Source organism: Alteromonas sp. 5E99-2 (assembly GCF_017368475.1).
In the GTDB taxonomy this organism is placed as follows: domain Bacteria; phylum Pseudomonadota; class Gammaproteobacteria; order Enterobacterales; family Alteromonadaceae; genus Alteromonas_F.
Window position 1 is genome coordinate 1 of sequence record NZ_JAFNJE010000010.1, and the last position, 57671, is coordinate 57671.

Here is a 57671-nt window from a genome sequence, read left to right on the forward strand (position 1 = left end):
AGGGCGATAGCGTAACAAAGCTAATAAACGCCGAATGTAGAGCTGCTGTCAGATCTTCTTGTTATCCAAAAAGCAATTGCTTGACAAAGGGGAGTACATGTAGCCCCAATAAGGGGCTACAAATTGTTTGCCAAAATAGCGAGGCACGAGCACGGCCAGCTGTTTTTAGTCCTTTGTAATGACTTGTTATGTTTTTAATAACTACAAGACCACGTGTAATGTCCAGAAGGTAAATCTAAGCTAGCGTAATGGTTAGGCTTTAGCCAAACAGTTGCCTTCCACAGACCTGTGGCAGTTTGAGTTACGCCGCATTGAATCATATTATTTGTCGTGTTCAGGAAGCGAATCATAGTCCCATTTGCATAAACTCCTGCGGCACCGGGACCGTGATTAGAAAAATAAACAGGCACACCATTCGCAAATAATTGTGCATAAGTAAAAAAACTAAATGAAGTTAAAGAGATTACTATAAAAATCAAAGATATATTTTTTTTCATGCTAAATTCCCTTATTGTTGAATAATAATATTAATTGAATTTTTTAATGTACTATAAAAATTCAACACGCATTTAGGTATTTATTAGATTACCGATTGCCTAAAAATTAATCAACACCTTTGAGTTACTCTGATACAAAAACAAAGTTAATCAATCTAAGTTTGAAAAAGCAGCACTGCAAAAGAACTGGATACATTAATTACAACTAAGGAAAATTTTACAAGAGATTTAATTTACACAAACATAACGCCTTGCTCAGCGGAAAAATACGAGCGCGAGCGAGTAGTTTTTCCGATGCAGCAACTTGTTAGAGGGACTTCTATCATCTAAATTTTTATAAACCCTTCACTTACCATCTTGCAAGTTCCAGCAACCCATACGTCGATAATCCCATTTGTATGTTTTTTGTTCGAGCATCAAGCACACTGGGTCGATTCATCTCAACACCTTGGGCAATACGCCAGTTAGCTTCTCCTTGTGTATCTATTTTATAGTGACTTAGCATTGCAACGAGGGCACAGTTGGCACTACCAGTTGCGGGATCTTCGGGCACATTGTCTTGTGGAGCAAACATACGAGCACGGATGTCAAACTCATCATCTGAGCGAATATAAACCAGAATATCAGGTCTAATCCCTTTCGAATTAATTTCATCTATCGCAGGTATATAAGAACGAGCACTTTCCAAAACCGTTCGATTTTTGAGTTCCACAATAATAAAGGGTAAACCTACAGAGGCTACAACAGGCTGGTGTATTTTTGTAACTATATCTTCAGGTTCCAGCGAAAGTGCTGAGGCGATCAAATCTATTGACACAGACTTTCCTATAGATAATGATTCAGGTGCTTTAAGTTCACACCAGATACCTGAACTAGTTTTACGAATCGTGATTGGGACTTGGCCTGCTTTTTCCTCAAAAACAATACTTAGTTCTCCATCAATACTACCAAGTTCTCCTATTTTGGCTAATGTAAACGCAGTTCCAATATTAGGATGACCGGCAAAGGGAACTTCGTGCGTAGGTGTGAATATACGAACGTTTTTACTGCATCCATTTTTACTCGGAAAAACGAATGTGCTCTCAGAGTAATTAAATTCTCTAGCGATTTTCTGCATTTGTTTACTCGACAGACCTTCTGCGTTTGGTAAAACTGCAAGTGGATTACCACCAAAGCGCACATCTGTAAAAACATCACATGTATAAAATTTATATTTCATAGTTAGATTTTAAGCCCTCTAACAGCCTGTTAATGAAACAATAATTAGTAGGTTTACCTTATTGACAGGCAAGCTAGTTTTAATTGATTGCAAGTAACTGATAAACATAATATTAAAATAATCCCTTGCTCTAATATTTATTTAAAAAGGTAAATTACCTTTTTTATTTTATTATGAAGTCTTAAAGACCACGATTTCATGGATGAAGAAAAACAATGTAAAAAATCTAAGCTGTACAAGATATTTCATTCTGAATGAAGGTGCATGAGCGCCATCAATCAAACCATAACGTCTTACCTAAACTAGATTTAATATTTCATATTTTATTGTGATACACAACGTCTAGCGTCACTTAAAACGGCGCACATTTCTAAATTGATTATTTAAACAGGAGGCAAAAGATATGAACAAGCCATTCCCCACTTTAACCGTTTTAGGTTAAATAAACAGTTGAGACGCTTTTACATAATACTAAAAAGTTAAAGTTTGAAAGTTTGAAAGTTTGAAAGTTTGAAAGTTATAGAGCTAACACTCTAAATTTGAATCTGTATTATGATTTATTCGCTAAGTAGCTTTTTAGCTTAAGGCCCCACTCTGTACTGTATCCCATAGAACGGCCAATGATCTTTTGTTCTTCGTCAATAAGGTAATAAGACGGATAACCAGGAACCTTAAAGTGGTGTTTTAAATTATTGCTACCTAATAAAACCGGCCCTTCAGCTCGGGTTTCTTCAACGAAATCAATTACCGCTTGCGATGAGCTGTAATCTACCGCAACTCTAACAATGTTAATTTTGTCTTTGTCTAATTCGTTTAAATTTCCAATACTGGTTTTACACACCACGCACCATGGCGCGAAGAAATACAATAAGGTGGGCTTGTCAAATTCTGCGGGTTCAAATAATTTGTGCTGCTCGTCGTCCAAACCAGGCAACACAATAGTATCGACTTGTACCGTGCCATCGGCTTTTAACATATCTTTAGTTTGCCACGCACTAATACCAAAAAATATCACTAGCACAACTGCAATATCTCTCACCCAACTCGTTAGGGCGCATTTATACCAAGGCGTTGATGCAGGTTGGGTGTTGTTTGTCATGTTCAGAAAAAGTCGTTTTTATATTACCTTAGAAGACCGTGACATTTTGTTAGAAATTTCACTCTTCTAAGTGAATAATATTTAATCTGGCTGAAAATCTAAAGAGACTGAATTCACACAGTAACGCTGCCCTGTAGGTGCGGGGCCGTCAGGAAACACATGGCCTAAATGGGCATCGCAGTGTTTGCACACAATTTCTACTCGTTTCATTCCGTGGCTAACATCTTCACGGTACTCCACGTTATTATTGTCACTTTGTGCAAAAAACGAAGGCCACCCGCAACCGGCGTCAAACTTTGTACTCGATTCAAATAAGTTCGCGCCGCAGCAGATGCAAACGTATTGACCGTCTCTGGTTTCGTTTAACCACTTGCCAGTAAAAGGCCTTTCCGTTCCTTTTTGTCGAGTAACGCTGTAAGTTTGCGCATCGAGGCTATCTTTCCACTTATCATCGTTACTCATTGTTTTTCCTATCACCTACTGTCGATTTAGTTATTTCTTGATACAAACCATTGGTCGGTTTGGTTCACTCCACTGCACGTGGTATTTATTCCCCGCGCGCTCGTCATTACGTTCGAACGTATGCGCGCCAAAAAAGTCTCTTTGTCCTTGCAATAAATTAGCTGGCAGCACTTCAGTGCGATATGCGTCGTAATAAGAAATTGCAGATGTCATAGCTGGGCATGGAATACCAGCAAGTACCGATTTAGACACAGCTGTACGCCAATCACTTTGGTATTGAGTAATTTGTTCAGCGAAGAAAGGGTCAACCAATAGGTTAGTTAATTTATCGTTGTTCTCATAGGCTTGAGTAATCGATTGTAAAAACACAGCTCGGATAATACATCCCGCACGCCAAATTTTAGCGATTTCAGCAAACTCTAGGTTCCAACCATGTTCTTTACCTGCAATAGCCATTAGCTGGAAGCCTTGAGCGTAAGCACATATTTTAGAACAATAAAGAGCATGTTTAAGCTGCTCAATCCACTCAGCTTTCTCTTGTTCAGATAAGGCCATTTTTTCTGGCCCTTCTAAAATTGCACTGGCTGCAGAGCGTTCTTCTTTAAAACTGGAAATGCTGCGGGCAAAAACCGCTTGAGTGATAGTTTGAGCAGGACTCCCCACCTGCAACGCACTAACGGCTGTCCATAACCCAGTGCCTTTCTGCCCTGCTTTATCCATAATAACATCGACAATAGGTTGGTTACTTTGCTCATCAATCTCATCAAGTACTTCAGCACTGATTTCAATAAGGTAACTATTCAGTTCCCCTTCATTCCATTCTCTGAACACTTTTGCAATTTCAGGGGGTGTCATATCCAGCGCTTCGCGCATTACGTGATAGGTTTCGCAAATAAGTTGCATATCGGCATACTCAATGCCGTTGTGAACCATTTTCACATAGTGACCTGCACCAATAGGGCCGATATAGGTAGCGCAAGGCTCACCTTCAGTAACAGGTTTGCCCGGCGTAAATGACTCGATAGGCTTGCCTGTTTTTGCGTCAACTTTTGCTGAAGCTGCATGCCAAACGGGCTCGATACGAGTCCATGCATAAGGATTACCTGACGGCATAAGAGACGGTCCAAATCTCGCGCCGACTTCCCCACCAGAAACCGCGGTAGAAAAGAAAATAAACTTACCTTTATATTTGGCTTCTCGTTCAACAGAGTCAGTCCACAAACTATTTCCGGTATCAACCACGATATCGTCAGCATCAATTCCTGCATCAATAAGGTGTGAACAAACGTGATCAACAGGCTCACCTGCTGGAACAGAAAGAATAATAAGATGAGGTGCGGCAAGCTTTTTCAATAATTCAGTAAAAGACTGACAAGGAACCACCCTAGCTGGTTGGTCGCCTCGCTCTTTTTTGTCTTGTTCAACAATGTCATCAACACGGTCTTGATCTAAATCAAAACACGCTATTTTATACCCGTTATCCGCTAAATTTAGCGTTAGGTTTTTACCCATAACTCCTAAACCAATGAAGCCAATATCGCAAAGCGTGTCTGTGTTAGGTACTGCTGAAGACATAGTTAAACTCAATAAAAAATTTTACTAATAATAGCATCCTCAGTTGGGGTTTGTTAACGACTGTTCAAAGGAAAATAATGTCAGTGACCGCGCTTCTTGTAAAAATGCGTAGCGAATGCAGATATCTGGCGTACTTTCCAACCTGTCGTGTCGCGTGTCCAAACGTAAACGCCACCCCGATTTAAACGCTTCTTTAGGTAAGGTAAAACGCAAATCTGATTGGCCACCATTGATGCACAGTAACCAGCGCTCTCTTTTTTGTTGAGTTTCACCAGCCATGTTAGACCCAATAATTTCTATAGCAAAACCATTGGAATCATTTTGATGCCAATCTTTAGTCGCTTTCTCTGCACCATCAGCTTTGTACCACTTTATTGCTTCAATGTTGTTACTGTGGTGAAAGGTATCGTCGAGCAAATGAATGTCGCCTAACAACGCACTTTCTTGCCGCAGTGATATTATTTTTTGACAAAAGGCTAAGAAGTTTTCTTTTTTTGATGTCATCGACCAGTCTAACCAACTGATCTCATTATCTTGGCAATAGGCATTGTTATTCCCTTTTTGCGTTCGACTTAGTTCATCTCCCGCAACAAAGTGAGGCGTCCCCTGAGATAAAAGTAACGACGCAAACACATTGCGTTTTTGTTTTTCTCGTAACTTCACAATAGCAAGGTTCTCAGTTTCGCCTTCAACGCCATAGTTATTCGATAAATTGTGATTATGTCCATCTCTATTGTCTTCGCCATTGTCGACATTGTGTTTGTCGTTATAAGTCACTAAATCATGCAAGGTAAAGCCATCGTGATACGTAATACAATTTACTGACGAGTAGTTTGGTCTATGGGCTTTGGAAAAAATATCTCGCGACCCCATAAGTCGAGTGGCTAACTCACCAACTAAACCGTGATCACCGCGCCAAAACGCTCTCAGGGTATCTCTATATCGATCGTTGACTTCTAACCAAGGATAAGGAAAAGCCCCTAGTTGATAACCATTGGGCCCCATGTCCCAAGGCTCGGCAATTAACACGGTGTGCTTTAGCGAAGGGTCTTGTAAAATAGCCTTCATTAAGCCAGATAAACGGTTGAAATCATGATGCTCTCTACCCAATCCCGGCGCTAAATCGAACCTAAAACCGTCAACGCCAATATCGTCAACCCAATAACGTAACGCATCCAAAATATAACTAAACATGAAAGGATGCGCGGTATTAACCGTATTACCGCAGCCAGAGTAATTGGCGTAATATGACTGCCCGGCTTTATCTTGAGTATGTAAATAAACCTCTTTGCCAAACAAGCCTCTTAAGCATAAATCGATCCCATCGTCGCTGCCTTCTGCGGTGTGGTTAAACACCACGTCAATAATGACTTCTATGCCAGCCTCATGATAAGTATCAATCATGGTTTTTATTTCAGTTAGTGCATTGTCTTTTGCATAGCGAGGCTCTGGAGCCATATAGCTAACAGGGTTATAGCCCCAGTAATTTGTCATGCCCTTATTGGTGATATAAGGCTCTGGCATAAAGGCAAACACAGGCATAAATTGAACCGTGGTAACCCCAAGAGATTTGATATGAGCAACAATATCGGGATGTGATGCTCCCAAATAAGTTCCTCGATGATTCGAATCCACATTTGGATGACATTGACTCAGCCCTTTCACATGGGCTTCGTAAATAATACGTTCACTGTGGTTTATCTTTGGCTTAGCTGTGCGAGGCTCAGGTGCTGAGGCGGTGACAATGGCTTTGGGTACTGAAAACCTATTGCTCTCGTTGTGCTGCTTTGCATCAAAATGAATTGGAGCATCTAATAATTTGGCATAGGGGTCAATCAACAAGGGAGTATCGGATGTGGCGTTATCGGCCTGACCGGCCCGAACGCAATAATGCTGTCCGGTTTTCAGCTCTTCAATACAGCCATGCCAAATTGTTCCTGTTTTCGCTGGTAACATAACCGGCGTCATAGTGCCGTCGTCATCAAACAAACAAATTTCGATATAGGAAGCAACATCAGACGCTATAGCGAAATTAACGCCTTGGTCTGTTACAGAAGCGCCTAAAGGGTATGGCGTGCCAAAAGTGATATTCATAATATTACTCTCTCTCGATTAGCCAATACTGAGCTGACAAAGGGGGAATATCAATATTTATAGCATGGGGCTGACCATGCATAGGTTCGTTTAACGATAACGCCTCTTGTTTAAACGGAAAACCGCTCCCCCAATAGTCTTTGCCATCTGTGTTTAAAATACACCGATACGAACCTGCGTCTTTAACACCGAATTTAAAGTCAGTACGAGGTAACGGTGTGAAATTCACTATGACATAAAGGCTTTGTTTACCTAACCTATCATGTCGCGCAAAAGATAAAATGGATTGTTCTGCGTTATCGTGATCAACCCAATGAAAGCCGCCGGCTTCATGGTCCCATTGATACAAAGCGGGATAACGTACATAAAGTGTATTTAAGTCTCTATACAAAGACTGAATTCCTTTATGTTTTGGATACGCTAACAGCCCCCAATCAAGCTCGCCATCGTGATCCCATTCCTTTCCCTGCCCCAACTCATTGCCCATGAAGTTAAGCTTCTTACCTGGGTGACCAAACATAAACCCAGTGTAAGCCCTAAGGTTTGCCGCTTGCTGCCATTCATCGCCGGGCATTTTATTTAATAAACTGCCTTTACCATGAACGACTTCATCGTGGGATATAGGCAAAATGAAATTCTCATCATAGGCATAAACCATGCTAAATGTAATTTCACCGTGATGATATTTACGGTGTGCCGGTTCTTTTTGTATGTATCCCAAGGAATCATTCATCCATCCCATATTCCATTTAAAGCCAAATCCTAAACCACCAGAAAAAACAGGACTAGACACCTTAGGAAAAGAGGTAGATTCCTCGGCAATAGTGATGGCACCGGGATACTGCCGATACACTTCAGCATTCATCCATTGCAGTAAACTAATGGCTTCATAATTGTGATTCCCGCCATCCACATTCGGTACCCATTCCCCTTCTTCACGGGAATAATCGAGATACAGCATAGACGCAACGGCATCAACCCTTAACCCGTCAATGTGATAGTGCTCGCACCACATAAGCGCACTGGCTACCAGAAATTGACGTACAGTATCTTTACCGAAATCATAGATACAACTATTCCAATCTGGGTGCCAGCCCTTCCTGGCATCTTCATATTCGTATACACAACGTCCGTCAAACCTAGCTAAACCATGAGGATCTTCTGGGAAATGAGCAGGAACCCAATCGATAATCACCCCCACATTATTTTGATGGCAGTAATCAACGAAATATTTAAAGTCATCAGGACTGCCAAAGCGACTCGTGGGCGCAAACATTCCCACCGGCTGATAGCCCCAAGAACCATCAAACGGGTATTCACTTACCGGCATTAACTCGACATGAGTAAATTGCATATCTTTTACATAAGACACCAATTTATGGGCAATATCGCGATAGGATAAAAACTTGTCACTGCTGTTTTTGGGTTTCATCCACGAGCCTAGATGTACTTCGTATATGCTCATAGGCGATTGATAAGGATTTGTTTGCTTTCTTTGCGTCAACCAGTGTTCGTCGTCCCATTGATAACGACTGTGATCAAAAACAATAGAGGCATGAGATGGATATTGTTCGGCGCAAAAACCAAGAGGGTCGGCTTTGTGGGGTAGCACTTCTCCCTGCGGATTTTTCAATTCGTACTTATATCGCGCTCCGGGGGCTACCTGAGGAAGAACAATAATCCAAAAACCTAATTCGGTTTTTTGCATCGGATGGCAACGACCGTCCCATTGGTTAAAGTCACCAATAACAGACACGCTAGACGCATTCGGCGCATACACAACAAAACGCGTCGCCTGTATACCATAGGTTTCACAAAGTGTAATTTGCTGCGCACCACCTTGGCGGTATAAGTTTTCAGCGGCATGATCAATAAAGTGAACACCGTGATAGGCCTGTTCGGTAAATTGATAAGGGTCGAAAAAGTCATACTCTCTCCCCTCTTCTGTTACTTTCAATTTATACAAAGAGGCTTCACTTAGTGCGTCTACAGGCCCTTCGAAAAGTCCCGATTTAGTCACTCGCGCCAATTCAACGCCCTTACAAAGCTCATCGTTTTCACTCACGACCTTAACCGATATCGCGCTGGGTAAATACGCCCTTATCCAAACCACATCGTCTACAAGATAACGCCCTAGTATTGAAAAAGGGTTAGTACACCTTGCCTGTTCGAGCTGCTGGTTAATGAGCATATTTACTCCATTCCTATTATTGACGAACGTGAGTTATGTTTTTAGCCAGAGTTTGTACAAATGAAGAGGCAAATAACTCTTCGATATCTACAGACAACTTCCTGCGCCAGTTAGGGTATTCTTTAAATGTGCCGGGAACATTGACCGGTTTATCCATATGTAACCAATCCTCCAATTGAAAACTGAGCAAGCGACTTGATCCTGCGGCCAGGTGCTTATGTAGCCCAACATTTAACGCTTCGGACATTCCCGTCACATTAACATCGTTATTGACGTCTTGCCCCACAGAGCCATGACCATGGAGCGTATCTAAAATAGATTGCTTGTTGCTATGCCTTTGCGCGTATAAATTCTGCAATACATTCTCGTCTGGGTATAACCCCAGTGATTTACCCATTTCTAAATCTAAACAATGCCAAAACCCTATCAGGGTTGGCATATCATGGGTTGTCAGTGTTGCCATTGACTGTTCAGGATAATGAGAAGGAGAAAAGAAGCCGCCATCATCAGCTTGTTCAAAAAAGAAAACGCGATAAGAATAGATGCCACTCGCGCTGAGCTTTTCTCGTATTTCGTCAGGTACAGTGCCTAAATCTTCACCAATAATCAAACTTTCATTACGGTGGCTTTCCAATGCCAATATAGCTAATAAATCATCCACAGGATAATACACATAACCACCTTCAGTAGCATTGTCACCCTTGGGGACCCACCACAGTCGCAACAACGCCATAACATGGTCAATACGCAAGGCGCCACTGAATTGCATATTACTGGAAAACAAATCAATAATAGGTTGATAGCCCTGCTCATATAACCTTTGCGGGTGCATTGGCGGTAATCCCCAATCTTGCCCTAAAGGCCCAAGCACATCAGGTGGCGCGCCAATACTGCCATCGGTACAATATAAATCTCGATTGCCCCACACCTCAGCCGAACCTTCGCTAACCCCTACTGCCAAGTCTCGATATAAGCCGATACTCATCCCTGCATTCACGGCTGAGTCTTGAGCCATCTCTAACTGGGATTGAGCTTGCCACTGAAGAAATTGATAGAATTCAATTTCGCTTTTATGGTTGTTTATAAATTCACGTACGGCGGAACTATCACATTCGGCTAAATCGTTGGGAAACCCATGCCAACTCGTGCAGTTTTTATCTTTTTCATGGTAATAATCAACAAGAGCATCGTAGCTCACTTGGGTTTCTAAACTTTTCCCACCTTTTTCGACAAACCTGTCGAATTTAGCTTTTTCTGTAGGTTGGTTACAAAAAACATCGGATTTATAGTAATTAAATAACGTTTTTAATATCGGTAGTTTAAGTGCAGCCACACCAGCATAATCAATATATTCAGATTCTTTTAGCCGCGTTAGCTCATTTTGAAAACTCGGTTGACTAAAGATATCTTGCACCTCAGCACAATGAAACCCTGTTACTTGGGTAACGTCTAAATACAGGTAATTTATCCAGCGACGAGATGAAGGGCCATAAGGGCTACAACTTTCTGGCAAAGAAGGAAACAAGGTGTGAATAGGGTTCAAACCAATAAAATCCACACCTAACTTTGCGGCACTTTCTACTAGTAAAACTAAATCACCAAAATCACCCATGCCCCAATTGCTTTGACTTCTCAGACTGTACAATTGAACGCTGAAACCCCATGGTTTCTTTCCTTCGCTAATCATGTCCGGCGTAAAGCATCTTTCAGGAGCCATAATCACTTTCGATGAAGCTAACTCACCATTAAAATTCACATCAAGAGTATGGTAGCCCAGCCCCACTTGCTTTTGCACTTCGTCACTTAATGTAATCAAATACCTGTGAATTTCTATATCACCACTTTGATTAACATCAACCAGCAGGCCATCGATAGGAACAAAATCAAATGCTATGGTCTTACTTTCTTCTGTTGTTAATGTGCCGGTTAACTCGCTGGTAGCATCATTAATAGGTAGGGTTACAACAAACGAAAATGGTTCATTGTTCTTCAGTACTAACGTTGGTTGTAGGAGTGATGTCCATGTGTTTTCATAACTAAATGCAAGCATGTCATCGACAGCCTCGCCATCGGAAACATCCACGCCCATCATGTTCAATAGCTTTGCTTGACTGGACTCACTCACTTGAGATGGCTGTCCCCATGCATCAAGGTAAGAGGTTTCTATTCCGTATAAATCGACAAGTGCGTTTAAATCAATTTTGTCCATCCCATTTTCCTTCTAAGCGTTACCCAATAGAAAGTATTTCAGCGACTATAACTAGACTAGCACTCTTACACCCGGTGTCGAGCTCCTATGTTATTGATGTAAAGTTAATCAATTCTGTAACTTTTTAACAAAATAGCAGCATTGTTTTGATTAACGCCCGTTTTTCATTCATACTTTACGTAATTAAATTTCATTTTTCATGTTAAAGGTACCTCATGACAATTCGAGTTGGAATTAATGGCTTTGGCCGTATTGGACGTTTAGTTTTTCGCGCTGCAGAATTACGCGATGACATAGAAGTTGTAGCAGTTAACGACTTACTTGATGCTGACTACATTGCTTACATGTTGAAGTATGACTCAACACACGGTCAATTTGACGGTAGCATTAGTGTAGAAAGTGGTAACTTAGTGGTTAATGGCCGCACAGTTAGAATAACGTCAGAAAAAGATCCTTCACAATTGGCATGGGGTGATGTTGATGTAGATGTTGTTGTTGAATCAACCGGTCTTTTCTTAACGAAAGAAACTGCACAGCTTCACCTAGATGCAGGTGCGAAAAAAGTTGTAATGTCAGCGCCTTCTAAAGATGACACACCTATGTTCGTAATGGGTGTTAACAACGAAACTTATGCAGGACAAACCATTGTTTCTAATGCATCGTGCACAACTAACTGCCTAGCGCCATTAGCGAAAGTAATTAATGACGAGTTTGGTATTGTTGACGGTCTAATGACAACTGTTCACGCTTCAACTGCAACGCAAAAAGTTGTTGATGCACCTTCAATGAAAGACTGGCGTGGTGGACGTGGTGCTAGCCAAAACATCATCCCATCATCTACTGGTGCTGCAAAAGCTGTAGGTAAAGTTATTCCTGCGCTAAACGGTAAATTAACGGGCATGGCGTTCCGCGTTCCAACAACCAATGTATCTGTTGTTGATTTAACAGTTAACCTAAGCAAGCCAGCTTCTTATGCTGACATTTGTGCAGCAATCAAAACAGCCTCTGAAGGGTCTTTAAAAGGCATTCTTGGTTACACTGAAGATGCAGTTGTTTCTCAAGATTTCATTGGCGAAGCGAAAACAAGTATTTTTGATGCAACAGCAGGTATTGCATTAACAGATACCTTTGTGAAATTAGTAAGCTGGTACGACAACGAATGGGGCTATTCAAGTAAAGTACTTGACTTAGTTGCTCATATCTCAAAGTAAAAGTTTAACTTTTTATAATAAAAGGTGCGAAATATCTCGCACCTTTTTTGTATCTGCTGCACTATAAATCTACACTCTATTTTTTCGGTATTGGTTATTCTTGTATGGATATTTCACCTTCAATTTCTACATCAAAACGAGGCGCATTAGATGTTCTTGTTGTCAGTAATTCATTAGGTAAAGCGGAGATCGCCTTATTTGGCGCTCATATCCTTTCGTTTATTCCATCTAAAGATAACCGAGAACGACTGTGGTTGAGTTCTGATGCCAATTTTCAGGGAGAAAAGCCTATCCGTGGAGGCATTCCATTATGCTGGCCTTGGTTTGGTAACGACAACCAGTTTGATGATGACTCCCTTCCCTCTCATGGCTTTTTAAGAACCCAGACATGGACTCTTCAATCCCACAGTGGCGACGACAAGAAAACCACATTAACACTGGTGCCGGAAACAACGCAGTTTAAACAGTTCAATGCTGATGTAGAAGTAAAGCTTATAGTGGTAGTTAGTGATACCTTAAAGGTGTCGTTAAAAACCACAAACACAAGCACACAAGCTGTGATATTCAACGGTGCTTTGCACACTTATTTTTCATTTGAAGATATTACAAGTGCTGAAATAAGCGGTATTACTGGAAACTATAAAGATAAGTTAGATAACTGGGCGAGTAAAACAACACCTGTACCTTATAAAATAATCGAAGAAACTGACCGCATTCATCTGTGCACAAGCTCAGTGACACATATTAAAAACACAACTATCACGTCAGGTATTCAGCACAGTGGCCACGACAGTATTGTGGTTTGGAATCCGTGGAAAGAAACGTCACTTTCTATGGCTGATATGAATAACGAGGGTTTTAACAATATGGTGTGTGTTGAAACGGCTTTAACACAGTGGAAAGAACTGCAACCTGAAGAAAGTCACACATTGGAACAAGTGATAAGTTAAGCGCGCGTTATACACGCGCTTAAAAATTGATTAAGCGCCTTTAGCGCCTTCCACTGCTGCTTTTGCAAGCTCAGTGATAGTTGACCAATCATTATTCGCTACTGCGTCGTCAGGAGCCAACCAAGAGCCACCAACACAACGAACATTTTTAAGTGCCAAGTAATCAAGGTAATTAGCTGGGCTAATTCCACCTGTAGGACAAAATGTAATATTAGGGAATGGACCGCCAATCGATTTAATCGCCTTAATTCCACCCGCAGCTTCTGCTGGGAAGAATTTCAAGAATTGATATCCGTGATCAGCCGCAGTCATAAGATCGGAAATTGACGCAATTCCAGGGATAAGAGGAATACTTCCAGACATGCCCGCAGAAAGAAGGTTTGAAGTTAAACCTGGGCTGATTGCAAATTTAGCACCTGCATCGGTAACACTTTTTAAGTCTTGAGCATTAGTTACGGTACCAGCACCAATAAAGGCTTCAGGCACTTCTTTTGCAATGACTTCAATTACACTTAACGCTGCTTCCGTTCTAAGTGTAACTTCTAGAACTTTAATACCACCTTCAATAAGTGCATTTGCCAACGGCACTGCTTTATTTACGTCGTTTACCACTAAAACAGGTACAACAGGTCCCGCATTGAATACTTCTTCGGGTGAAAGTTGCCAGTTATCACTCATTATCTACACTCGCTAATTGTTGGTTTAAAAAGGCATAAGCGCCTATTAGCCCATGATCAGGCTCTAAAATAATATATGTTGGTATGTGTCGAATATACTCTGCAACACACCCTTTTGCTTCAAAACACGTCCTAAACTCACTCTTTTGTATAAAGTCAGTAAAACGAGAGGCAATACCACCGCCAATGAAAACACCACCATGAGTGGCTAAATTCGCTGCAATATTACCAGCAAATGCCCCCATTACGCGACAAAAAATAGAAAGTGTTTTTAAACAGGTATCACAAGACCCATCTAACGCTGCCGTAGTAATTTGCGCTGGCGAACGCTTCTGTAATCCTAAACTCGCTTTTTCATTCAGTGCATTGTATATGTTTGTCAGGCCTTGACCTGACAACACATCTTCTGTTGAAGTTCTGCCTTTACGTGCGCTCACATAACGCCAAACATCAATTTCGTCTTCATTGGTTGGCGCAAAATCAACATGCCCCCCTTCTCCGTCTAGGGTTTTCCAGCCAGATTCAACGGCCGTTAAATGTTCTACTCCAAGTCCAGTTCCAGGTCCAAGCACCGCTATATTTGCGCCTTCAATAGGTTGTCCTTCGCCTACTTGTAAAAGTTGTTCTCCTTTTAACAAAGGCAATGAATAAGCTACAGCAGTAAAGTCATTGATGACAGACAAGTGCTCTAGTGACAATGTTTCTTGCAACGCTTTTTTAGAAAAAGCCCAAGAGTGATTCGTCATAGTCACTTGGTCTTGGTTAACCGGACACGCTATTCCTATACAACCAGACGTAAAATTCTTTTCCGGGTGCAAGCTAAAATAGTATTTAATGGCGGCTTCAATAGTGGGGTGTTCATTACATAACATTTTTAAAATGTCAGTAATTTCACCATTCACTACAGTAGCCAAACGTATATTTGTACCGCCGACATCCGCTACAAATTGAGCTGTCACTCGCTTTTCTCCAAAGGCTCAAACAAGGCACAGGCCCCTTCTTCCGCACTGGTTAAGCTTGCTCGCATATTGCCAAACATTTCTCTTCCCATGCCCACTTCATGTTTTTCCAGTGAAGGAACAACGGCTTCTCGCTGAGCTAACTCATCTTCGGGCACATGTAATACTAATTCACCCGTAGCGGTATTTAGTTCAATTAAATCCCCTTGCTGCACCTTAGCTAATAAGCCGCCTTTGTAAGCTTCTGGTGCAACATGAATCGCTGCAGGCACCTTACCAGAGGCCCCAGACATTCTGCCATCGGTTACTAATGCAACTTTAAAGCCTTTGTCTTGTAACACTCCTAGTGGAGGCGTTAAGCGATGAAGTTCTGGCATACCGATAGCGGAAGGGCCTTGGAAGCGAACAACCACAATACAGTCTTTATCCAATTCACCAGAGTTAAACGCATCGTCTAATTCAAATTGGTCTTCAAATACAACGGCTGGCGCTTTTATGTGGCATTCTGGTGTGGGTAACGCAGATGTTTTAATCACAGCTCTACCTAAATTACCACTAAGCACACTTAAGCCACCATTCGGCTTAAAAGGTGCGGCATAGGTAGAAAGAACTTCTGAGTCTAAAGATTTGGATATACCTTGTACCCAATCCAGCTCACCATCAATCAGTTTTGGCTCTCCCATGTAACGCTCAAGCCCGTCACCACACACGGTTTTCACATCATTGTGCAGACAGCCGTTATCAAGTAGCTCTTTAAACAACAAGCTCATACCACCTGCTGCAACAAAGTGGTTAATATCTGCTGAACCATTAGGATAAATACGAGTAAGCAAAGGCACGGCATCAGAGAGGTCTGAAAAATCGTCCCAATTCACTATATAACCAGCAGCTCTCGCAACGGCGATAAGGTGCATAGTGTGGTTCGTCGAACCACCAGTAGCAAGTAGCCCGACTAAGCCGTTTACAATAGACTTGGCGTCAACAATATGACCTATTGGCGTATAGTTATCACCAAGGTCGGTTAATCGCGTTGCTTGCACCGCAGCTGCTTTTGTTAACGCATCACGTAACGGTGTTCCTGGATTCACAAATGATGAGCCTGGTAAATGTAAACCCATCATTTCTACAACAAGCTGATTACTGTTTGCGGTACCATAAAACGTACAAGTACCCGCAGAGTGATACGACTGAGACTCTGCTTCAAGTAAGGCGTCTCGCCCTACTTTGCCTTCTGCGTATTCTTGTCTTACTCGTGCTTTTTCTTTATTAGGTAGCCCTGATGGCATTGGGCCAGCAGGTACAAATACCGTTGGCAAATGACCAAAAGACAACGAGCCAATTAATAAGCCAGGTACAATTTTATCGCAAATACCTAGTGCTAATGACGCATCAAACATATTATGAGATAAGCCAATGGCGGTACTCATTGCGATTACATCACGGCTCATCAAACTTAAATCCATTCCAGCATTACCTTGAGTAACGCCGTCACACATTGCCGGTACACCACCTGCAAATTGAGCCACTGAGCCTACTTCGGCTACAGCTTGTTTAATTAGTGCTGGATAGGTTTCGTAAGGTTGATGCGCAGACAACATATCATTGTATGAAGATACAATAGCAACATTAGCTTTAGTCATACTGCGTAGATCTTTCTTACCTTCTACGCCGCATGCTGCAAACCCGTGTGCTAAATTCCCACATGATAATGTTCCTCGGTGCGGTCCTTGTTTACGGGCATTGTCTATTTTACTCAAATAGGCCTGTCTTGTAGCTTTACTTCGTTCAATAATTCGGTTGGTCACATCTTGAATTTGCGATTTCATATGCTGCTCTCCTAAGGGGCCCAATAAAGCGTAACGTCGGCATTATTGACAACGGAAACAATAGGCTTAGGTTGGTTTGCATCTGCAAGAGCCTCGTGCAAAACGATTTTTTTATTCTCGCCAGTCAAGTGCAAAAAGACATTTTCAGACTGCACAATAGCACTTAACGTCAAAGACATACGCTTGTGAGGTGCTGTAGTTGGCGTTACTGCCAAGCAACTCGCTTGGTTATTAAGATCTGTGCCCTTGCTTAACTCTTCAGAACAGGGAAACAGCGATGCCGTATGACCATCTTCTCCCATACCTAAAATAGTGACAGTAAAAGGTTGAGCAACCAATTCTAGTTGTGACGCAACCGCACTTTCTTCCGAATAAGGGTTATCGCCCGCAGTTTTCAAACTTACAAACGTAGCCGATGCAGCCTTATTCACTAGTAAATGAGATTTCACTAAGTTAGCGTTACTATCGCTGTGGTCTTCATTTACCCAACGCTCATCAGCAAGGGTAATAGTCACGTTTGACCAATCAAGTTCTTGATTGCTTAAAGCGTTAAACAATCCAATAGGCGTTCTTCCGCCACTGACAACTAAACTCGCCTTCCCTTTTTGTTCAAGGGAGGTACGAAGTAGTTCTACAATACGGTTTGAAAAAGCCTGATTGAGTTTATCCGCATTATCAAAATGCAATTCTGAGAGAGACATTAGCGCTTCCCCTCATACCAACTTCTATTTTCTCTCGCCAACAAACCAATAGAAGCAACAGGTCCCCATGTACCAGCTTGATATGGCTCTGGTGGCTCGCTATCGCTGTTCCATGCTTCAAAAATAGAATCAACCCAACTCCAAGCTTGTTCTACTTCATCTCTACGTACAAATAAGGCTTGATTGCCAAGCATAACTTCAAGTAACAGTTTTTCATAAGCATCTGGAATTCTCTCGCCAGAGAAGGCTTCAGAGAAACTCAAGTTCAACTTCGATTTTTGAACGTCCATACTACCTGTACTGGTCATTCCCGGTACTTTGTTCATTAACGTAATTTCGACGCCTTCGTCTGGCTGTAAGCGAATAACTAATTTATTGGGGGGTAAGGTAGAAAAACTATCACCAAACAAATTATGAGGTTGGCGTTTAAAGTAAATAACCACTTCACTGACCTTTGTTGGCAACCGTTTGCCTGTACGCAAATAGAAAGGAACACCTGCCCATCGCCAGTTATCGATCAATACTTTAAGTGCGACAAAGGTTTCTGTGCGACTGGTTTTATTGGCATCTGGCTCTTCTAAATAACCAGGCACTTCGTTGCCTTTTACGAAGCCCGCTGTGTATTGACCTCGCACCGTCATTTCGTTTACGTTTTTACTATTGATCGGTCTCAGCGCTTTCAGTACTTTTAGTTTTTCATCCCGAATAAAGTCAGCATCTAAGGTAGTTGGGGGTTCCATAGCAACCAAAGTAAGAATTTGTAAAAGGTGGTTTTGAACCATATCTCGCATTTGGCCTGCATCGTCAAAATATCCCCAACGCCCTTCAATACCCACAGATTCTGAAACTGATATTTGCACGTGATCGATACTGTTATGATCCCAATTTGTTGCAAATATTGAGTTTGCAAAGCGCAATGCTATCAGGTTTAAAACCGTTTCTTTACCTAGATAATGATCAATTCGATAAATTTGAGATTCGTCAAAATAAGCAGCAACTTGGTCGTTAATAACACGAGAAGATTCTAAATCATGCCCAATTGGCTTTTCTAGTACAACGCGAACACTTGAATCTATTATGTTACAGGCATGTAAGCCTGAACAAATGTCGCCAAACAGCGCAGGAGGTGTTGCGAAATAACACACCATCACTTTAGATGGGTCAACATGCTCCTCTAATCCACTGTATTTAGCGGAGTCACGCATATCAATTTGAACATAACAAATACGCTTAGACATTCTATCCCAGGTATCATTGCATAAAGCTTCACCTGAAAATTTTTCAATATTTTCTTTCACTAAATCAATAAAATCATCGTTTGAATGGTCTTGCCGGGCAACGCCAACGATTTTTGTATCTTTATGTAGCAAATTGGCTTTTTCTAATTGATATAGAGAAGGAAGCAATTTTCTTCTTGATAAATCACCTAAAGCACCGAAAAGAACAAAATCACACGGCTCATACGAAGTATCTAAAACCATAACAAACTCACTTAAATGAAGAATATGAACGGGAATCTGTCACCCGCTTTTTATTTTATAAAGTTAGCACTTTGCGTTGTAAAATTACAGCTAAGCAAACAAAAAATAACAAATTGTTTCCATTTCCTGTTCAAATAGTCGAAAATGTGTTGTGAAATTACATATTAAATTAGTAAAATTTAACGCGGTAATATGAATATATTAGAAAAAATAACCCAAAACGATGACGTATTCAGTAAGTCTGAACGTAAAGTTGCCGATATTATCTTAGCGGATCCACAATCAGTTATTCATTCAAGCATTGCAACTTTAGCTAAGTTAGCAGATGTGAGCGAACCCACTGTAAATCGATTTTGCAGACGACTTGATACCAAAGGCTACCCCGATTTCAAATTGCATTTAGCGCAAAGCTTGGCAAATGGTACACCTTATGTAAATCGCCATATCGACGAGAGTGACGGTACTCAAGAATATACCAATAAAATTTTTGAATCGACAATGGCCTCTCTTGAAGTTGCTAGGCAATCTGTGGATGTTGGTACCGTTAATCGGGTCGTTGATTTGCTCACTCAAGCTAATAAAATATCGTTTTTTGGTGCAGGCGCCTCTGCCTCAGTAGCACATGACGCATTAAATAAATTTTTCCGCTTTAATGTCCCTGTAGTGTATTTTGAAGATGTATTAATGCAACGCATGTCTTGTATGAACTGCACGGATCACGATGTCATTGTACTTATTTCTCATACAGGTCGAACGAAAAGTACAGTAGAACTTGCTAAATTAGCACGTTCTAACGATGCAGTTGTTGTTGGAATTACTTCAGCAGATAGTCCGCTTGCGCACGAGTGTAACTATGTTCTTTCGTTAGAAGTTCCTGAAGATACGGACCTTTACATGCCTATGGCATCTAGGATTGCGCAATTAACACTAATAGACGTACTTGCGACAGGGTTCACTCTGAGACGAGGAAATCGATTTAGAGAAAACCTCAAAAGAGTAAAGGATACATTACGCGGTTCACGTTTTGATAAAAAAAGCTAGTATTAATAAACTGGTTGGACTGCATAGATTTGTGGCTTTATGACATTCACATTCTAGTAACTTTGCTCTATTATTTTAATATGCGATATATTTGTAAAAAAATTACGAAACGCTAATTTGCTTTCACCCCAAACCGAGCGACATATAATGACACGACGTACGAAAATTCTTGCTACCTTAGGTCCATCTACAGACACTCCTGAAAAAATTGAAGCCATTATTGCAGCAGGCGCAAATGTTGTCAGGATGAATTTCTCTCACGGCAATGCTGAAGACCACATTCAACGCGCAGAACGCGTTAGAGCTGCAGCGAAAAAGCTTGGTAAATATGTTGCCATTTTGGGCGATTTACAGGGCCCGAAAATCCGTGTTGCACGTTTCGCAAACGGCCCTATTCATTTGAATATTGGCGATGCATTCGCGCTTGACGCTGAAATGGCAAAAGATGCTGGTCATCAAGAGGCTGTGGGTATTGATTACAAAGAGTTACCTAATGACGTAGTTGCAGGTGATTTGCTCTTGTTAGACGATGGCCGAGTACAATTGGAAGTAACTTCTGTTGAAGGTACCACAGTTCACACCGTAGTTACTGTTGGCGGAAAGCTTTCAAATAACAAAGGCATAAACAAACAAGGCGGCGGCTTATCTGCTGAAGCCCTAACGGAAAAAGACAAAAACGACATTGTTACCGCAGCAAAAATCGGTGTGGATTATTTAGCAGTTTCGTTTCCGCGTTCAGGTGCAGACTTAGACTATGCAAGAAAATTAGCACGTGAAGCCGGTTGTGAAGCATTAATCTGTGCAAAAGTAGAACGCGCTGAAGCAGTTGCAACTGACGAAGCCATTGATGATGTTATAAAAGCATCAGACGCAGTCATGGTTGCACGTGGCGACTTAGGTGTTGAAATTGGTGACGCAGAGCTTGTTGGTGTTCAAAAGAAACTTATATTGCGTTCTCGCCAGTTAGACAAAATCGCAATTACTGCCACACAAATGATGGAATCTATGATCGACAGCCCTATGCCTACTCGTGCTGAGGTTATGGACGTAGCCAACGCCGTTCTTGATGGAACCGATGCAGTAATGCTTTCAGGTGAAACAGCTGCAGGTAATTTCCCAGTAGAAACTGTTGCAGCAATGGCGAGAGTCTGTGAAGGCGCAGAGTCACACCCTAGTGCTAAAATCTCTAAACACAGAATGAATAGCGAGTTCAGTTCAGAAAGTGAAACTATCGCGCTATCTGCAGTTTATGCGGCAAACCACTTAAAAAGCATTAAAGCAATAGTGGGACTAACTGAAAGTGGTGAAACACCTAAGATAATGTCTCGTATTACAACAAAGCTGCCTATCATTGCCCTGTCTCGCCACGAATCAACCCTTAACAAAATGGCATTGTACCGCGGTGTTAATCCAGTATTTTTTGATTCGCAAAAAAGCGATTCTGGCCAATTAAGACATGATGTTTTAGCAATATTAAAAGAAAAAGGCTTAGTTGAAGTAGGTGATAAAATCATTATCACCCTCGGTGAACAAATGGAAACTGTTGGTGCAACAAATACTATGAAAATGGTCGTTGTAGACTAGTTTCAACGCCAATAAGAAACATGACTTCCAATGTCGCTAGGCGGCATTGGAAGTTTTTCATTTTCTGCCGTACCTAAATACAAAAATCCAACTATTTCATCTTTCTCTTGCAAAACTAACGCATTTTTCACGCTACTGCAGTGCGCATAACGACCTGTTCTCCACATTCCCTGATACCCCAAAGCAACAGCTGCCATCTGCATTGACACTACAGCACAAGCAACCGATGCAATTTGTTCAACTCGTGGAACTTTGTCATGCTGCTGATAGCGCATAATAACTACGATGACCATAGGAGCCCGTAACGGCAACAGCGGTGCCCGTTTAATATCGTTTTCTGGTAAGTTATTTTTTAACGCTGATTGCTCAAAAATACTCCCCAACTTTTTTAGACCTTCACCTTGGCAAACTATCAATTCCCAAGGTTTTAATCCTGCGTGATCAGGCGCTCGGTCTCCAGCTTGAAGTATTTGATTGAGTGCTTCTTGAGAAGGTGCTGGCGCTGTTAATTTTGGTTGTGAATGGCGGTTAAGTAATAAGTTAAGTGCATCCATTATTTAAGATAAGACTTCTAGCAAAAATACAATGACCTATACTATACCTAACAAACGCACTATATAGGCTAAAATAATGAGCGCTTTTCAACGAGTAATGAAAAAAGGACAGACCAAGGTAAAAACAACGCCCAATACTAAAGCCCTTCTGTGTGAACTAACTGAGCATAATCATAAACTTATCGCAAAAATCATCGCTAAATGGCTAGATGACGATGGAAAAAATAAAGTGTGACACAATTAATTACAAATTCCCTCCCATACTTCGTTAAATGTCTAGTATCATGATTAGTCTAATTATTTTAGGAATGATATTTTATGGCAGAAAGTAAAAGCTGGACAAAATCCTTGTTTGTCGGCGTATGGAGCGTACTTAATTTTAGTCGCAAACTATTCTTCAACTTGATATTCATCATTATTGCCGTTGCTATCATCGTTGCAGCGACTAAAGACTCAGACAAAGTTGGTGTCACACCCGATAGCATCTTACAAGTTAGCTTAACGGGTAACTTAGTCATAGAAAAACAAGAGGTCGACCCATTTGAAGAGTTCATGCAAGAAGCGTTTGACGAACAACAAAGCGACCCAGAAATTCTTATTCGCGATTTAGTTTTTGCACTAGAAAATGCCGCTGAAGACAACCGAATAAAAGGCATCATGCTAAACCTTCAGGGTATGAGTTCTAGTGGTTTGGACAAATTAAGAGTTGTAGCAAAAGCTATTGATACATTTAAAGAATCAGGTAAACCTGTTTATGCTGTTGGTGATTACTATAGCCGAGATCAATATTACATTGCAGCACATGCAACAGAAGTCTACTTAAACCCTATGGGTTCAGTACTCATTGATGGGTATTCTCGTTTTGGTTTATATTTTAAAGGCTTATTAGAGAAATTAAAAATAAGCACCCATATTTTCCGCGTTGGCACCTATAAGTCAGCGGTGGAGCCCTTCATTCGCGATGATATGTCTGAAGCAGCGAAAGCCGCAAATTTAGCGTGGATATCGGACTACTGGGAACAATATAAACACGATGTTGCTGCCGCTAGAGGATTTGAAGTATCAAACTTTGATGAAAAATTTGACCGTTTCACAGAACGACTCAACACAGTTGACGGTAACTTCAGTGAATACGCGTTAAAATATGGGTGGGTTGACGGACTGAAAACCCGTGAAGATATCCGTGACGTGATGAAAAACCACGTTGCTTCTGCAAACAATAAAAATGGTTTTGCGACAACATCGTTAAAAACCTATCTATCTGTTATTAACTCTCCACTCAAGCCAAGTATCAGCACACAAGACAGTATTGCTATTGTTGTTGCTTCAGGAACCATTTTAGATGGTACCCAAAAAGCAGGTGCTATCGGTGGCGACAGTACAGCAAGATTACTTAGAAAAGCCCGTTTGGATGATAACGTAAAAGCCGTGGTGTTCAGAGTTGACTCTCCAGGCGGAAGTGCATTTGCATCTGAAGTTATTCGTCAGGAAATTCTAAACCTAAAAGAAGCAGGTAAACCTATTGTTACTCAAATGGGATCTTATGCCGCATCTGGTGGTTACTGGATTGCTGCGAGTACCGATTATATTGTTGCATCACCAAGCACGATTACTGGCTCTATTGGTGTATTTGGCTTGTTTATGACCTATGAAGAGTCTCTTGGTCATATTGGCGTAAGTAGCGATGGTATTGGGTCTACAGAATTAGCCGACTTCTCACCTGTACGTGCATTAAGTGAAGGGTATAACGACTTTTTCCAAATGGGTGTTGAACACACCTATGGGCAGTTTATCTCTTTGGTTGCCAATGAACGAGGTCTTGAACTTGATCGCGTTGATGAAATAGCACAAGGTCGAGTTTGGATTGGTAGTACGGCGCTAGAGCTAGGCTTAGTTGATGAACTTGGTGGCTTAGAGGAAGCTATCACTAAAGCGGCTGAGTTAGCCGAATTAGAAAACTATGATACCCATTATGTTAAAAGAAGCCTAAGCGCGAAAGAACTGTTCTGGAAAGAGTTTTTTGGCCAGGCTATGGTGTACACAGCTAAGTCTGCAATGTCTAACGTACAATCACCTCTTGTAGGCGTTATTAAGCAAGTTGTGGCTGAGTTTGATTCATTTAGTCAATTGAATGATCCAAATGGCGTATACATTTACTGCTTACAGTGTGAAGCTAAATAAGAAGAAAAATAAACATTAACACTTCGTTGCGTTTACTTAGTCACTAAAACATTTGCTGAGTAAACGCACTATCCATTTCTTTAAACGCCGTTTTAAGTAAGCGGGCCAGCTCTTTATATTTAGGGTGCCGTTTTAACGCGTCTAATCTGCAACCGTGCTGCAACATTTTTTCGTGAATTTCTTTGTACCAATGATTTAAACCCGGTGGTAAAGGCTTATTTGCACGATGACCTAACCAAATTAAACCTTGTAGTGGCATAGTTAAGAAAAATGCGCCAACAGCCAAGGCTTGAGGAAAAAAAGCATTGCCATTGACTTGCAACAAACTTGCACAAGACACGATAGCCAAAGGAGGCATTACTTTAATCGCTAATTTAGTAGCTGCAATCACTCTACCTTCAGGCAAAAAAGCGTTCAGTACTTTTTGCTCTGGCCACAGCTTCATATAATGTTGACCATCCTGAAGCAGTGTTAAAAATGATAATTTCATATCTCCCCCTGTTTGAACAAATTATACGTCATAAAACACTGAGCCGACTAATTTTTACACCTAGTTAATTTAAATAGCTCTGAGAAATAAGTAAATGATCTTATTAATCATCCAATTACTATATTAATATTGAATAATTACGATTAAACCCAATCTTATTTAAGATACGAGGTACATAGCATGTTATTAACATGCTAATTTTGGAGAAATTTATGTCAGAACCTAGACATGTCAGTCTATTAATTCTTGGCTCAGGCCCAGCGGGCTATTCCGCTGCTGTTTATGCGGCTAGAGCAAACTTAAACCCTGTATTGATTACAGGAATTCAGCAAGGTGGCCAATTGACCACTACCACTGAAGTGGAAAACTGGCCAGGTGATCCTGAAGGGTTAACAGGCCCGGATCTAATGGTCAGAATGCAAAAGCACGCTGAAAAATTTGATACAGAGATTGTCTTTGACCACATCAATAAAACCGATTTAACCAAGCGACCTTTCACATTGTATGGCGATAACGCTACTTACACATGTGATGCGCTAATTATTGCTACCGGTGCATCAGCAAAATACCTTGGCCTAGAATCTGAGCAAGCCTATTCAGGTAAAGGTGTATCTGCCTGTGCAACGTGTGATGGGTTTTTCTATAGAAATCAAAAAGTGGCTGTTGTCGGTGGGGGTAATACTGCCGTCGAAGAAGCCTTGTATTTATCTAATATCGCATCTGAAGTGCACGTTATTCATAGACGAGAAGAATTTAGAAGTGAAAAAATACTCAGCCAGCGATTATTAGAAAAAGCAGAAAACGGCAACGTCACACTCCATTTTAATAAAACACTCGATGAAGTTTTAGGCGATGATATGGGCGTCACTGGCGTTAAAATCCGCGACACCAAAGACGACAGCGTTAGCGAGCTTGATTTAATGGGTGTCTTCATCGCAATTGGCCATCAACCCAACACGGGAATCTTTGAGGGTCAGCTAGAAATGAAAGACGGCTACCTTAAAGTTAACAGTGGCACTGAAGGCAATGCAACTCAAACCAGTATTGAGGGTGTGTTTGCTGCAGGTGACGTGAGTGATCATATCTACCGTCAAGCTATCACATCAGCAGGAACAGGCTGTATGGCAGCTCTCGATGCCGAAAAATACCTCGACAGCAAAGCCTAACATTTAATGGCGGTACTTCACTTACCGTTAATTGAAAACGATACGCCGTTTCCTTCAGTTGAAACGGCTTTATCGGAACCCGACGGATTACTCGCCTTTGGTGGCGATTTATCAATACAGCGTCTTATAGCGGCTTATCGCAGTGGTATATTCCCTTGGTTTAGTGACGGTGAGCCCATTCTTTGGTGGTCTCCATCAAGTCGAGCAATAATTTCCCCTCGCACGTTTCATATCAGTAAAAGTTTAAAGAAGACCCTCAAAAAAAATCTATTTACGTTTTCAATCAACACATCTTTTGAGCGGATCATTGAGTCTTGCTCCTCAACACCTCGGTATTACGATAATCAAGAAGCTGCAGGCACTTGGATTACCGACGATATGATTGACGCTTATATCAATTTACACCAAGCCGGTTACGCACACTCTGTAGAAGTCTGGCAAGACAACAAATTAGTGGGTGGCTTATACGGTGTAATGACTGATAGCGTATTTTGCGGAGAGTCAATGTTTCACACAGTTACTGATGCGTCAAAAGCCGCAATGGCAGTATTAACCAAACTTTTAGCCCCCTACTCCCACGCTTTTATCGATTGCCAAATGCCCACTGATCATTTAACGTCTTTAGGTGCGCTAACCATATCGAGAGAGGAGTTTATTACGTCAATGAATTCAGCAAACCATACGCCAGTGCCAAATACACTTTGGACTCCTAGGTCTTTTTCTTTTTGTCAGGCTTAAAATTCGCGCTTACACAAGCGTATCAGTGTAATTACCTCGATGACGAAAATGAGCAACTACTTGTTTGTATTCCTTCTGATGGAAATATGCGTGACGCCCATTACGAATGGTTAATTACAGAAGGCTTTAGGCGCAGCGGCCCTCAGGTTTATCGGCCGCACTGTAGCCATTGCTCGGCGTGTAAATCTGTACGGGTTCCCATAACTACCTTTGCCCCCACTCGTAGTCAAAAGCGTATTTTAAAAAAAGCGCATACGTGGACATTTGAGTTTGTTTCGACCCTAACAGACGAGCACTACTCACTCTACGAAAATTACATTACGCAGCGTCATGCCGATGGCAGTATGTATCCGCCATCCAAAACTCAATTCGAACAGTTTGTAAACTGTGAATGGCACCCTCCTCATTTATTAGAAGCCCGTAGTGATGGAAATTTGGTCGCAGTAGCCGTAACCGATATTTACCCCGACGCGCTTTCTGCTTTGTATACTTTTTTTGATCCCGACTACGACAACTTTTCTCCAGGCACCTTGATGATTTTGAAACAAGTAGAGTTTGCGAGAGCGCTTAATACGCCCTATTTGTATTTAGGCTATCAAGTGGATGCGTGTAAAAAAATGGCTTACAAAAACAAATTTATGCCCCAAGAACAATTTATTAACGGTAAATGGGTCTTTTTTGATAAAAATACTGAGTAATTGCTTTACACGCTGGTTCTAATTGGTTAATGTCTGCGCGGCAAAATTTGTGACTAATTCGAGGTAAGCTGGCTAGATGGCAAAAGAAGATTGTATTGAAATGGAAGGGACCGTATTGGATACCCTACCGAACACTATGTTTCGCGTTGAACTAGAAAACGGACACGTAGTAACCGCACATATTTCAGGTAAAATGCGCAAAAATTATATTCGTATTTTAACTGGTGACAAAGTTACCGTTGAAATGACCCCATACGATCTATCAAAAGGCCGAATCATTTATCGCGCCAGGTAACTGATAAAATCAAAAAAAAGCCCGACGTTATGAAAATAACATCGGGCTTTTTTATTAGATATAGAGCCGTTAATTCGACTCTATTTCCTCTTTTTTCTCATCTAAGCTTTGATAATCGAAACTCAATTCATCTTTATGAATATCAATATCAACGCTACCACCTTTTAACAATCGTCCAAACAACAATTCGTTTGCTAACTCTTTCTTCAGTTCTTCTTTAATCAAACGCGCCATAGGTCTTGCTCCCATCGCTTTATCGTAGCCTTTTTTCGCTAAATAACGACGAGCTTTATCTGTTACGTTTAATGAAACCTGTTTAGCATCTAATTGCGCTTGTAGTTCAGTTAGGAATTTATCAACAACCTGCAAAATCACATCTTGATCTAAATGATTAAACCAAATTGTGGCATCTAACCTGTTTCTAAACTCAGGCGTAAATATTTTGTTTATTTCGGCCAACGCATCATGGCTATGATCTTGTTGTTTAAAACCAATTGTGGTGCGCACAGTTTCTTGTACACCGGCATTGGTTGTCATTACCAGCACTACATTACGGAAATCTACTTTTCTACCATTGTTGTCAGTTAACGTACCGTGATCCATTACCTGCAACAAAATGTTGTAGATATCACTGTGAGCTTTTTCTATTTCATCCAGTAACACAACACAATACGGATTTTTAATCACCGCATCGGTCAGTAACCCGCCTTGGTCAAATCCAACGTATCCTGGAGGTGCACCAATTAAACGGCTCACAGCATGGCGCTCCATGTATTCAGACATATCAAAGCGAACTAACTCAACATTCATAATATTAGCTAGCTGCTGAGTCACCTCTGTTTTACCTACCCCTGTGGGGCCAGCAAACATAAAATTACCAATAGGTTTATTTTCTGATCCCAGCCCAGAGCGGGATAAATGAATTGCATTGGTCAAAGTTTCAATGGCTTCATCTTGACCAAAAACAACCATTTTCAAATTACGCCCAAGGTTTTTTAACACCTCTTTATCAGACGTAGAAACGGATTTTTCGGGTATACGAGCCATTTTCGCAATAATTTGCTCGATATCACCAACGTTAATGGTTTTCTTCCGCTTAGACTGCGGAAGCAATTGCTGGCTTGCACCTGCTTCGTCCATAACATCAATAGCTTTGTCAGGTAAGAAGCGCTCGTTAATATACTTAGACGACAATTCAGCCGCAGCATACAGTGCTTTTTGCGTATACCTTACACTGTGGTGTTCTTCATAGCGCGATTTCAAGCCTTGAAGAATTTTGGTTGTGTCACCAACGCTAGGTTCAACCACATCCACTTTCTGGAAGCGACGCGCTAGCGCTCTGTCTTTTTCAAAAATACCTTGGTATTCCTGGTACGTTGTAGAGCCAATACAACGCAATTCGCCACTACTTAACTTAGGTTTTAGTAGGTTAGATGCGTCCATTACACCACCAGAAGCCGCTCCTGCCCCTATAATGGTATGAATTTCATCGATGAATAGAATCGCGTCAGGATCTTTAGTTTGTTCCTTTAAAATGCCTTTGAGGCGCTTTTCAAAGTCACCTCGGTATTTTGTTCCGGCTAGAAGCGCACCTAAGTCTAAAGAGTGGACAGTACAGTTAGCAATAACATCCGGCACATCGTTATTGACAATGCGATACGCTAAACCTTCAGCAATTGCTGTTTTTCCAACGCCAGCTTCACCCACTAACAAGGGATTATTTTTACGGCGACGGCAAAGAATCTGAATCGTACGTTCAACTTCCGTATCGCGACCTATTAATGGGTCTATTTTTCCTTCTTTAGCCTGCACATTCAAATTAGTCGCGTATTTTTCTAACGATGTTTCTTCTTGTTCACCTTCAGCGGTTTCATCACCGTCTTCAGAACTTGAAGTTCCGTCTTCTTCTTGTTTACTGACGCCATGACTAATGTAGTTCACCACGTCCAACCGCGTGACGTCTGCTTTTTTGAGTATATAAACCGCTTGAGACTCTTGTTCGCTAAAAATAGCGACAAGTACATTTGCTCCGGTAACTTCTTCCTTTCCAGAGGATTGAACATGAAATACAGCGCGCTGTAATACACGTTGAAAGCCCAATGTAGGCTGTGTTTCCCGCTCTTTAAGCTGATCTTCTAATATCAAAGGAGTGGTATCTTTTACAAACTCGAGCAGTTCAGATTTGATGTTATCTACATTTGCGCCACACGCATGTAGCGCTTCTTTTGCTGCTGGGTTATCTAACAACGCCAACAGTAAATGCTCCACTGTCATGAATTCGTGGCGATGTTCTCTTGCGAATACGAACGCTTCGTTTAGCGTGCGCTCTAAATCTTTATTTAGCATAGTGACCGCCTTTTACGTTTACGCAGGTTCCAAAGTACACATCAATGGGTGCTGATGCTTTCTGGCGTACTGATTAACTTGCATTACTTTTGTTTCTGCTATCTCTGCAGTATAGACCCCACACACGGCTTTGCCTTCATAATGCACAGTCAACATTGTTTGATTAGCCTTTTCTAAATTCATATTGAAAAAGTGAGTCAACACATTAACCACAAAATCCATAGGAGTGTAATCGTCGTTATTTAATATAACCTTGTACATAGGAGGAGGTTGCGTTTTTTGCCTAACCGCCTCAAGTAAACCATCTTTATCAATATTGGTCGTGTTATCTTTACTCATAATCCAATGCTAGCCAATGTGCAATTATTTTAGACAAAAAGTATTAATATTTTAATTCTGTAAAAAATACTTGACAGAATATGGTTAAAATATATACAGTCATATTTGTTAACAAATAGGTTAACATTTCACAGACTCTTTATATTGTGGGGTCAGTTGCACGTGAGTTCAAGGAGTAGAAGGAAGTCAATCCATGGCGAATGGTAAAGTTAAGTGGTTTAACAACGCAAAAGGGTTCGGATTTATTGTTCCAGAAGATGGGGGCGAAGATATTTTTGCTCACTATTCTACAATTCAAATGGAAGGATACCGGTCTTTAAAGGCAGGACAAGAAGTCTCATTTGAAATTCAGCAAGGGCCAAAAGGGCTACATGCTGATAAAATTGATTTCAAAGAAGAAGACGAACGTTAACTGATCAAATACAATTAAATTAATATTTAACTGTATTTTACCTATAAAAAAACCGGCAAATGCCGGTTTTTTTAATTTTGAATCAATTAAGCAATAATGCTGTTCAGTGTTGCACTTGGGCACATTGCCGCAGTCGCTTTGTCATCTTCTGGTAAGAAGTATCCACCGATATCAGCAGCTTTACCTTGAGTAGCATCAATTTCAGCTAAAACCGTCGCTTCGCTTGCTTCCATCTTCTGCGCTATATCAGCAAATTCTTTCGCTAACTCTGCGTCTTCAGTTTGCGCCGCAAGTTCTTTCGCCCAGTACATTCCAAGATAGAAATGACTTCCACGGTTGTCTAGTTGACCCACTTTACGCATTGGAGACTTACTGTTGTTAAGTAAGGTTTCCGTTGCTTTATCTAAGGTAGACGCAAGTAATTTCGCTTTGCTATTGCCTTGGTTGTTCGCGATATCTTCTAATGATACGCCAAGAGCCAAGAACTCACCTAGAGAATCCCAACGCAAGTGACCTTCTTCAACAAATTGCTGAACGTGCTTAGGCGCAGAACCACCCGCACCGGTTTCGAATAAACCACCACCAGCCATTAGTGGCACAACAGATAGCATTTTCGCACTTGTTCCAAGCTCGATAATTGGGAATAAATCAGTAAGGTAATCACGTAGCACGTTACCTGTAACAGAAATTGTGTCTTCACCTTTAATCGCACGTTCCATAGAGAAACGGATCGCTTGTACAGGAGGTAATATACGAAGGTCCAAACCTTCAGTATCGTGATCTTGTAAATAGGTATTTACTTTTTCGATAATTTGAACGTCATGGGCACGTTCTGTATCTAGCCAAAATACGGCTGGAGTACCTGATAAACGAGAACGAGTTACTGCAAGTTTAACCCAGTCTTTAACAGATGCGTCTTTAGTTTGACACATGCGCCAGATATCGCCTTCTTCTACTGTGTGCTCTAGTAGTACATCACCAGATTCAGCAACAACACGCATAACGCCATCAGCAGTCATTTCAAAGGTTTTATCGTGTGAACCGTACTCTTCCGCTTTCTTCGCCATCAAACCAACGTTAGGTACTGTACCCATAGTGGTTGGGTCAAATGCACCATGAGTTTTACAGAAATTAATCATTTCTTGGTAAATTGTCGCGTAAGTCGTATCTGGGATCACGGCTTTGGTATCTGCAGATTCACCATCTGGTCCCCACATTTGACCCGAGTTTCTGATCATCGCAGGCATTGACGCATCGACAATTACGTCACTTGGTACGTGTAGGTTAGTAATACCCTTGTCAGAATTTACCATCGCCATTGCAGGTCTTTCAGCGTAACAAGCTTCAATCGCCGCTTCAATTTCAGTGCGCTGCGCTTCAGGTAGTTGAGCAACTTTCTCTAATACGCTGCCGAAACCATTGTTTACGTTAACACCAATTTCATCAAACAATTTTCCGTACTTTTCAAATACTGGCGCAAAGAATACTTTTACACAGTGACCGAAAATAATCGGGTCAGATACTTTCATCATAGTTGCTTTCATGTGCAACGAGAAAAGTACGCCTGATTTTTTCGCATCTGCAATTTGCTCTTCAAAGAAACTGCAAAGTGCTTTTTTGCTCATGAAAGTAGAATCAATAATTTCACCTTCAAGTAAGGCTAAGCCTTCTTTAAGTACTTTTTTGTTACCTTGCGTGTCAGTGAATTCAATGTTTACAGACCCAGCTTTTTGCATGGTTGTAGACTTTTCACTTACAAAGAAGCTACCTTCTTTTAAGCAAGAAACATGAGATTGAGACGCTTGGCTCCACTCACCCATGCTATGTGGGAATTTTTTAGCATAGTTTTTAACTGCACCAGGAGCACGACGGTCAGAGTTACCTTCGCGAAGTACAGGGTTTACCGCACTACCTAATACTTTACCGTAAGTCGCTTGAATACTTTTTTCTTCATCAGATTGAGGTGCATCAGGGTACGCAGGAACGGCATAACCTTTTTCATTTAGCTCAGCAATAGCATCTTTTAACTGAGGAATAGACGCACTGATGTTTGGCAATTTAATGATATTGGCTAATTTGTCTTGTGTTAGTTCACCTAGCTCGCTTAGCGCGTCAGGTGTTTTTTGGCTATCATCAAGATACTCTGGAAAGTTAGCTAGAATTCTTGCTGCAAGTGAAATGTCACTTACTTCAACATCGATATCAGCAGAACGCACAAAGCGACGAATAATAGGTAATAATGAATAGGTCGCCAGCGCCGGCGCTTCATCTGTTTTAGTATAAACGATAGTTGATTTAGAATTGGCCATTCTTTACCTCATAAGTTAGGGTGAAATCACACCCGATCGGGTCCATAATTGTGTGGTAGTAGTATAGGGTCGCCGTAAATACTTACAAGGTTTACCTAGTAAACTATTCAATAAAAAAGAACTATCTTTACTATTTATTTAATCAATAATGAAAAAAAATCGAACAATTTTATTTAATAAGCCCTTCAATGTACTTAGTCAGTTCACTGATGCAGATGGCAGAGAAACATTAAAAGACTATGTTTCTATTCCCGATGTATATGCCGCAGGTCGACTAGACAGAGACTCAGAAGGCTTGTTGGTGTTAACCAGTGATGGCAAACTTCAGCACAAACTCGCCCACCCCAAGAATAAGGTGTCTAAAACCTATTGGGCTCAAGTAGAAAAGATCCCCGATATGTCAGCAATTACTGCATTGCAAAAGGGTGTGGAATTAAAAGACGGGTTAACAAAGCCGGCTAAAGTTGCATTAATAGACGAACCCGACATATGGCCTCGCACTCCTCCTGTTCGGTTTCGCCAACACATACCTACGCAGTGGTTAAGCATTACCATTAGCGAAGGTAAAAACCGCCAAGTCCGACGTATGACTGCGCATATAGGCCACCCTACATTGCGTTTGGTTCGCTATCGAGTGGGAAATTGGACGATAGATGGAATAAATTCAGGTGAACATCGCATGTTAGAGTTGTGAATTTAAGAAGACTTTCTGTTATACTTCGCGCCCTAAAATTTCCCTCCAATTTAACGTGAGTAACGAGCGGTTAAATGCAAAACGAACGCACAAATACTAAAGTCATCGTCGGTATGTCTGGCGGCGTCGATTCATCAGTTTCAGCTTATCTATTGAAGTCCCAGGGCTATCAGGTAGAAGGCTTGTTTATGAAAAACTGGGAAGAAGACGACAATGACGAATACTGTGCGGCGGCAGAAGACTTAGCTGATGCGCAAGCCGTTTGCGACAAATTGGGCATTCATTTACACACGATTAATTTTGCAGCGGAATACTGGGATAACGTTTTTGAATATTTTTTAGAAGAATATCGCGCGGGTCGCACACCGAACCCCGATATTATGTGTAACAAAGAAATTAAATTTAAAGCCTTTTTAGAATTTGCCGCAGAAGATTTGGGCGCTGACTACATCGCCACTGGGCATTATGTTCAGCGAGAGTTTCGAGACAATCAATGGCATTTACTAAGAGGCTTGGATCAAAATAAAGATCAAAGCTATTTCCTCTATACTTTGGGTGCTGAACACGTAGCGAAAACTTTATTTCCAGTGGGTAACATTGAAAAACCAGAAGTCAGAGAAATCGCACAGCGAGAAGGCCTGATCACCCATAACAAAAAAGACAGTACCGGTATTTGTTTTATTGGTGAACGTAAATTTAAAGACTTTTTACAACGCTATTTACCGGCGCAACCCGGTGATATAGAAACCGCTGAAGGCAAAAAAATTGGTCAGCACGAAGGTTTAATGTATCACACCTTAGGTCAGCGCAAAGGGCTGCTTATTGGTGGCAAACGGGATCACGGCGAAGACCCTTGGTACGTGGTAGACAAAGACGTAGCTCGCAATACCTTAATTGTTGGCCAAGGTGCTAACCACCCTCGCCTATTCTCAAACGGCCTTATCGCCAACCAATTGCATTGGGTGTCTCGGATAGCTTTAACTAAACCGTTACGAGCCACAGTGAAAACTCGATATAGACAAGAAGACATTCCTTGCTTAATCGAACCCATAAATGAACACAGCGTCAAGGTGACCTTCGACTCACCTCAAAAAGCAGTAACACCCGGGCAATCCGCTGTATTCTATTTAGATGATGTCTGTTTAGGCGGCGGTATTATTGACAGTTATTGTAGAGACGCTTCATGTTAACACCTGCAATAGAACGTCAGCTTGCTCTTGCAGGTGTTTGCCAATCTGCATTTTTAGTAAAACATTTAGCAAAAAAAGGCGAGCTAGATAAACTTGCCTTTGAATCGAGTTTATCCAGCATTTTGGTTACCGACCCACAAACACCTCAACAGGTTTTTGGTTCATTGAATAATTTAAAACTCGGGTTTCAAACGCTGGTTTCACAGCTGAATAACGAACCTAAAAATAAAGATATCGAAATCACCCGTTATGTCATGGCTATATTGACCTTAGAAAGGAAACTCGCCAAACATAAAAGTGCCATGAGCGATTTAGCCACTCGTATTGCTCATGTGCAGCGGCAACTGGCCTATGTAGAAATAGAAAACCAACAGGTGCAAACCTCACTAGCCAGTATTTATTCCGATATCGTTAGCCCATTAGCTCCGAAAATTCAGATTTCAGGCAATGCGCAAATTTTAAAAACAAGTATTAACCAACACCGAGTAAGATCCATTTTACTTGCAGGTGTCCGTTCAGCCGTTATGTGGCGACAAATGGGCGGTAGACGTAGACAATTATTGTTACAACGCAAACACATCGTCGACAGTGCGCATCAAGCACTTCGACTTATTCATTGATATTACCTTTTAGGTGCAGGAGACCAACGTGGATTTGTCATCTTTAACCGCTATTTCCCCGATAGACGGCCGTTACGGAAGTAAAACGCAAGAACTTCGCTCAATCTTTAGCGAATTTGGCTTACTCAAATATCGTGTAGAAGTAGAAGTTCGTTGGTTACAACAACTTGCGAAAATCGACGCGATTGCAGAAGTTCCCGCATTTAGCGAAGCAGCAAACCAGCAGCTAGACAGCATAGTGGCCAATTTCAATGAAGACGATGCGAGCCGCATCAAAACCATTGAAAGCACCACGAATCACGATGTAAAAGCCGTTGAATACTTTATCAAAGAAAAAGTAGCAGCCCATGCTGAACTTCATGCCGTAAGTGAATTTATTCACTTTGCTTGTACATCTGAAGACATTAACAATTTATCTCACGGTTTAATGCTGAGTGAAGCAAGAGAAACCGTATTGTTACCTTACTGCGATAAATTAATTAATGCCCTGTACGAGCTGGCATTAGAGCACAAAACCGTTGCCATGATGGCCCGTACTCACGGACAGCCTGCTTCTCCTACAACTATGGGTAAAGAAATGGCCAACGTGATGATGCGTTTAAAGCAGCAGCGAGAACATATTGCGAATGTTGCTATTTTAGGTAAATTAAATGGCGCCGTGGGTAACTACAACGCGCATTTATCGGCTTACCCAGATATCGATTGGCACAGTGTTTCTGAACAATACGTGACCTCTTTAGGGTTAACGTGGAATCCTTATACCACCCAAATAGAGCCTCATGACTACATTGCCGAGTTATTTGATGCCGTTGCGCGATTCAATACCATCTTAATCGATTTCGACCGCGACATTTGGGGTTACATTGCGCTGGGTCACTTCAAGCAAAAAACCGTAGCAGGGGAAATTGGCTCGTCAACTATGCCGCACAAAGTAAACCCAATTGACTTTGAAAACTCTGAAGGCAATTTAGGTTTAGCCAATGCCGTGTTTGCGCACCTTGCAGTTAAACTGCCTATTTCTCGTTGGCAACGAGACTTAACCGACTCGACAGTTTTACGTAACCTAGGTGTTGGTATGGGCTACGCGTTAATTGCATACCAAGCCAGTTTAAAAGGTATCAGCAAACTAGAAGTTAACGAAGCTAGCTTGTTAGCAGAACTCGATAGCAATTGGGAACTGCTTGCAGAGCCTATTCAAACTGTGATGCGCCGCTATGGTATAGAAAAGCCTTACGAGAAGTTAAAAGAGCTAACTCGAGGCAAAAAAGTCGATCAAACCGCAATGGCCGAGTTTATCGATACACTTGAACTACCTGATGCGGTAAAAGCAAGTCTAAAAACCCTAACGCCAGCAGGTTACATTGGTGACGCCATCCGTTTTGTAGATGCTCTTGAAAAACCTTAATATCGACAAAGACCACTTTTTAGCAGAGGTTTGGCAACGCAAACCTCTTGTTATAAAAAAGGGTATTCAAGACTTCCAAGACCCTATAGACGAACACGATCTAGCGGGTCTTGCACAAGACGCAGACATAGACAGCCGTATTGTTTCTTTAAATAACAACAACTGGTCTGTTGAACAAGGTCCGTTTGACGAGTTCGAACACCTTTGTGTGGGTAAATGGACGCTTATGGTACAAGGTGTCGACAGGTGGATAGAAGACATCAATGACCTAGCCAAGCACTTTTCATTTATACCTCACTGGCGATTTGACGACGTTATGGTGAGCTATTCAGTTCCCGGTGCAGGGGTTGGTCCTCATGTGGATCAGTACGATGTATTTCTAATACAAGGCAAAGGAAAGCGTCATTGGAAAGTAGGCGAACCCGATATGGTTGTTGCGACTTCCCCACACAAAAATTTACAACAAGTTGAGCCTTTTGAGCCAACTATTGATGTCATTTTAGAGCCTGGTGATATTTTGTACATTCCACCTGGCTTTCCTCATTGCGGTGAAAGTATTGAACCTTGTCTTACTTATAGCGTAGGCTTTCGAGCGCCCAATGCCAGAGATTTGTTACAGCCAATAAACGAAGCTTTGTTTAATCAATCTTCATTACCCCGCTATCAAGATCAACTATTGTCTCCTAAACGGCAACCTCAGAAAATCACCAAAGCCGAATTGGTACAGTTGACTCGATTAGTGCAAGAAGAACTTCAGTCTTCACTGTGGGAACAAACGCTGTTAGCGCACTTAAGCGATCAAAGCCTGCCCGTAGAAATACCAGAGCACGCCTATAGTGAACAAGAGATATATGATCACCTTTCAGAAAACGGCAGCTTACACCCTGTTTTAGGATGCCGCCCCATTACGTTTGAACAAGATGAAAAACGGGTCTTTATTAATGGCGAAGTTTACGCCTTTAATGACGAGCTTGGGCCAAGGTTAACTCAGTTAATTTCCAACGGCACAGCAATTCAAATGACTTCCCTAGACGGTGCAGTTGAAGGGCCTAACAGCACCATTGTTAACACACTTACTCAGCTGGCTAACAACGGCATTTTGTTAGTTGAATAAACCTAGTTCCTCGTAAAGTTAATCCAATTCACATTCATCAAACCTGCTGAAGAGTTAGGGTCAGAAAACAACAAACGAAGAGTCTGGTCCCCAACCTCTAACTGAATTTGAGTACTCACGGTAACCCATTCCTGCCAACCACCGGTAAAATCCACGGAAGCTTGCGCAGATGTCTGGCCATTAACTTGCACAAATATGTCTCCCCCATTGTTATTACTGGCTAAACGGAAATCCACTGTATAGTTTCCTGCCGCAGCCACGTTAACATCGTATTCAACATAATCATTATTCTCGATAAAGCCTATATTTAAACCACCGTTAATATCAGCGGTTGCCTCGGTTTGAACACCGGACTGGCGACTGAAATCTTCGGCCTGAATTAAACTGGGTATGCTAAGTAAGTTAACGCTTGGCGCATTACGAGTCACATTCATCCAATTAATATTCATCAAATCACTAGAAGCGTTTGGTTCAGAAAATAACAACCTAATTGTTTGCTCTCCAGCCGCTAGCTGTAATTGAGCACTCGCGGTAACCCAGCTTTGCCAACCACCAGTAGATCCAATGGAGACTTGAGTTAACGCTTGTCCATCAACTTGAAACAAAACATTACCACCACCGGTATTACTCGCTAGGCGCAAATCAAGGTTATAACTGCCCGCCTCGACAACGTTTACATCAAATTCTAAATAGTCATTGTGGGTAATAAAAGCTATATTTTGACCACCATCAATATCACTTGTGTTCTCTGTTTGCGTGCCTGATTGGCGAACATAGTCTTCTGCTTGAATTAAGCTTGGGATCATAGGTAAATCTGAATCAGGGGGAGTGGGTTCTGGATCGACTGAAGCCGTGCCATTAGTGACATTAATCCAATTTACATTTAATAAGCCTTGGTTCGAGTTTTGATTAGTAAAAATAACACGTATTGTGTGGTCGCCTTCATCCAAAGTAACTTGCGTTCCAACCGTCACCCAACTTTGCCAGCCCCCTGTAGAACCAACGGAAGCCTCTCCTCGGTTTTGACCATCAACAAAAATAGTGGCGTCACCGCCTTGGGTATTACTCGCAAAACGAAAATCAAAATTGTATACCCCTGATTCAGCAACAGTAACGTCATATTCGACATAGTCATTATTTTCAATAAAGCCTATATTTAACCCACCACCGATATCATTGGTACCTTCTGTCAGAACACCGGACTGACGGTTATAATTTTCCGCTTGAATTAAATTAGGAAGAGATACTCGCTCTGGTACAGGAGTGTCTGGATCAGTTGGAGGAGGATCGATTGGATCCGGCTCTATAGGCGAGCCACTTCCCGTCCCAACGGCCGGCCAATTGCGAATAATATCTCTTGTCAGTACGCCCGATTCTCTTAAAAGGCTTAAGGGCCAGTTACCTTGTGTATTTTGACCTTGGGCCCCTGTGGTTCTTAATATCGATGCCCCTTCATTCAAATCGTTCACAGACCAATTAAGGTGACTAATATTGTTTTCTAATAAAAAATCCATCCACTCACGGGTAGAGCCTTCGTTTGCTCCGCCATTCCCGTCAGCGTTAACCGTGCCCCATTCTGTGGCAAATAAAGGGATACCATTACGCAACGCTGTACGTGCATATTCACGTAACTCTTCACCATGGGTGCCCGCATAAAAATGGAATGTATAAGCTAAGTTTTCTACGCCTGTAATCGGGTTTCTTGACGCTGTATCAACCCGTTGTGAGAAAAAAGGTGTTCCTACAATAATTAAATTATCTGAATGTTCACGGATGGCGGCAATCACTGGCATTGCATAATTGCGGATCGTATTCCAAGTTGCTTCGCTGCCGTTGAAATCACCAATAGGTTCGTTGTAAATTTCAAAAAGAACATTCTCATTGCTGCCATATAGTTGAGCCATTTCACTAAAGAACTGAACCGCTTCGGCGGTATTATTTTCGGCGCTATGTGAATGCCAGTCTATAATCACATAAATGTCTTCAGCGATGGCCGCTTCAACAAGATCAATTACAGCATTTCGATTCAAATTAGGATTGCTAAGAAATCCATTGAACTCCTGAACTCCCATTGCTGCTCGGACAATAGTTGTGTTCCAGTCTTCTTTTAACCAAGAAACCACATTGCGGTTGTAATACACACTGCCGTTGAAGTTAGTCCAATAAAAGCTATTTCCTGCTAAGCTTCCATTTTGCCCTCCAATAAGCACTTGGTTTCCCTCGGTTGTTATTGGTTCTACTGCAAATATTTGGCTAGTAAAGCTTAACAAAAGTACGAACATACAGTTTTTAGATAACATGGCTTACAGTCCTTCGATTAACGTATCGCTTTATTAATGTACAATTACGGTAAACTAAAAAGTTGTCCTTCACACCCTATTTTTAAAAAAAATTAACATTAAATGTAAACCTCTTATTCCATTCACTTTCTCAGTGCATAAAAATCCATTCAGTCGCTAATAAACATCACATTAAACAATTGATTTTAAAGAGTTTTAATAAAAAAAATAACAACCTGTATGCGTAATCAGACACATTTTTACTTAATTTATAATTCTTTCAACATTAAAAACAATAACCCTTTGTTTTTTAAGCAAAACAAACCATTGGCACAAAGATTGTTATGGTAATAATGAGTGTGAAGCTAAATATCGATTTTACTAGTTAGCGCTTTTGCTATTAACGCATTCACAACAAAATGTAAAAAAGTTGTTGCTAGATAGACTTTTTATCATTTGTCATTATTTAAAGATTTAAGGAATAGAAATTATGAAAATATTAATCACTTTGGGTCTATTGACCTTTGCTTCATTTGCTTTAGTTGCTCAAGAAGATTTAATCAGCAAATTCGATTTGGATAGTGATGGTAAAATCAGTGTTGAAGAAGCATCAACAAGCCCTTCATTGGCGGCAATTTTTACTGAGCTAGACAAAAACGGAGATGGCTACCTATCTACTGAAGAAATAAAAGACCTGTAAAACTAACGGCATTTACAGTACATGAAACGTGTCATGGTTTATTCTCTCTCCTAAACTATGACACGACATTTTTCCTATTTAAATGGCCTTGTTGATACCAAGAGGCTATGAATCAGTTGTTTTTTTTCCGGTTAGACCAAAGGCGTTTAAAACCTAAACCACTAACTTTTCGAACTTTGCCCCAGAAAATAAAACGGAATACGCCATTTAGAAACGGCTTTGTTCCCTTTGATTTTCTTCACCACTATTGATTGGTGACCTAGATCTAAAGCCTGTGTATCAATGTACCCTAAAATTCCGTCTTGCTTCGTCCGTGGGTGTCGATATTGCATAAAAGAGGCTTCTACTGACTTACCACTGAGTATCACTTGGTGATATTGTTTATAACAGTTCAACTCAAACGCGTTTTCTCGAGCTCTTGCTTTCCCTTCAGCCTCGTCGTTCTCTTCAAACACGCCACACGCCTTTTTTTGTAATCCTGCTTCGTGCTTAAAAATAGGAATAAAAATTTTGATAACACCGCCTTTAACGACATCTGAATCTATTTCTGGAGACAATAAAAACGTTCGATTTTGATTTTGAGTCTGATAGTAGTCAGGGTAAATATGTGATTCATCAAAATACTCATAACCATCGTTATAAAAGTCAGATTTTGCAGTTAAATAAGGGATATTAGTGTGAATCATTTTATAAGTGGCGACGCCAACACCAATTATCACAAATAGCGCTAGAAGAAACACTAAACCTTTTTTCTTCTTAAAATTAGCGGAAAATATGGTACTTATTTGAAGTACATACTTATACATAGGGCCTGAGATTAGTATGTAACTTACGTGAACAGTATAAAATAAGCCTCTTTGTATTTTTTCATGTTCATTAAATTTACTCATATTACCTAATATAGAAAACAACCCATGCATTGATATAATGGATACGAATATCCATACGGGTATCAGCAATAGCCATTTAGGCAAGAACTCAATCAGAAAATTATACGAAAATATATATGCGCTGAATATTACCGCTGAAATACTGTAGACTAGCAATAATAAAAACGCAGCAGAAAAAATAACACTACACAGTTCGTCTATTTTTTGTTGTGACTTTTGAAGCTTAGGTAATATCAAAAGTAAACGCTTGGTATAAATTTCAGAGTAAACACTATTGGCCGTACTGAAATCTGGAAAAACGGAGCTAAGCCCAATTAAGCCAATCCAATATGCTCGAAGCGCAAAGTGAATAACAAACATCGACACCAAAATACTGATGGCCAACAACCCCAAAAATACAATCATGTAACCCAATAGATATTGGCTAGGATGTAGATAATCGATAAATCGATTTGTTGCCCAATCAATAAGGCCAAATAACTGGAATGTTCCAAAGATGGCGATGGCAGAAATCAACAATTCTGCCTCCCAACTTTCTTTTTTTAACCTATGTATCCAATCATCTTGAGCAAGATTTTCAGGTTCATTGCTAAGCTCTTGTTCGCTCATTTTTTAATTCATTATGTATAAATTCTTGCCGATAAATGGAGCTTAAACACTATTAACTCGGTATTCAATCTTCTAAGAACTTTGATAGCTAGTTTCACAAACCGATGAACGCTTGAGTACTTAAAAGTAAATATGCTCTTTAGAGCTCTTTTTTCATTACTCCCGCGAATTCCAAGCCCCCCTCAAGTTCACGAAAATCCACATTGACGAGTTCCCATCCATCTCCCCCAAGCGAAGTTAGATAAGCCTCCACATCTTCACGTTTTCTTGCTTTAAAAAGCCCTGCAGTTTCAACATCTCTGGTGTCTATAATTTTATATTCAAATTTTTTCATGAAGTTTCCGTAACTTGTTTGAGTAATATGAGTGAGTAAAAGCCCATGCGGCTGTTAACTGCGCTTTTCAACACGCCATGGTGGGTTAATTCGGCTTTCTCCAGCCCAATAGAGTTTAATTTTGTGACCTGAAGGGTCATGCAATATTGCTTCTCGCCACAAATAGCTTTGATCCGTGGGTTCTTGCTCAAAGTGAAAGCCTTTAATTTTCAAATCATCCACCCAAGCGTCTAGTTGTTCATGCTCAAAATAAATAACTGTGCCGCATTGAATATTTGAATTTTCTAACGAGAGTGAAAAAGTTGAATCGCCTTCAGGGCATTCAAAGCGGGCATAATGTGGCGTATCTACTATTTGAGTAAAACCTAAATCACGGTAAAACTGAGTAGAAATATCCATATCATTCACAGGCAATGTAACTTGGTTTAAATTCATTAAAATCCTTACCCCGTTAACAGGATTGAAAAATGTATTAGCAGTTTAACTGCGTAATATGTAACAGTTCCCCAGCAGGCCCCCACAAATAGAAAACTTTACCCCACGACACCTCTTCCACTGGGGTTATTTTGGTTTTGTGTTTTGAATTAGAGCAGAGTTCATGTGCATCAAATATATCTGAAACACAGATTTGCAGCATAAAGTTGTTTGCTAACACTTCATTGTAAAACCGTTGAAGAAAGAAAACGCAACCGCCGTTTTCAAACAACATGAGGTCATCAGTCACATATTCAGATGTGAATCCAATTTCAGAGTAGAAACACTTTGAAACGTCGAAATCTTTACTGGGAACAAATGGCTTGATACCTGTTACATCCATAACACTTCTCCTAAACCTGCCAACAATTCATTGTATCCGTGTTTATTCATAAACACTGGGATTCCAAATTTGCATCAATATGTCTGGGTTTTCAACGGCTACAAATCCAAACTTTGAATACAATCCATGAGCATCACTGGTTGCTAGCATGAATCTGCGTAGACCTTGAAGGTCTGGATGACTTGAAACCGCTTCCATCAGCAATTTACTGATTCCTTTTCCTCGATAGCTATCAACTACAAAGACATCGCCTAAATAGGCAAACGTAGCCTTGTCCGAAATAACCCGAGCAAAACCAACCTGCTCTCCATTTTGATTATAGGCTCCAAATACCAAGGAGTTATCAATGGACTTTTGAAGTGTTTGAAGAGGAATATTTTTAGCCCAATATGATTGAGAAACAAAAGAGTGAATGAGTTGGATATCTAAATTTTTGTGATCAGAGCTTATCTTAATTCCTTGCAATATGGGGTTCCTTTAAGATCGAAAAATTCGATTCTAACGCTATAAAAGCACTAAAAACAACCAATTCAATATGACTCGTTTTTTGAAAGCCCCTCATTCTTCCAACCAATTAAATTTACCTACTCTTGCTATATTTTTTTACCAACTGCTTGCACCACAGACGCTAAACCATTGTGATAAACGCCTTCTATAACATTTCGTTCAATCTCGACTAAATGATTAAACTGTAAATTCGGGAAGTCTTTAAGAAGCGACGCTTTCGATTGCATAGTATCAATACAATCACCTCCGCCGGTTCCATAGTTGAGTTGATTTGGCGTATAAGATTCAGTTAAAAATATACCTCCACTCCGCAATCCTATTTCAACTTTACTATGAACAGACATACGTAGCTCTGAGCTCAACGGGCAAAATATTGAAACAACGCCATCCCAGCAACTTTCACCAAAATGAAATTCATTTAGATCAGCATGAATATACTTAATTGATACACCATTTTGATCTGCAAGTTCTTGCGCCTTTGTAAGCCCGACAATAGAACTATCGACCGCCGTAACATCATAGCCTTGCTTTGCAAGAAAAACCGCATTTCGCCCCTCGCCTTCTCCTAGACTCAATATTCTACCTTTAGGCAATGTTTCTTTGTACTCAACTAAGAATTCATTTGGTTCCGTCCCGTAGGCGTATTCACTTGAGTTATACCTTTTATCCCACATCATTCTGTCCTCTATTGTTTTTTTAATTTCTATGAGAACATCATACAACTTCAAGTCGACTTTAAGTCAAGGGGGCCACTTATGGATATAAGTAAAGTGTCAAAATTATCAAATTTACCTGCATCTACCCTGCGCTACTACGAAGAAAAAGGACTCATTCAGTCATTGGGTAGAAATGGACTAAAACGAATATTTGCAGATAATATTTTGGAAAGACTGGCTTTTATATCATTAGGCCAAGCAGCAGGCCTATCATTGGATGAAATAAAAAGCATGTTGCTACCTAAACACATACAAGTTAATAGGGAGTTGTTGTTATCGAAGGCTGAAGAATTAGATAGTAAAATTAGTCAACTCAAATCCATCAGCGAAGGATTAAAAAAAACGGCTAATTGTAAAGCCTTAGATCACCTAGAGTGCCCGCGTTTTGTAAGAGTTCTAAACATTGCAAACCAACGGCGTGGAAAGTCAAAACGCAGTCGAAAAATATGACACTTTTTACTGACTGCTTTCACGAGTTAAAGTGTTATATTTCGACGACTTGACCAAACCATTTAGTATTCATTTTTTCGGCGACAACAAGGGCATTTTGATATTCAGAAGCACAAGCAAGTAAACCTTCATTGGACCAAATTGCACTTTTGCCTATTGGCGCCCATTTTCCTGTTGGTTGATTGTGATTAGCCATAGCAACAAGCATATTGTATTGATTAGCATACTCCGCCATTACCGCTGTATCCGAATCATAACCTGCCTCAGTAATTAATACGCCAGCAATATAAACTTCAGCACCTAAATCAGAACATGCCTGTACATGGCTGGCATTGTTAGCGTCTGCACATATGCCATTCGCAATATTAGTACTCGAAATAGTGACTACATTATGGCATTCCCCTTTATCAAAATAGTCTTCTTCACCTGGGTGTAAATGCATCTTTTCATAGGTATTAATTGCACCGGATTGAGAAACAATAATCAGCCCTATTTTAGGCAGTCCATCTGACATCAAAGGCGCACCAACGCCAATATTGATATTGTTCCTAACTGCACTGTCAATTAAGGGTTGTAACCTTTTATCGTCAATGGAAAAAGCAAGATGTTTGGCTAGCTCAGGTTCATAACCTGTCAGTGATAATTCAGGAAACACAATATAGGAAACACCAAGTTCACTTGCCTTTTCTATTGCTTTCAAATGGATACTGAGATTCTCATCAACATTCCCTTTTATAGATGCTATTTGAGCTACTGAAATTTTTAAATTTGACAAAAGACTTCCCTTAAAATGTCACGTCTAGAAACTACGAACAAACTAGGTATATTCACGATTAATTTCTCACCCATTTCATTGTTGATGACTAAACAACAAGTTTGCACCTGACATTGCTAAAAGTGCTGCACAAGCCCTGTTAAAACGTCTTGCCATCTGCGGTTTTTCAAACCACTGTCTGAGATATATTCCAAATAAAGCATAAATTGATATTGCGACAAGTTCCAAAGTTAAAAAGGTAAGCCCTAGGATGAAAAATTGTTCATTTATACTTGCAATAGGATCTACAAATTGAGGAAGAAACGCAGTGAAAATTAAAATGGCTTTTGGGTTACCTGAAGCTAACAAAAACTCTTGCTTCGCTAAACCGAGGCAATTCATAACACCTTTGTGTTCAGTTATCGGGCTTACCTCGGACTGCCAAAGCATGAAAGCAATCCACAGCAAATAAGTTACACCCATTAATTTTATGCTAAAGAACAAGGCCTCAGATGTATATAAAACCACGGCCAAACCTGCGCCAGCTAATACAATCATTATTGAGAATGCGACTATTCGACCAAGACCCGCAACCATTGCAGTTTTAAACCCGTAACAACGAGCATTATTCATAGACAATAAATTATTGGGGCCTGGTGTCATATTAAGAGCAAAACACGCAGGTATAAAAAGTAATAACGTCCACAGGTCCATGTTATTTCCTCTGCGCAATCAAAGTAAAATCAGACAATTGCCAAAACGAAAACAATACAATTCGTAAATATTTCATTGTAGAATTGCCTTATTATTCGCCGTTAATGTCAAGCTCATATAACGCTAATTCAATTTCACTTGTAGGAACTATTCCTTTGAAATTAAAGCCAAAGTTTTGATAATACTGCCTAAGTTGACTATTGTGGGCAACACAGTCCAACCTTAACTTATCCACACCATTTACAGATGCTTTGGATACCAATAACTCAAGTACCGAGGTACCAATTCCCTTCCCTTTAAATTGCCTACTAACGGCTAATTTATGAATATAATACGCCGGTTGGGTGTCGTAGTTCCAAATTTCCTCAAGTGCTACTTTCACTTCAACAACGCCAGCAAGTGTTTCATCTAACATCACTTTATAATAGTGGCCCAGCTCGACGGATGTTCTAATTTGCTCTTTTTGTGCGCTAAGCCACTCTACTGGCCATTGAACAATATTTATGGAATCTAACCATTTCGCATTTTCAGCCAAAACCGCAAATACCGAGTCAAACTCAAAAGGTTTTACTTGAACAAGTTCCACGGTAATCCTTATTTTATATGGCTAAAAGTAATTCAGAAGGTACGCGTTTTAGCAAATGTATTAATTTGATTGTTATACATTTCAAGTAACTATAGTTATATTGAACCCTTCATCAAGGCTTGGCGCGACGAAGTATTTTGTAACCTGCTCAAACATTATAGGAGTATCTGTTGCTGCTCTTTCTGGCTGTTCTCTGCGTCTTTTCTCAATCTGACTAAGACAGACTTCATTTGGCAAATCAATATATACTAAGTTATGTTGGGCATCGATTTCTGTAAAAACACTTCGAAACCAATTTCTTTGAGCAACTGTATTTGCCGGAAAATCCATTATGACATTGGTTCCTTCAGTCAAAATAGCTTGAACAAGCTTTTTAATTTGCGGTTTAAGCAAACTGGAATATTCAACATAGTCATTTATTGACAATATCTTGTTAGGATAAAGAGCCGAAAGCCATTCATCTTCTGAGATCAACACGCCGCCCTCTTCCTTTTTCAGCTCCATCGCTTTTGTAGATTTTCCAACTCCCATTTTTCCACAAAAAAAAGTCAATTTTCCTTTTGTCATAACGCCAGTTAACCCTTTTGCCTAGTAAGTGTTTGCAAATTCATTTGAATATAGAATGCTTTCACCTAATGTCCGTCTATTTTCAATTTAGCAAATCAACTATATTTATTCCTCACAAGTAAGACAATCCCTTTACGCCATCGTCTACTTCGAAACAATTAGTTATCAAATTTACGGGATATAAATTTACAGTATGCGTTACCTTCATTTATCAGTATTATCGTAACATCATCATTGTTATCAAGGATTTGAATTGTGTCACCAACAAAATGGTATAAAAACCCAGAGATGATTGTGGCCTTGTCGGCTTTGTTTATCGGTTTAATCACTGCGGTAATATCGGTTTATTCGGCTTATGTCGACCGTCAATATGCGAGATCATCGGTTTGGCCAAGGTTGGAAATATACAGAAGCTATTCTACTGTAGAACAGCGTTTTAGTTATGGGATCACGAATAATGGAACCGGCCCTGCCATAATTGAACATGCAAAAGTGAGTTTTGACTCTCAGTTCATAAAAAAATGGGCGGATATTGACGTACTATCAGAGTATCAACAATGGACAATAAATAACCGCACCTTGCTGCCTGAGCAAGTTATTAATGCCCTAGTATATCAAGGTGATAAATTTCAAGCTGTGTTTAACGCAGATAGCAAGGTTAAAATTGAATTGTGTTATTGCTCTATATACCAAGAGTGTTGGACTATTAACCGCGCCAATAAACCCAAGCAAGTAAAGCAATGTTTAGTCAAACCCGAAGAGGCATTTGAAGACTAGGCTCAACTAGCCCTCCTGTTTAAATAAACTATCGACAACACATGAACTGGCAGCTAGCCAGTTCTGTTTATTTCGCTTTAGTATTCAGCACCAGTAATGAGAACTATTCACAACAACAAAAAGATATGTTATAACATATCTAAATTATTAACGAGATAACACTATGAAACCCAATATCCACCCAGAATACCGCGATGTTTTATTTCACGACTCATCAGCAGACACGTATTTTGTCATTGGCTCAACCTTAAAAACCGACCGTACCGCAGAATATGAAGGAAAAACCTACCCTTATTATTCTGTTGATGTGTCTAGTGCGTCACACCCTTTTTACACAGGGAAACAGCGTACGGCTCAAAATGACGGCCAAATCGCCAAGTTCAACAAGCGCTTTAGCCGCATGAGTAGCAAATAATGAAAGTACTTAGTTCTTTGAAGTCAGCAAAAAATCGCCATCCCGATTGCCAGATAGTAAGACGAAAAGGCCGTGTTTTCGTTATTTGCAAATCAAACCCGCGATTTAAAGCCGTGCAAGGAAAAGGGAAAGGAAAATAGACGCCGAGCTTGTAAACTCGATATAAGTCTTTTATTCTTCTTTTCTAACAGTCCGTCGGGGTGCTTAATTTAATTAGGCTGAGAAATGTACATCATTAACCCGGTGAACCTGATCCGATTAATATCGGCGTAGGGAACGGATACGATTATGTATGCAGTTTAAACCTAGTACTTTTTCGTGCAACCTCTTCCTATGTCGCTTAGTAAACCTTGGTGATATAGATGTACACTTCTTCAAAATCGACGCCCATAGCCCTAACCATAGCAGGCTCCGACAGTGGTGGCGGCGCTGGTATTCAAGCTGATTTAAAAGCCTTTTCTGCTCATGGTGTGTATGGCGCTAGTGCCATTACCGCGGTAACAGCGCAAAACACCCAAGCTGTCACAGCTATTCACCCTATTCCTGTGGATTTAGTCACAGCACAAATTCATGCAGTGCTAAATGATTTAAATGTACAGGCCATTAAAATAGGCATGCTGTTTTCCGTTGACCTGATTGATACAGTAGCCCGCGCAATTGCCGATTTTGAAGGGTATGTTGTGCTCGATCCCGTTATGATTGCAAAATCAGGAGATGCACTTTTACAACAAGATGCAGTCAACGCCTTAGTAAACAAGCTCATTCCTCGTGCCGATTTACTTACCCCAAATTATCCCGAAGCACAGGTGCTGCTGGGATTACCACAGCATCAATCACTGGATGAGACTCAACTTACAGACTATGCAAGTGCACTGCTTAATTTAGGCGCAAAGCATGTGTTGTTGAAAGGCGGTCATGGTGAAAGCGCAATGTGCACAGATTTACTCATAAGCACAGATAAGTCTACGACTACATTTAAAGCTCCTAGAATACCTACCCAAAACACTCACGGTACCGGTTGCACCTATTCTTCTAGCATCGCGGCATTGTTAGCAAAAGGAGTAGATATGGAGCAAGCTGTAGAACAGGCCCATAAATACCTTCATCGTGCCATTGAATGTGCCGACCAGCTAACCATAGGTCAGGGTCATGGACCAGTACATCATTTCCATGAATATTGGGAAAACCAATGATCCCACAGTGGAATAAGTCGCAAACCGTCACTGTCATTGGTGCTGGCGTGGCAGGGCTTTGTGTCGCCACAGAATTGCTACAACGAGGCATAACGCCCCAAATAATAGAAGCTCAAACTGAACCAGGCCCTGCGTCGTGCTCTTGGTGGGCTGGCGGAATGCTATCGCCATTGTGTGAAGCAGAAAGTGCTGAAGAAGCCGTTACTCGATATGGTAAAAAAGCAGCGGCATGGTGGCAGTCTCATACGGGATTAGTAAAACAAAATGGTTCTTTAGTGGTTGCCCTTAAACGGGATCACAGCGATTTAAATCGTTTCGCAAAGCGCACTCAAGATTACGAGCTTATGGACAGTGCAGCTATCGCAGCACTAGAGCCTGATTTAAGCGGCCCTTTCACACAGGGTTTGTTTTACAAATCTGAAGCCCATTTAGCCCCTCGAGAGGCTCTAACTGCATTAAAAAACAACCTCTTAAAACAAGGGGTTAAATTTGTCTATTGTGCGGCGCAACCCGAAACCATAGCCGAACACAGTTTAGTGGTCGATTGCAGAGGGATTAACGCTAAAAATGACACTCGTGGGTTGCGAGGCGTAAAAGGTGAAATGCTTATTTTACGTTGCCCAGACTTAGCTATCCAAAGGCCAATCCGCTTATTACACCCAAGAATTCCACTCTACATTGTGCCTCGTGGTGATGGCGTTTATATGTTAGGCGCAACCATGATAGAGAGCAGCGCCAAAACCCATGCATCTGTGCGTTCGGTTATGGAATTACTTAACGCCGCATACGCGTTAAACCCTGCGTTTGGCGAAGCGGAGATTTTAGAAATTGGCGTAGATAGCCGACCTGCTTTTAACGACAATTTACCGAAAATTCGCCATCGCGGCCACATTATCACTGCCAACGGGCTTTACCGCCACGGCTTCCTATTAGCGCCGAGTCTAGCCATTATGGTGGCAAATTATATTCATACCGGTACCAAGCCTGAATGGTTTGAGTCAGTATAAAAAGGTTAAAAATGATATCTATACAGGTAAATAGCAACAATTTAACATGCAAATCGACGAATTTAGCTACATTACTCGTTGAACTAGAATATGCCGACTCAATTGTTGCAACTGCGTTGAACGGAGAATTTGTTGCTCAAAACAACAGAGTAAATACGCCAATTCAACAAGGCGATAAAGTTGAAATACTTGCACCGATGCAAGGAGGCTAGCAATGAAAGACTTTTACGGTGTGCACCTCGATACCCCTTTTATGCTGGGAACCGCACAATATCCATCTCCCGCAATTCTTGCTGAGGCTTTTACTCGCAGTAAAGCCAGTGTGGCTACTGTATCACTGCGCAGAGAAGCCAGTGATAACAAAGCAGGACAAGATTTTTGGCAGTTAATCAAACAGCTTAACGTTCGCGTTTTACCCAATACTGCTGGCTGCCATACGGTAAAAGAAGCCGTAACTACAGCCCATATGGCAAGAGAAATATTCGGTACAAAATGGATAAAACTTGAAGTTATTGGCGAAGAAGACACTTTGCAACCCGACGTATTTGGCTTAGTTGAAGCTGCGAAAATTCTGTCAGAAGACGGTTTTCAAGTATTCCCCTACACCACCGAAGATTTAGTGGTCGCCGACAAGCTTGTTAACGCAGGGTGTCGGGTATTAATGCCTTGGGGCGCGCCAATTGGTTCTGGGATGGGGTTAAACAATGTATTTGGATTGCGGGCATTGCGATCCCATTTTCCCGATATTCCTTTGGTAGTCGATGCTGGTTTGGGTTTACCTAGTCAAGCCACACAAGCAATGGAGCTAGGTATTGATGCAATACTGCTGAACACCGCAGTGTCAAAAGCGGGTGATCCCGCCATGATGGCTGAGGCCTTTGCTTTGGCTATTCGCGCAGGCCAACTCGCTGTTGGCGCAGATCCTATGGAGCCCAGAGACATGGCTTCGCCTTCTACACCTATTTTTGGCAAAGCATTTTTAGATTAAGCATATTATGAATTTAAGCCGTTTTTACCCCATATTTGATAGCAGCGAATGGATTAAACGCTTAGTACCCTTAGGCATTAAACTTGTTCAATTGCGTATTAAAGATACCAGCGAAGCTGATGTTCGCGCCCATATACTTGCTGCCAAAGCAGTGTGTGAACAACACCAGTGTACCTTAGTCATTAACGATTATTGGCAGCTCGCCATTGAATTAGGTTGTGATTGGGTTCACTTGGGACAAGAAGATTTAGTCTGTGCCGATGTCGAAAAAATAAAACGCGCTGGGCTGAAATTAGGGATCAGTACCCACGACGATGACGAACTCGCGCTAGCCCTTAAGCTCAATCCTGATTACATAGCTCTTGGCCCTGTTTACCCTACTATTTTAAAGAAAATGAAATGGCATCAACAAGGCTTAGAAAAAGTCACTCAGTGGAAACAAACTATAGGTGGCATCCCTCTTGTAGCCATTGGCGGCATGTCTGTTGCTCGGGCTGAAGGTGCATTTAATTCAGGTGCCGACATAGTCGCGGCTGTTACCGACATTACATTAAACCAATCCCCTGAAAAACGGGTGCAAGAGTGGCTACAAGTTTGTCGTAGTGATATCCCAGAGGAAACACAGTGAGTCGTTATCAGCGCCAAACTTGCTTGCCTCAAGTTGCTGACGCAGGCCAACAAAGGTTAAATGATTCTCATATTTTGGTTGTTGGCGCAGGCGGTTTAGGCTGTGCAGTCTTACCTTATCTGGTATCAGCGGGGATTGGCAAAGTCACCCTTGTAGATGGCGACAAGGTGTCATTGTCGAACCTACCAAGGCAAGTACTTTACAAAGAATCCGATGTAGGCAAATCCAAAGTGGAATGTGCAAAAGCACACCTGAACGATTTAAATAGTGATTGCCACATTAAGATTCACAATGTATCGCTCACACCCAATAATGTAGCCATATTGTGCGAAAATGCTGACATTGTACTAGATTGTGCCGATAATTTTGCTGCGAGCTATGTGTTGTCTGATTATTGCCAGCATGTATCTTTGCCACTGGTCTCGGCTTCGGTGCTAGGTTTTGATGGTTATGTTGGTGGTTTTTGTGGAGGAAAGCCTTCATTACGAGCCCTATTTCCAGAATTACCCCTACGAGCAGAAAATTGTTCCTCTGCTGGCGTTATGGGGCCAGTGGTAGGCACCATTGGCAGTATTCAAGCGCAATTTGCACTTAATATTTTATTGAATTTATCTCCTTCGCCTCTTGGTCAATTGCTTTCTGTGAATTTAAGCACTCTAGCCCAAAGTGGGTTTCGGTTTGATAACGCCCCCGAGCCTACCGCAGAGCAGCAGTTGCACTTTATAGACAGCGATGACCTTCATAAAAATGACTGGGTGGTTGATTTACGTACACCCACAACAAAGAAAACAGACACTTTACCCAGTATCGCGTATTTATCGCTTAATGATTTTCAACAGAACAAACCTTGTCCTGACAATAGCCAACGGGCAATTATTGTATGCAAAACAGGGCTAACTGCATGGCGAGCAGCCCGCTGCTTACAGCAATATTGGCAGGGCGAGATTAAATTAATCGCAATGGGCGACTCACCTTTATCTTTTATTCACTCACAATAACGAATTTAACTATGACAACAGACATACCTAACTACGGAAACACATTCGCATTAATGCGCCAAGGTTGCTTACCCCAGTGGGAAGCCTATATTCAGCATGATTTTGTAAAAGGGTTAGCTGACGGGTCTTTACCTCAAGCGTCTTTCCTACAGTACATGGTGCAAGATTATGTTTATCTAGTTCACTACGCACGAGCGTGGGCCTTGGGTGTAGTAAAAGCGGAATCTCCCGAGGAAATGCGTTTGTGCGCGGCAACCGTAGATTCACTGATCAATCATGAGTTTTCCTTACATATTAAAACCTGCGAAGCCCAAGGGATTAGTGAAACAGAATTGTTTAATGCCAAAGAAGAAATGGAAACGATTGCGTATACTCGGTACGTTTTGGATTCAGGCATGCAAGGTGACTTTTTGGACCTAATTTTAGCTTTAGCACCCTGTGCATTTGGCTACGGTGAAATTGGGTTAAGATTGAAAGGTTTAGTTTATTCTGGGCACCCTTATGAAAAATGGATCAACACCTATTGCGGTGATAAATTTCAACAAGTCTGTGTTGAAGTAGGTCGTTTGGTTGATTTAGCCATTGCAACTCGTGTTGGCGAAAACCCAACACAAAGCCCTCGCTGGGATAAAATGCAAGAACGCTTCACTAAGGCCACCGAACTTGAATCAGCCTTTTGGGGCATGGGCCTAAGAGCTGGGTTATAGACGTTAATTTAGGAATTTTTTGTGCTTACCATACACACCACACTTTTTTGGCTTAGCTTATTTGCCGTTATTTTTGCGGTGGCTGGCTTTATGTTTGCCCGCCGCCATCAAGACGGAATTGAAAACTTCATTGTTGCTAGAAATAGCCAAAGTAGTAATGCCACTACCCTAACCCTATTAGCCACGACTATGGGAACTTGGGTACTATTTGGACCTGCAGAAACAGCGACATGGGGCGGAATAGCGGCCATTTTTGGCTATGCCCTAGGTACCTTAGCCCCTAATTTAGTTATGATCCCGCTAGGTCGACGAATTCGATCCATTATGCCTTCGGGCCACACACTCACCGAATTTGTAAGAGCGCGTTACGGTAACAGTGTGTATATTTTTGTTCTGGTGATCATGCTGGTTTATTTGTTTATTGGTTTGTCTGCCGGGCTTACGGGGATTGCGCAAACGGTGGCTTTAATTGCCCCCGTTCCACTTTGGATCACCGCTTCAGTTGTTATCTTGTCTACATTGCTTTATACGATTTACGGTGGCTTAAAGGTGACTATTTTCACCGATCGTATTCAGATGTTTGTAATATTGCCCTTTATCATTTTAATGCTGGTTTTAGGTTGGCAGGCAACAGGTGGTATAGCCCCTACCCTTGCAGGTTTAAAAGAAAAAGCGCCGCAACTACTTAATCCCTTTGACACAAATGGTGTGGAAACCGGTGTCACCTTTTTCTTAGCAGTTTGCTTAACAGGTTTGTTTTACCAGGGAACTTGGCAGCGTATTTTTTCTGCGAAAGACGATACCGCGGTTCGCAATGGCTTTTTAATCAGTGGTTTGATTAGCTTTCCGATTATTGTTGCCTTTGGTTTGTTTGGTTTAGCCTTTGTGGGGTTGTCTTTGCCAGGTTCAAGCTCTACCGCTATGTTTAGCGTCGTACTAGACAATGCCCCATATTGGTTGTTGGTCGGTATGATAGTCTTTGGTCTTGCCCTTATAATGAGTAGTGCAGATTCCACCATCAGTGGTTTTCACAGTTTATTTATTGTTGATCTTCACAGACTATTCCCAGCCCTTAGCCATAAAAAACTGGTGCTTACGTCTCGTTGTTTAATTGTAGTGATCTCTGCTCTTGCACTATTCGTTGCATCTAAAGGCTACAGTATTCTTTACTTGTTTTTGTTATCTGACCTATTGTGTTGTGCGGCAACTTTCCCAGTATTTTTTGGTTTTTATAATACTCGCTACCAAAGTTACCAAGCCTTAATCAGTATTGTAGGTGGGTTAATAGCAGGTTTATTGTATTTTCCAAAGCCCGGTGGTCCAATTGAATTTTTGTTTGAGTCGTTTTTACTCGCAACCTTTGTTCCTGTTGGCATATCCCTGTTGTTACTGTTGATCCCCAACAATAAAAGATTCGATTTTTCAACGATTACCCGTAGCGTCAAAGGAATTAAAGCATCATAAACTAAGCGGTTATTTTCAGTTCAGTTATTGTTAATACAGGGTGCTTTACTTTAGTTCTACATTCTCTTGATTAGAGTCAAACTTATGCAGAACTTTACACGCTTGATCGCATTATGCACATTCGCAATTGTGGCGAATATGGGCGCTATTCACACTGCTCATGCTAGCCACGCCAGTACCGAAAAATTAACTAATGAACAAGCTGAATTGGTGTCTTTGCTTGCCCCTATTGCGTTATACCCTGATGAATTACTCAATCACGTTTTAATTGCATCGACCTACCCTAGACAAGTCACCGACGCGAACCGTTGGGTGCGCAGACACCGCAACTATGGGCCGAATGAATTAATTGGTTATTCGAAATCAAAACGCTGGGATCCCAGTGTAAGGGCTTTATTGTCTTTTCCTGATTTATTATCAACGTTAAGCAGAGATTCTAGGTGGTTAGATGATTTAGGTTATGCCTATTCTCACCATGAACATCAGGTGTTCGATGCCATACAACAATTGCGTTATGAAGCAAGGGAGTACGGACACCTAACCAGTAACAACCTTGTACATGTTACCGACCATCATTCCTATATTGCTATTCAATCGGTTAACCCTAACTTTATTTGCTTACCTTATTACAATACCTATGCAGTATTTGGCCATTGGGGACATAGATACCGCCCTTATAACTGGAAGCGCCCTGCTCACTTTGTACAACGCGGTCATTATTCCTTTGGGCCTCAGGTTCGCTTTTTTGCCTTATCATCACATGCTCGAAACATCCGCTGGTCAAATCGTTACAACCATCAACAACGCAGACACAGTGATCGAGATAACAGGCATTCAAATCAATACAGTAATGCTCAGTTGCGTAAAAAGAAGAAACAAAGAGAATTAGAACAACAGCGTAAAGCCATTAAAATTAAATCACGGTTAATCGCTGAAAACAAAAAACAGTTTGAAGATGCGAAAAAGAAACGCAATAAAAAGAAACAGAAAGAATTAGAACAGAAGCGCAAAGCCGCTAAAATTCAATCACGGTTAATCGCTGAAAACAAAAAACAATTTGAAGATGCAAAAAAGAAACGCAACAAGAAGAAAAAAGCAGCTTCAAATAATCAACCGGCGCGTAATACCCGAAGAAATACAGATGAGTTAGTTAGTAATAGACATCATCGTAACTAACTTAAAACCTTGTTAATCATGGTCATGGTTTGCCGAATGCCTTACACTTTTAAAAAAGTATAAAACAC

General features: G+C 41.0%; 59 protein-coding genes and 1 riboswitch. Of the genes, 30 read left to right on the forward strand and 29 right to left on the reverse strand.

What is annotated here, in order from left to right; translation table 11 throughout:
- Window positions 1-194: 194 nt before the first annotated feature.
- The 8 genes from J3L16_RS11045 to malQ form a co-directional block, all read right to left on the reverse strand.
- Window positions 195-497, reverse strand: coding sequence for a hypothetical protein (locus J3L16_RS11045; protein ID WP_207613040.1), 303 nt, complete (start codon window positions 495-497; stop codon window positions 195-197).
- 349 nt (window positions 498-846) lie between these two features.
- Window positions 847-1716 (reverse strand): PhzF family phenazine biosynthesis protein, encoded by an 870-nt coding sequence (locus tag J3L16_RS11050; protein WP_207613041.1) that lies wholly within the window; start codon window positions 1714-1716, stop codon window positions 847-849.
- 550 nt (window positions 1717-2266) lie between these two features.
- On the reverse strand, window positions 2267-2815 hold the full coding sequence (locus J3L16_RS11055; RefSeq protein ID WP_207613042.1) for a TlpA disulfide reductase family protein: 549 nt from the start codon (window positions 2813-2815) through the stop codon (window positions 2267-2269).
- Window positions 2816-2896: 81 nt separating this feature from the next.
- A complete protein-coding gene (gene msrB / locus J3L16_RS11060) occupies window positions 2897-3277 on the reverse strand; it encodes a peptide-methionine (R)-S-oxide reductase MsrB (RefSeq protein ID WP_207613043.1) in 381 nt (126 codons plus the stop codon).
- A 30-nt stretch (window positions 3278-3307) separates the two neighbouring features.
- Window positions 3308-4852: an NADP-dependent phosphogluconate dehydrogenase gene (gndA, locus tag J3L16_RS11065; protein ID WP_207613044.1), complete on the reverse strand. Its 1545-nt coding sequence runs from the start codon at window positions 4850-4852 to the stop codon at window positions 3308-3310.
- 39 nt (window positions 4853-4891) lie between these two features.
- Window positions 4892-6946 carry a glycogen debranching protein GlgX gene (glgX, locus tag J3L16_RS11070; protein WP_207613045.1) on the reverse strand — a complete coding sequence of 685 codons (2055 nt, stop codon included), beginning with the start codon at window positions 6944-6946 and terminating at the stop codon, window positions 4892-4894.
- Between the two features lie 4 nt (window positions 6947-6950).
- Window positions 6951-9137 carry a 1,4-alpha-glucan branching protein GlgB gene (gene glgB / locus J3L16_RS11075; protein ID WP_207613046.1) on the reverse strand — a complete coding sequence of 729 codons (2187 nt, stop codon included), beginning with the start codon at window positions 9135-9137 and terminating at the stop codon, window positions 6951-6953.
- A gap of 16 nt (window positions 9138-9153) precedes the next feature.
- Window positions 9154-11346 (reverse strand): 4-alpha-glucanotransferase, encoded by a 2193-nt coding sequence (malQ, locus tag J3L16_RS11080; protein WP_207613047.1) that lies wholly within the window; start codon window positions 11344-11346, stop codon window positions 9154-9156.
- Between the two features lie 215 nt (window positions 11347-11561).
- Here malQ and gap point away from each other — a divergent pair, with 215 nt between their 5' ends.
- Together gap and J3L16_RS11090 are read left to right on the forward strand one after the other, a co-directional pair.
- Window positions 11562-12557, forward strand: a complete 996-nt coding sequence (gene gap / locus J3L16_RS11085; RefSeq protein ID WP_207613048.1) for a type I glyceraldehyde-3-phosphate dehydrogenase — start codon at window positions 11562-11564, stop codon at window positions 12555-12557.
- Window positions 12558-12661: 104 nt separating this feature from the next.
- The gene (locus tag J3L16_RS11090; RefSeq protein WP_207613049.1) at window positions 12662-13507 is read left to right on the forward strand and encodes a D-hexose-6-phosphate mutarotase; all 846 of its coding nucleotides are present in this window, start codon (window positions 12662-12664) and stop codon (window positions 13505-13507) included.
- 30 nt (window positions 13508-13537) lie between these two features.
- Here J3L16_RS11090 and J3L16_RS11095 read toward each other — a convergent pair whose 3' ends face one another.
- The 5 genes from J3L16_RS11095 to zwf are packed head-to-tail and all read right to left on the reverse strand — an operon-like array spanning window position 13538 to window position 19151.
- Window positions 13538-14185 (reverse strand): bifunctional 4-hydroxy-2-oxoglutarate aldolase/2-dehydro-3-deoxy-phosphogluconate aldolase, encoded by a 648-nt coding sequence (locus J3L16_RS11095; protein WP_207613050.1) that lies wholly within the window; start codon window positions 14183-14185, stop codon window positions 13538-13540.
- Window positions 14178-15143: a glucokinase gene (glk, locus tag J3L16_RS11100; RefSeq protein ID WP_207613051.1), complete on the reverse strand. Its 966-nt coding sequence runs from the start codon at window positions 15141-15143 to the stop codon at window positions 14178-14180. The genes J3L16_RS11095 and glk overlap by 8 nt, the downstream gene beginning before the upstream one ends.
- The gene (edd, locus tag J3L16_RS11105; protein WP_207613052.1) at window positions 15140-16969 is read right to left on the reverse strand and encodes a phosphogluconate dehydratase; all 1830 of its coding nucleotides are present in this window, start codon (window positions 16967-16969) and stop codon (window positions 15140-15142) included. The genes glk and edd overlap by 4 nt, the downstream gene beginning before the upstream one ends.
- 11 nt (window positions 16970-16980) lie before the next feature.
- Window positions 16981-17670 (reverse strand): 6-phosphogluconolactonase, encoded by a 690-nt coding sequence (gene pgl, locus J3L16_RS11110; RefSeq protein ID WP_207613053.1) that lies wholly within the window; start codon window positions 17668-17670, stop codon window positions 16981-16983.
- Window positions 17670-19151, reverse strand: a complete 1482-nt coding sequence (gene zwf / locus J3L16_RS11115; protein WP_207613054.1) for a glucose-6-phosphate dehydrogenase — start codon at window positions 19149-19151, stop codon at window positions 17670-17672. The genes pgl and zwf overlap by 1 nt, the downstream gene beginning before the upstream one ends.
- 192 nt (window positions 19152-19343) lie before the next feature.
- Here zwf and J3L16_RS11120 point away from each other — a divergent pair, with 192 nt between their 5' ends.
- Together J3L16_RS11120 and pyk are read left to right on the forward strand one after the other, a co-directional pair.
- The gene (locus J3L16_RS11120; protein ID WP_207613055.1) at window positions 19344-20192 is read left to right on the forward strand and encodes a MurR/RpiR family transcriptional regulator; all 849 of its coding nucleotides are present in this window, start codon (window positions 19344-19346) and stop codon (window positions 20190-20192) included.
- A gap of 147 nt (window positions 20193-20339) precedes the next feature.
- Window positions 20340-21776: a pyruvate kinase gene (gene pyk, locus J3L16_RS11125; protein ID WP_207613056.1), complete on the forward strand. Its 1437-nt coding sequence runs from the start codon at window positions 20340-20342 to the stop codon at window positions 21774-21776.
- A 2-nt stretch (window positions 21777-21778) separates the two neighbouring features.
- Here pyk and J3L16_RS11130 read toward each other — a convergent pair whose 3' ends face one another.
- Window positions 21779-22330, reverse strand: coding sequence for an NAD(P)H nitroreductase (locus J3L16_RS11130; RefSeq protein ID WP_207613057.1), 552 nt, complete (start codon window positions 22328-22330; stop codon window positions 21779-21781).
- Window positions 22331-22406: 76 nt separating this feature from the next.
- On the opposite strand from J3L16_RS11130, the gene J3L16_RS11135 reads away from it, so the two are divergent.
- Entirely contained in the window at window positions 22407-22565 is a 159-nt protein-coding gene (locus J3L16_RS11135) for a hypothetical protein (protein ID WP_207613058.1), read from the forward strand.
- 83 nt (window positions 22566-22648) lie between these two features.
- Complete coding sequence (gene sppA / locus J3L16_RS11140) at window positions 22649-24511, forward strand: signal peptide peptidase SppA (RefSeq protein ID WP_207613059.1); 1863 nt, start codon at window positions 22649-22651, stop codon at window positions 24509-24511.
- Window positions 24512-24554: 43 nt separating this feature from the next.
- Here the strand turns inward: sppA and yfbV are convergent, their stop codons facing one another.
- Window positions 24555-25001 (reverse strand): terminus macrodomain insulation protein YfbV, encoded by a 447-nt coding sequence (gene yfbV, locus J3L16_RS11145; protein WP_207613060.1) that lies wholly within the window; start codon window positions 24999-25001, stop codon window positions 24555-24557.
- Between the two features lie 212 nt (window positions 25002-25213).
- Here yfbV and trxB point away from each other — a divergent pair, with 212 nt between their 5' ends.
- From trxB to infA, 4 genes are all read left to right on the forward strand, one after another.
- On the forward strand, window positions 25214-26167 hold the full coding sequence (gene trxB, locus J3L16_RS11150) for a thioredoxin-disulfide reductase (protein ID WP_207613061.1): 954 nt from the start codon (window positions 25214-25216) through the stop codon (window positions 26165-26167).
- Between the two features lie 6 nt (window positions 26168-26173).
- The gene (gene aat / locus J3L16_RS11155) at window positions 26174-26905 is read left to right on the forward strand and encodes a leucyl/phenylalanyl-tRNA--protein transferase (protein WP_207613062.1); all 732 of its coding nucleotides are present in this window, start codon (window positions 26174-26176) and stop codon (window positions 26903-26905) included.
- Window positions 26893-27603, forward strand: coding sequence for an arginyltransferase (locus J3L16_RS11160; protein WP_207613063.1), 711 nt, complete (start codon window positions 26893-26895; stop codon window positions 27601-27603). The genes aat and J3L16_RS11160 overlap by 13 nt, the downstream gene beginning before the upstream one ends.
- Before the next feature lie 76 nt (window positions 27604-27679).
- Window positions 27680-27898, forward strand: coding sequence for a translation initiation factor IF-1 (gene infA / locus J3L16_RS11165; protein WP_006010397.1), 219 nt, complete (start codon window positions 27680-27682; stop codon window positions 27896-27898).
- A 69-nt stretch (window positions 27899-27967) separates the two neighbouring features.
- Here infA and clpA read toward each other — a convergent pair whose 3' ends face one another.
- Window positions 27968-30244 (reverse strand): ATP-dependent Clp protease ATP-binding subunit ClpA, encoded by a 2277-nt coding sequence (gene clpA, locus J3L16_RS11170; protein ID WP_207613064.1) that lies wholly within the window; start codon window positions 30242-30244, stop codon window positions 27968-27970.
- A gap of 18 nt (window positions 30245-30262) precedes the next feature.
- Window positions 30263-30583, reverse strand: coding sequence for an ATP-dependent Clp protease adapter ClpS (clpS, locus tag J3L16_RS11175; protein ID WP_207613065.1), 321 nt, complete (start codon window positions 30581-30583; stop codon window positions 30263-30265).
- Window positions 30584-30776: 193 nt separating this feature from the next.
- On the opposite strand from clpS, the gene cspD reads away from it, so the two are divergent.
- On the forward strand, window positions 30777-30995 hold the full coding sequence (gene cspD / locus J3L16_RS11180) for a cold shock domain-containing protein CspD (protein WP_207613066.1): 219 nt from the start codon (window positions 30777-30779) through the stop codon (window positions 30993-30995).
- Between the two features lie 86 nt (window positions 30996-31081).
- Here cspD and J3L16_RS11185 read toward each other — a convergent pair whose 3' ends face one another.
- Window positions 31082-33304, reverse strand: coding sequence for an NADP-dependent isocitrate dehydrogenase (locus J3L16_RS11185; protein ID WP_207613067.1), 2223 nt, complete (start codon window positions 33302-33304; stop codon window positions 31082-31084).
- A gap of 148 nt (window positions 33305-33452) precedes the next feature.
- Here J3L16_RS11185 and J3L16_RS11190 point away from each other — a divergent pair, with 148 nt between their 5' ends.
- The 5 genes from J3L16_RS11190 (at window position 33453) to J3L16_RS11210 (ending at window position 38327) form a co-directional block, all read left to right on the forward strand.
- Complete coding sequence (locus tag J3L16_RS11190; RefSeq protein WP_207613068.1) at window positions 33453-33998, forward strand: pseudouridine synthase; 546 nt, start codon at window positions 33453-33455, stop codon at window positions 33996-33998.
- A 74-nt stretch (window positions 33999-34072) separates the two neighbouring features.
- On the forward strand, window positions 34073-35188 hold the full coding sequence (gene mnmA, locus J3L16_RS11195) for a tRNA 2-thiouridine(34) synthase MnmA (RefSeq protein WP_207613069.1): 1116 nt from the start codon (window positions 34073-34075) through the stop codon (window positions 35186-35188).
- Window positions 35182-35808 (forward strand): high frequency lysogenization protein HflD, encoded by a 627-nt coding sequence (hflD, locus tag J3L16_RS11200; protein WP_207613070.1) that lies wholly within the window; start codon window positions 35182-35184, stop codon window positions 35806-35808. The genes mnmA and hflD overlap by 7 nt, the downstream gene beginning before the upstream one ends.
- Window positions 35809-35836: 28 nt before the next feature.
- Window positions 35837-37213, forward strand: coding sequence for an adenylosuccinate lyase (purB, locus tag J3L16_RS11205; RefSeq protein WP_207613071.1), 1377 nt, complete (start codon window positions 35837-35839; stop codon window positions 37211-37213).
- The gene (locus J3L16_RS11210) at window positions 37194-38327 is read left to right on the forward strand and encodes a cupin domain-containing protein (RefSeq protein WP_207613072.1); all 1134 of its coding nucleotides are present in this window, start codon (window positions 37194-37196) and stop codon (window positions 38325-38327) included. The genes purB and J3L16_RS11210 overlap by 20 nt, the downstream gene beginning before the upstream one ends.
- Before the next feature lie 2 nt (window positions 38328-38329).
- Here the strand turns inward: J3L16_RS11210 and J3L16_RS11215 are convergent, their stop codons facing one another.
- A complete protein-coding gene (locus tag J3L16_RS11215) occupies window positions 38330-40627 on the reverse strand; it encodes a carbohydrate-binding protein (protein WP_207613073.1) in 2298 nt (765 codons plus the stop codon).
- 469 nt (window positions 40628-41096) lie between these two features.
- Between J3L16_RS11215 and J3L16_RS11220 the strand changes: the two genes are divergently transcribed.
- Entirely contained in the window at window positions 41097-41306 is a 210-nt protein-coding gene (locus J3L16_RS11220) for an EF-hand domain-containing protein (RefSeq protein ID WP_207613074.1), read from the forward strand.
- A 161-nt stretch (window positions 41307-41467) separates the two neighbouring features.
- Here the strand turns inward: J3L16_RS11220 and J3L16_RS11225 are convergent, their stop codons facing one another.
- The 6 genes from J3L16_RS11225 to J3L16_RS11250 all read right to left on the reverse strand — a co-directional run bounded on the left by J3L16_RS11225 (window position 41468) and on the right by J3L16_RS11250 (window position 45137).
- Window positions 41468-42805 carry a hypothetical protein gene (locus tag J3L16_RS11225; protein ID WP_207613075.1) on the reverse strand — a complete coding sequence of 446 codons (1338 nt, stop codon included), beginning with the start codon at window positions 42803-42805 and terminating at the stop codon, window positions 41468-41470.
- 139 nt (window positions 42806-42944) lie between these two features.
- Entirely contained in the window at window positions 42945-43139 is a 195-nt protein-coding gene (locus J3L16_RS11230) for a DUF4177 domain-containing protein (protein WP_207613076.1), read from the reverse strand.
- Window positions 43140-43193: 54 nt separating this feature from the next.
- Window positions 43194-43574, reverse strand: coding sequence for a VOC family protein (locus J3L16_RS11235; RefSeq protein ID WP_207613077.1), 381 nt, complete (start codon window positions 43572-43574; stop codon window positions 43194-43196).
- A gap of 37 nt (window positions 43575-43611) precedes the next feature.
- Window positions 43612-43956 (reverse strand): lactoylglutathione lyase, encoded by a 345-nt coding sequence (locus tag J3L16_RS11240; protein WP_207613078.1) that lies wholly within the window; start codon window positions 43954-43956, stop codon window positions 43612-43614.
- A gap of 42 nt (window positions 43957-43998) precedes the next feature.
- Window positions 43999-44421, reverse strand: coding sequence for a GNAT family N-acetyltransferase (locus J3L16_RS11245; protein WP_242698800.1), 423 nt, complete (start codon window positions 44419-44421; stop codon window positions 43999-44001).
- Between the two features lie 128 nt (window positions 44422-44549).
- A complete protein-coding gene (locus tag J3L16_RS11250; protein WP_207613079.1) occupies window positions 44550-45137 on the reverse strand; it encodes a class I SAM-dependent methyltransferase in 588 nt (195 codons plus the stop codon).
- Window positions 45138-45218: 81 nt separating this feature from the next.
- Here J3L16_RS11250 and J3L16_RS11255 point away from each other — a divergent pair, with 81 nt between their 5' ends.
- On the forward strand, window positions 45219-45629 hold the full coding sequence (locus J3L16_RS11255; protein ID WP_207613080.1) for a helix-turn-helix domain-containing protein: 411 nt from the start codon (window positions 45219-45221) through the stop codon (window positions 45627-45629).
- Between the two features lie 34 nt (window positions 45630-45663).
- Here the strand turns inward: J3L16_RS11255 and J3L16_RS11260 are convergent, their stop codons facing one another.
- The 4 genes from J3L16_RS11260 to J3L16_RS11275 all read right to left on the reverse strand — a co-directional run bounded on the left by J3L16_RS11260 (window position 45664) and on the right by J3L16_RS11275 (window position 48250).
- Window positions 45664-46404, reverse strand: coding sequence for a carbon-nitrogen hydrolase family protein (locus tag J3L16_RS11260; RefSeq protein ID WP_207613081.1), 741 nt, complete (start codon window positions 46402-46404; stop codon window positions 45664-45666).
- Window positions 46405-46479: 75 nt separating this feature from the next.
- Entirely contained in the window at window positions 46480-47097 is a 618-nt protein-coding gene (locus J3L16_RS11265) for a LysE family translocator (RefSeq protein WP_207613082.1), read from the reverse strand.
- A 91-nt stretch (window positions 47098-47188) separates the two neighbouring features.
- On the reverse strand, window positions 47189-47683 hold the full coding sequence (locus J3L16_RS11270) for a GNAT family N-acetyltransferase (protein WP_207613083.1): 495 nt from the start codon (window positions 47681-47683) through the stop codon (window positions 47189-47191).
- Between the two features lie 81 nt (window positions 47684-47764).
- Complete coding sequence (locus tag J3L16_RS11275) at window positions 47765-48250, reverse strand: ATP-binding protein (protein ID WP_207613084.1); 486 nt, start codon at window positions 48248-48250, stop codon at window positions 47765-47767.
- Window positions 48251-48505: 255 nt separating this feature from the next.
- Between J3L16_RS11275 and J3L16_RS11280 the strand changes: the two genes are divergently transcribed.
- The 12 genes from J3L16_RS11280 (at window position 48506) to J3L16_RS11335 (ending at window position 57603) form a co-directional block, all read left to right on the forward strand.
- On the forward strand, window positions 48506-49027 hold the full coding sequence (locus tag J3L16_RS11280) for a hypothetical protein (RefSeq protein WP_207613085.1): 522 nt from the start codon (window positions 48506-48508) through the stop codon (window positions 49025-49027).
- Between the two features lie 163 nt (window positions 49028-49190).
- Window positions 49191-49442, forward strand: a complete 252-nt coding sequence (locus J3L16_RS11285; protein ID WP_207613086.1) for a type B 50S ribosomal protein L31 — start codon at window positions 49191-49193, stop codon at window positions 49440-49442.
- Complete coding sequence (gene ykgO, locus J3L16_RS11290) at window positions 49442-49582, forward strand: type B 50S ribosomal protein L36 (RefSeq protein WP_207613087.1); 141 nt, start codon at window positions 49442-49444, stop codon at window positions 49580-49582. The genes J3L16_RS11285 and ykgO overlap by 1 nt, the downstream gene beginning before the upstream one ends.
- A gap of 46 nt (window positions 49583-49628) precedes the next feature.
- Window positions 49629-49735: riboswitch (TPP riboswitch) on the forward strand.
- A gap of 69 nt (window positions 49736-49804) precedes the next feature.
- Window positions 49805-50635: a bifunctional hydroxymethylpyrimidine kinase/phosphomethylpyrimidine kinase gene (gene thiD / locus J3L16_RS11295; RefSeq protein WP_207613088.1), complete on the forward strand. Its 831-nt coding sequence runs from the start codon at window positions 49805-49807 to the stop codon at window positions 50633-50635.
- On the forward strand, window positions 50632-51642 hold the full coding sequence (locus J3L16_RS11300; protein WP_207613089.1) for an FAD-dependent oxidoreductase: 1011 nt from the start codon (window positions 50632-50634) through the stop codon (window positions 51640-51642). The genes thiD and J3L16_RS11300 overlap by 4 nt, the downstream gene beginning before the upstream one ends.
- Window positions 51643-51653: 11 nt before the next feature.
- Complete coding sequence (thiS, locus tag J3L16_RS11305) at window positions 51654-51854, forward strand: sulfur carrier protein ThiS (RefSeq protein ID WP_207613090.1); 201 nt, start codon at window positions 51654-51656, stop codon at window positions 51852-51854.
- 2 nt (window positions 51855-51856) lie between these two features.
- Window positions 51857-52630: a thiazole synthase gene (locus tag J3L16_RS11310; RefSeq protein ID WP_207613091.1), complete on the forward strand. Its 774-nt coding sequence runs from the start codon at window positions 51857-51859 to the stop codon at window positions 52628-52630.
- 7 nt (window positions 52631-52637) lie between these two features.
- Complete coding sequence (locus tag J3L16_RS11315) at window positions 52638-53258, forward strand: thiamine phosphate synthase (protein WP_207613092.1); 621 nt, start codon at window positions 52638-52640, stop codon at window positions 53256-53258.
- The gene (locus J3L16_RS11320; RefSeq protein WP_207613093.1) at window positions 53255-54256 is read left to right on the forward strand and encodes a HesA/MoeB/ThiF family protein; all 1002 of its coding nucleotides are present in this window, start codon (window positions 53255-53257) and stop codon (window positions 54254-54256) included. Before J3L16_RS11315 ends, J3L16_RS11320 begins: the two co-directional genes overlap by 4 nt.
- An 11-nt stretch (window positions 54257-54267) precedes the next feature.
- The gene (tenA, locus tag J3L16_RS11325) at window positions 54268-54963 is read left to right on the forward strand and encodes a thiaminase II (protein WP_207613094.1); all 696 of its coding nucleotides are present in this window, start codon (window positions 54268-54270) and stop codon (window positions 54961-54963) included.
- 21 nt (window positions 54964-54984) lie between these two features.
- Window positions 54985-56427 carry a sodium:solute symporter gene (locus J3L16_RS11330; RefSeq protein WP_207613095.1) on the forward strand — a complete coding sequence of 481 codons (1443 nt, stop codon included), beginning with the start codon at window positions 54985-54987 and terminating at the stop codon, window positions 56425-56427.
- 84 nt (window positions 56428-56511) lie between these two features.
- Entirely contained in the window at window positions 56512-57603 is a 1092-nt protein-coding gene (locus J3L16_RS11335; protein ID WP_207613096.1) for a DUF3300 domain-containing protein, read from the forward strand.
- The last annotated feature ends 68 nt before the right edge of the window (window positions 57604-57671 follow it).

Bases quoted from the DNA above. Each gene is read 5' to 3' on its own strand.
- edd (WP_207613052.1), bottom strand. From the start codon at position 16,969: ATGAAATCGCAAATTCAAGATGTGACCAACCGAATTATTGAACGAAGT.
- J3L16_RS11225 (WP_207613075.1), bottom strand. From the start codon at position 42,805: ATGAGCGAACAAGAGCTTAGCAATGAACCTGAAAATCTTGCTCAAGAT.
- mnmA (WP_207613069.1), top strand. From the start codon at position 34,073: ATGCAAAACGAACGCACAAATACTAAAGTCATCGTCGGTATGTCTGGC.
- clpA (WP_207613064.1), bottom strand. From the start codon at position 30,244: ATGCTAAATAAAGATTTAGAGCGCACGCTAAACGAAGCGTTCGTATTC.
- gndA (WP_207613044.1), bottom strand. From the start codon at position 4,852: ATGTCTTCAGCAGTACCTAACACAGACACGCTTTGCGATATTGGCTTC.
- clpS (WP_207613065.1), bottom strand. From the start codon at position 30,583: ATGAGTAAAGATAACACGACCAATATTGATAAAGATGGTTTACTTGAG.
- J3L16_RS11215 (WP_207613073.1), bottom strand. From the start codon at position 40,627: ATGTTATCTAAAAACTGTATGTTCGTACTTTTGTTAAGCTTTACTAGC.
- cspD (WP_207613066.1), top strand. From the start codon at position 30,777: ATGGCGAATGGTAAAGTTAAGTGGTTTAACAACGCAAAAGGGTTCGGA.
- J3L16_RS11120 (WP_207613055.1), top strand. From the start codon at position 19,344: ATGAATATATTAGAAAAAATAACCCAAAACGATGACGTATTCAGTAAG.
- gap (WP_207613048.1), top strand. From the start codon at position 11,562: ATGACAATTCGAGTTGGAATTAATGGCTTTGGCCGTATTGGACGTTTA.
- msrB (WP_207613043.1), bottom strand. From the start codon at position 3,277: ATGAGTAACGATGATAAGTGGAAAGATAGCCTCGATGCGCAAACTTAC.
- pyk (WP_207613056.1), top strand. From the start codon at position 20,340: ATGACACGACGTACGAAAATTCTTGCTACCTTAGGTCCATCTACAGAC.
- J3L16_RS11185 (WP_207613067.1), bottom strand. From the start codon at position 33,304: ATGGCCAATTCTAAATCAACTATCGTTTATACTAAAACAGATGAAGCG.
- glgB (WP_207613046.1), bottom strand. From the start codon at position 9,137: ATGCTCATTAACCAGCAGCTCGAACAGGCAAGGTGTACTAACCCTTTT.
- J3L16_RS11285 (WP_207613086.1), top strand. From the start codon at position 49,191: ATGAAACCCAATATCCACCCAGAATACCGCGATGTTTTATTTCACGAC.
- J3L16_RS11130 (WP_207613057.1), bottom strand. From the start codon at position 22,330: ATGGATGCACTTAACTTATTACTTAACCGCCATTCACAACCAAAATTA.
- J3L16_RS11095 (WP_207613050.1), bottom strand. From the start codon at position 14,185: ATGAGTGATAACTGGCAACTTTCACCCGAAGAAGTATTCAATGCGGGA.
- ykgO (WP_207613087.1), top strand. From the start codon at position 49,442: ATGAAAGTACTTAGTTCTTTGAAGTCAGCAAAAAATCGCCATCCCGAT.
- trxB (WP_207613061.1), top strand. From the start codon at position 25,214: ATGTCAGAACCTAGACATGTCAGTCTATTAATTCTTGGCTCAGGCCCA.
- yfbV (WP_207613060.1), bottom strand. From the start codon at position 25,001: ATGAAATTATCATTTTTAACACTGCTTCAGGATGGTCAACATTATATG.
- J3L16_RS11265 (WP_207613082.1), bottom strand. From the start codon at position 47,097: ATGGACCTGTGGACGTTATTACTTTTTATACCTGCGTGTTTTGCTCTT.
- zwf (WP_207613054.1), bottom strand. From the start codon at position 19,151: ATGGTTTTAGATACTTCGTATGAGCCGTGTGATTTTGTTCTTTTCGGT.
- J3L16_RS11055 (WP_207613042.1), bottom strand. From the start codon at position 2,815: ATGACAAACAACACCCAACCTGCATCAACGCCTTGGTATAAATGCGCC.
- J3L16_RS11275 (WP_207613084.1), bottom strand. From the start codon at position 48,250: ATGACAAAAGGAAAATTGACTTTTTTTTGTGGAAAAATGGGAGTTGGA.
- thiS (WP_207613090.1), top strand. From the start codon at position 51,654: ATGATATCTATACAGGTAAATAGCAACAATTTAACATGCAAATCGACG.
- J3L16_RS11190 (WP_207613068.1), top strand. From the start codon at position 33,453: ATGAAAAAAAATCGAACAATTTTATTTAATAAGCCCTTCAATGTACTT.
- J3L16_RS11090 (WP_207613049.1), top strand. From the start codon at position 12,662: ATGGATATTTCACCTTCAATTTCTACATCAAAACGAGGCGCATTAGAT.
- J3L16_RS11250 (WP_207613079.1), bottom strand. From the start codon at position 45,137: ATGTGGGATAAAAGGTATAACTCAAGTGAATACGCCTACGGGACGGAA.
- malQ (WP_207613047.1), bottom strand. From the start codon at position 11,346: ATGGACAAAATTGATTTAAACGCACTTGTCGATTTATACGGAATAGAA.
- J3L16_RS11220 (WP_207613074.1), top strand. From the start codon at position 41,097: ATGAAAATATTAATCACTTTGGGTCTATTGACCTTTGCTTCATTTGCT.
- aat (WP_207613062.1), top strand. From the start codon at position 26,174: ATGGCGGTACTTCACTTACCGTTAATTGAAAACGATACGCCGTTTCCT.
- tenA (WP_207613094.1), top strand. From the start codon at position 54,268: ATGACAACAGACATACCTAACTACGGAAACACATTCGCATTAATGCGC.
- J3L16_RS11045 (WP_207613040.1), bottom strand. From the start codon at position 497: ATGAAAAAAAATATATCTTTGATTTTTATAGTAATCTCTTTAACTTCA.
- J3L16_RS11315 (WP_207613092.1), top strand. From the start codon at position 52,638: ATGAATTTAAGCCGTTTTTACCCCATATTTGATAGCAGCGAATGGATT.
- J3L16_RS11310 (WP_207613091.1), top strand. From the start codon at position 51,857: ATGAAAGACTTTTACGGTGTGCACCTCGATACCCCTTTTATGCTGGGA.
- pgl (WP_207613053.1), bottom strand. From the start codon at position 17,670: ATGTCTCTCTCAGAATTGCATTTTGATAATGCGGATAAACTCAATCAG.
- J3L16_RS11255 (WP_207613080.1), top strand. From the start codon at position 45,219: ATGGATATAAGTAAAGTGTCAAAATTATCAAATTTACCTGCATCTACC.
- infA (WP_006010397.1), top strand. From the start codon at position 27,680: ATGGCAAAAGAAGATTGTATTGAAATGGAAGGGACCGTATTGGATACC.
- J3L16_RS11300 (WP_207613089.1), top strand. From the start codon at position 50,632: ATGATCCCACAGTGGAATAAGTCGCAAACCGTCACTGTCATTGGTGCT.
- J3L16_RS11230 (WP_207613076.1), bottom strand. From the start codon at position 43,139: ATGAAAAAATTTGAATATAAAATTATAGACACCAGAGATGTTGAAACT.
- thiD (WP_207613088.1), top strand. From the start codon at position 49,805: ATGTACACTTCTTCAAAATCGACGCCCATAGCCCTAACCATAGCAGGC.
- J3L16_RS11050 (WP_207613041.1), bottom strand. From the start codon at position 1,716: ATGAAATATAAATTTTATACATGTGATGTTTTTACAGATGTGCGCTTT.
- J3L16_RS11210 (WP_207613072.1), top strand. From the start codon at position 37,194: ATGCTCTTGAAAAACCTTAATATCGACAAAGACCACTTTTTAGCAGAG.
- J3L16_RS11135 (WP_207613058.1), top strand. From the start codon at position 22,407: ATGAGCGCTTTTCAACGAGTAATGAAAAAAGGACAGACCAAGGTAAAA.
- sppA (WP_207613059.1), top strand. From the start codon at position 22,649: ATGGCAGAAAGTAAAAGCTGGACAAAATCCTTGTTTGTCGGCGTATGG.
- glgX (WP_207613045.1), bottom strand. From the start codon at position 6,946: ATGAATATCACTTTTGGCACGCCATACCCTTTAGGCGCTTCTGTAACA.
- hflD (WP_207613070.1), top strand. From the start codon at position 35,182: ATGTTAACACCTGCAATAGAACGTCAGCTTGCTCTTGCAGGTGTTTGC.
- J3L16_RS11335 (WP_207613096.1), top strand. From the start codon at position 56,512: ATGCAGAACTTTACACGCTTGATCGCATTATGCACATTCGCAATTGTG.
- J3L16_RS11235 (WP_207613077.1), bottom strand. From the start codon at position 43,574: ATGAATTTAAACCAAGTTACATTGCCTGTGAATGATATGGATATTTCT.
- J3L16_RS11240 (WP_207613078.1), bottom strand. From the start codon at position 43,956: ATGGATGTAACAGGTATCAAGCCATTTGTTCCCAGTAAAGATTTCGAC.